Here is a 48,536-nt window from a genome sequence, read left to right as displayed (position 1 = left end):
CCCACCAACTTCCCCGGGCGGGATCCGGAAGCAGGCGTGCCCCCCGAGTCGGGCCCCCCTGTCGGCCAGGGAGCGGTTCGCGGCAAGAACTCGTGAGGCAGCCGACCGAGCACTGCTCGGAAACTTCCCAAGCCTTGTGCCCGCCCGATAGGATGTGGCGGTTTTCACTGCACTTTTTGCTGGGTGAAGGGCTTCATGGAGCGTCGCGTCCTCATCGTCGAAAGCCAGAACGACTTCGCACTCAGCATGGCCTCCGTGCTCAAGAGCGCGGGCTACAACACGGCCATGGCCACCACTGCGTCAGACGCGCAGCGGGAATTGGAGAAGCGCCGACCGGACCTCGTCGTCGTGCGCGCGGAGCTGCCGGACCAGTCCGGCTTCGCCCTCTGTGGGCAGATCAAGAAGGGCAAGTGGGGCCAGAACCTCAAGGTCCTCCTGCTCTCCTCCGACTCCGGCGTGGAGGGTCTGAACAAGCACCGTGAGACGCCGGCCGCCGCGGACGGCTACCTCGTCATCCCGTTCGAGATGGGCGAGCTGGCCTCCATGAGCGCGGGCATCGTGCCGCCCGGCTCCGACGACTCGGACGCGGACCTGGACGCCGCGCTCTCCGGCGCCCCGCGTGAAGCCCCGCCGCCCATGCCCGGCGTGCGCACGGGCGCTCCGCCCAAGCTGCCCAAGCGCGAGCGCCGCAGCGCCATGACGGACGAGGACAAGGCCTTCATGGACCGGGCCTTCTCGTCCATCGCGGACCGCAAGGCGGAACTGCTGGCGGAGTCGCGTCAGCTCAAGCGCCCGCCCCCGCGCCGCGAGCTGATGGGCACGCCCGAGGGCAAGGTCCAGATCCTCCGGGACGAGCTGAAGACGCGTGAAGCCCAGCTCGCGCGCCTGTCGGAAATCTGGAGCGTCCGCGAGCGCGAGCTGCTCTCCGTGGAGGACCGCCTCCACGAGAAGGACGTGGAGCTGCAGGGCCTGAAGATGCAGGTGGACGACCTGCTGCGGCGCTTCAACGACGCGCAGCAGTCCATCGTCCAGAAGGAGCGCGAGCACGGCGCCACCGTCGACGACCTGCTCCTCCAGAAGTTCTCCTCGGAGAAGGACCTCATCGAGGTCGTCGCCTCCAAGGAAAAGGACATCAACGTCCTGCGCAAGGAGGTCAACCTCCGCGACGAGGAGCTGTCCCGGCGCGGCGCGGACCTGGAGAGCTGGCGCAACGAGTTCGACAAGCTGGAGAAGCACCTCGGCGTCGTCACGCTGGAGTTCGAGGTCAAGGAGCAGAAGCTCCAGGACACCGTCCGCGCCAATGAGGCGGACATCCTCCAGCTGCGCGAGCGCGGCGACCAGTTCGAGTCCGAGCTGTCCCGCACCGTCAGCGAGCGCGACCAGCGCTACGCCGAACTGGACGGCGAGCTGCAGGCCCTCCAGGAGCGGCTGACGCAGACGGAGCAGGAGCGCGACGCCACCGTGCGCGGCCTGGAGGCCCGGTCCACCACGGCGGAGGAGCACGCCAGCCGCTCGGACGCGGAGATTGAGCGCCTCAACGCCGAGCGCGCCGCCCTGGAGCAGCGCCTCACGCAGCAGGTGGCGGACCTGGAGTCCGACATCGCGCGCGTCACCGGCGAGCGCGACCAGCTCCGGCTGGACAAGGACGCCCTGGAGGCGGACCTCACGCAGCGCGTGGAGGAGCGGGACGGGAAGATCTCCGCGCTCGACCGCGAGCTGCAGGAGACCATCGCCCGCAACGAGAACAGCGAGGCGGAGCTCAACGCCACCATCCAGCAGCACCGCGAGCGCATCGGTGAGCTGGAAGGTGAAGTCGAGGCCGTCAAGACGCACCTGGAGGACCGCGAGAACGAGCTGACCGCGGAGATCCAGGCGCTGCAGCAGGCCAAGGACGCGCTGGAGCAGGACCTCACCAGCCAGCTGGAGGACCTGCGCGCGGCGAAGGACGCCCTGGAGGCGGACCTCAACGGCCAGATTCAGGCGCTCACCGAGCAGTTGGACGCTTCCCAGCGCCAGGGCGAACAGCTCTCCGCGCGCGTGGCCTCGCTCGAGGACACCGTCACCCAGCGCGACGGAACCATCGAGGGCCTGCAGACGGACGTCGCCGACCGCGACGCGCGCATCTCCGAGCTGACCGGCAACCTGGAGGCCACGAGCCAGCAGCTCTCCGAGACGCAGAACACGCTCTCCAGCACGGAAGCCACCCTCGCGGAGACGCGCGGCGAGCTGGAAGCCACCAGCCAGCAGCTCTCCGCGACGCAGGGCACGCTCTCCAACACGGAGGCCACCCTCTCCGAGACGCGCGGCGAGCTGGAGGCCACCAGCCAGCAGCTCTCCGAGACGCAGACGCGCCTGGCGCAGACGGAGGAGACGCTCTCCACCACGCGCGGTGAGCTGGACGCCACCAGCCAGACGCTGGCCACCACCGAGGCGACCCTCGCGGACACGCAGGGCACGCTGGCGCGCACGGAGGCCACGCTCGCCGACACGCAGGCCACCCTCTCCAGCACGGAAGGCACGCTGGCGGAGACGCGCGGCGAACTGGAGGCGACCAGCCAGACCCTGGCCGACACCCAGTCCCGGCTCGCGCAGACGGAGGAGACGCTCTCCACCACGCGCGGTGAGCTGGACGCCACCAGCCAGACCCTCTCCGACACGCAGGCCACGCTCTCCAGCACGGAAGGTACGCTCGCGGAGACCCGTGGCGAGTTGGAGGCCACCAGCCAGACGCTGACGGACACGCAGGCAAAGCTCGCGCAGACGGAAGGGACGCTCGCGTCCACCCAGGGCGAGCTGGAGGCCACCAGCCAGACGCTGGCCACCACCGAGGCGACGCTCGCCCAGACGCAGGACACGCTGGCGCGAACGGAAGGGACGCTCGCCGACACGCAGGCGACGCTCTCCAGCACGGAAGGCACGCTCGCGGAGACGCGCGGTGAGCTGGAGGCCACCAGCCAGACGCTGACGCAGACCCAGGAGACCCTGGAGTCGACGCGCGCCGACCTGGCGAAGGTCACCTCGCACCGCGACGAACTGGACGCGGAGCTCAACGAGACGCGCGACATCCTCCAGGAGACCAACGGCCTCCTCGCCCGCACCACCGAGGAGCGCGACGCGCGCATCGCGGACCTGCAGGCGCTCAACGCGGCGAAGGACTCGCTGGAGCAGGACCTCACCGGCCAGATTGGCCAGCTGCGCGCGGACCTGTCGGAGACGCAGGGCAGCTACGACGCGGAGCGCACCGCCCACGCGGCGCTCGCGGAAGAGACCACCGCGCGCATCAACGCCCTCACCGGCGAGCGCGACAATCTGTTCGCGGAGCTGAACGCCACGTCGCAGCAGCTGGCCGACACGCAGGGCCAGCTCGCCAGCACCCAGGACGCGCTGGCCCGCGAGGAGCAGACCCACGCGCAGTCCCGCCAGGCCGCCGCCAGCGCCCAGGCGGAGCTCACGCGCCAGCTCACCGAGGCCCAGGCCAACGGCGAGGACCTGGCCGAGCAGCTCATCGTCACCAAGCACGAGCTGGGCACGCGCGTGTCGGAAGTCACGCAGCTGTCCTCCAAGCTCGCGCAGACGGAGGACGCGCGGCACGACCTGGAGGACCGCCTCCAGACGCTCACCCACGAGTCGCAGCGCCGTGAGGAGCTCCTCCAGAACGAGGTCGACACCAAGGGCAAGGAGCTGTCGGACACGCTCCGCAAGCTCACGCACGTGACGCAGGAGAAGATGCGTCAGGCGGAGGTGCTCAACCGCGAGGTCTCCACCCGCACGGAGCACGTGAAGCAGCTGGAAGGTCAGCTGGAGCAGCAGGCCTCCGAGGCGAAGAAGCAGGCGGACGCGCTCAACCAGCAGGTCGCCAACGTCTCCGGCGAGCTGGACGGGGCGCGCAAGGCCATCGCGGACCGAGACTCGCAGCTGCAGCAGGGCGCGCAGCAGCAGAAGAAGCTCACCAGCGAGCGCGACGGACTGGCCGGACAGCTCCAGCAGGCCCAGGCCCAGGCCCAGCAGCAGGCCCAGCAGGCCCAGGCCTCCGCCGCCGAGGCGAAGAAGCAGTCGGACGACCTGGCCGCGAAGCTCGCGAAGGCGGAGCAGCGCATCACGCAGCTGTCCCAGGAGGCCCAGAAGTTCGCCGCCGACACGGAGGCGAAGCTCAAGGAGGCCCAGGCCCAGGTGCAGACCCGCACCAAGAAGGCCCAGGACCTGGAGCTGGCGCTGGAGAACGCCCAGAGCACCCGCGCCCGCGCGGAGAAGGACCTCAACGCCCGCGTCGCCGCGGCGGAGACCAAGGCCAACGAGGCGGCCGCGAAGCTCGCCACGGCGCAGAAGGACCGCAAGGACCTGGAGGCCCGTCAGGCCAAGGAGCTGGAGGACCTCAACGCCAAGCAGAAGGCGGAGCTCGAGCGCCGCGAGGCCATCAAGGCGCAGGAAGTCGCCCGCCTCCAGACGTCCGTCCAGGAGAAGAGCAAGGCGCTCAAGGTCGCCGAGCTGGAGCTGGCCCGCTACAAGACCAAGGCTCCGGCCGCCGCTGCCGCGCCCGCCGCGAAGGCCAGCGCCAAGGCCACCGAGGAAGAGCACCTGGCCGCCACCGTCCAGGCGAACCCGGTCATCCCGGCCGCCGCCAAGCCCCCGGCCAAGGCCGCCGCCAAGCCCGCCGCGAAGAAGGCCGCTGCCGCGCCCACCCCCGTCCCCGTGGACGAGGAGGCCCCGGAGCGCACCATGGTGATGCAGCTGCCCACCGCCCCCGAAGCCGGTGAGGACGACTGGACGGCGCTCGTCGACGAGCTCGACAAGTAGCCCTCACTCCCCGTGGGAAACGACAAGGGCCCGCGCACTCCATGGAGTGCCGGGCCCTTCGTCCATCTCAAGACTGTCCCGCGACGGCTACAGCGCCGTGGCCGCCTTCGCCTCACGGATGAGGTCCCGGAAGTGCAGCGCGCCCACCACGTCCCGCACCACCGACACCGGACGGCCCTCTTCCAGCGCCAGCGCCTGCGCCTGCCGCCACCGCTCCAGCAGCGTCCGCGTCGCGATGTACGCCAGCACGAGGGGGAAGCCCCCCGGCATCACCACCACCAGCACCGCCATCGCCAGCTTCAGCCACGCCCACATGACCCGCGACCTCGTCGTCCTGAGATACGCCCGCATAGATGCACGGTGCATGCCCGCGGTGCGAAAATAATTACGCACCCTGATTCCGCAGGGTTACAGCTCCCAAGGTCCTCAAGAGTGCGGACGGCGCCCCCACAACCCTGGCATTTTTGCCGCAGTGGCCACGGAACCGTCGGTTAAGTTGACGGGTGTGAGCCCCCCCCAACTGACTCCGGAGATTCGCTCGTTCACCAGCGTGGAGGACGCGGCGCGTTGCCTGGAGGCGGTGGGCTACCTGTCGTCCCCTGAAATCGCCACGGCGGTGTTCCTGGCGGACCGGATGGGCAAGCCCATCCTGGTGGAGGGCCCGGCCGGCGTGGGCAAGACGGAGCTGGCCAAGGCCCTGGCCCAGGCGTTGGACCGGACCTTCATCCGCCTCCAGTGCTACGAGGGCCTGGACGAGGCCAAGGCCCTCTACGAGTGGGAGTACGCCAAGCAGCTGCTCTACACCCAGCTGCTCAAGGACAAGATTGGCGAGCTGACCCAGGGCACGTCCACGCTGGCGGAGGCCGCGGACCGGCTCGCGTCCGGGGACGCGGTGTTCTTCTCCGAGCGCTTCCTCCTCCCCCGCCCCATCCTCCAGGCCCAGCTGTCGGACACGCCCGCCCTGCTGCTGGTGGACGAAATCGACAAGGCGGATCCGGAGTTCGAGGCCTTCCTGCTGGAGGTCCTCTCTGACAACGCTGTCACGGTGCCGGAGCTGGGCACCATCCGCGCGAAGCATGTCCCGCGCGTCATCCTCACCAGCAACAACGCCCGTGAGCTGTCGGACGCGCTCAAGCGCCGCTGCCTGCACCTGCACATCGACTTCCCGGACCGCGAGCGCGAGCTGCGCATCGTCCGCTCGCGCCTGCCGGAGGTTCCCCAGGTGCTGGCCGAGCAGGTGGTGGAAGCCGTCGCCGCCATCCGCGCGTTGGATTTGAAGAAGGCCCCGTCCATCAGCGAGACCCTGGACTGGGCGCAGAGCCTGACGCTGCTCAACGCGGAAGCGCTCAGCGCGGACGTCGTCGCCGCCACGCTCAACCTCGTCCTCAAATACGAGGGCGACATCGAGAAGGCCCGCGCCAACCTGCCCACCATCGCGCAGGCCTGACGCAAAGCGCCGCACGCGGAGTGCAGATCGTTGGCACTTCACGCTTTGCGTCCCCAGTGTGCCTGGGTACAAGTCCCTCAGCTGTCCCACCCCTGGCCCGAGAGGAACATCCCGATGAGCTCAACCTCATCCACCGTGCTGCGCGCCGAACACATCTGGCTCGATGGGAAGCTGATCAAATGGGACGAGGGCAACGTGCACGTGATGACGCACGCCCTCCACTACGGCCTGGGCGTCTTCGAGGGCATCCGCGCCTACAAGACCCATGATGGCCGGCTCGCCGTCTTCCGGCTGCGCGAGCACATCCGCCGCCTGCTCGACTCCGCGCACATCATCATGCTGCCGATTCCCTACAGCGAGGACGAGCTGGTCGAGGCCACGGTGGACCTGCTGCGCAAGCAGAAGCAGCAGTTCGCCAACGGCGCCTACCTGCGCCCGGTGGCCTTCATGGGCGACGGCGCCATGGGCCTGGGCGCGGTGAACCCCACCCGCGTGGGCATCACCGCCTGGGACTGGGGCTCGTACCTGGGCGACAAGGGCATGAAGGAGGGCATCCGCGCCAAGGTCAGCTCCTTCACGCGCAACCACGTGAACGTGAACATGGTGCGCGGCAAGATCACCGGCCAGTACGTGAACTCCATCCTCGCCAAGCGCGAGGCGGTGCTCGCCGGCTACGACGAGGCCATCCTCCTGGACATCAGCGGCTTCGTCGCGGAGGCCTCCGGGGAGAACATCTTCCTCGTGAACAAGAAGGGCGTCATCAAGACGCCGCCCCTCTCGTCCCCCGTCCTGGATGGCATCACCCGCGACACGGTGCTGAAGCTGCTACGCGACGCCGGCCACACCACCATCGAGGAGGTCACCGTCACCCGTGACGCCCTCTACATCGCCAACGAGGTCTTCTTCACCGGCACCGCCGCGGAGATCACCCCGGTGCGCGAGGTGGACAACCGGCAGATTGGCGACGGCAAGCCCGGCCCCATCAGCAAGTTCGTCCAGGACATGTACTTCCGCGTCGTACGGGGCCAGGAAGCCCGCTATGCGGACTGGCTGACCTACGTTTGACGGACAGTCGGCGGACGTGAAGTCCCGGCGGCCGGGGGAATCGGGTACAACCCGTACCCGATGCCTCCCGCCGGCTACGCGTACGAAGACAATCCCTTCAAGCTGGAGAACCCGTCCGTCCTCGACATCGCTCCCAGTGAGCCGAAGTCGCTGGAGGACACGGGCCTGAGGATGGGTCTGCTCGCGGACCTGGGCCTCAAGTTCCTCTACTACGCCGGCACCGGCACGGGCGTGGCCATCGCCGAAAGCATGTGCCTGCCCTGGTCCGGCGTGGTGGAGCACGTGGTGGACTTCCTCGCCGCGGAGAAGCTGGTGGACCTCCGCGGCGGCAAGGGCTTTGGCCGCGCGTCCGTGGAGTTCGCCCTCACGGAGAAGGGCCGCGAGTACGCGCGTGACGCCCTCACCCGCTCCACCTACGTGGGGCCGGCGCCCGTCCCCATCGAGCAGTACAACGCCCTCATCAGCAGCCAGACGGAGGAGACGCCCGTAGTAGGCCAGGAGGACCTCATGGCCGCCCTGGGCCACCTCACCGTCTCCGCGGAGCTGATGGACAAGCTGGGCCCGGCCGTGAACTCCGGCCGCTCGCTCTTCCTCTACGGCCCGCCCGGCAACGGCAAGACGAGCCTGGCGGAGGCGATTTCCCACATGTTCGGCGGCGAGGTGTTCGTCCCGCACTGCCTCGAAATCGACAACCAGATCATCAAGGTCTTCGACCGCATCATCCACACGCCCGTGTCGCTGGAGGCGGGCCGTGACGCCAGCGGCCGCCGGCAGACGTTCGAAATGGACAAGCGCTGGTCGCTCTGCCGGCGCCCCGCCGTGGTGGTGGGCGGCGAGCTGACGCTGGAGACGTTGGACCTCATCTACTCGGAGAGCACCCGCTTCTACGAGGCGCCGTTCCAGGTGAAGGCCAACGGCGGCATGCTCCTCATCGACGACTTCGGCCGCCAGAAGGTCCACCCCACGGACCTGCTCAACCGCTGGATTGTCCCCCTGGAGAAGCGGGTGGACTTCCTCACCCTGCACACCGGCAAGAAGTTCGAGATTCCCTTCGATCAGCTGCTCGTCTTCTCCACCAACCTGGACCCCAAGGAGCTGGTGGACGAGGCCTTCCTGCGGCGCATCAAGTACAAGATTGAAGTAGGCAACCCGGATGAAGAGTCCTACCGGGAGATCTTCCGCCGGGTGTGCGAAGCGGCGGGCATCCCCTACGTGGACCAGGCCATCACCTACCTGGTGGAGCACTACTACAAGCCGCGCAGCATGGAGATGCGCTCCTGCCACCCCCGCGACCTCGTGTCGCTCATCCGGGACGCGGCCCGATACCGGCAAATCCCGCCAGCCCTTTCAAAAGACCTGCTGGATCAGGCGTGCGAAGTGTTCCTGGTGAATCTCTAGTCAGGTTTTATTTGTTCCAACCGCGCGGAATTTCTAGACTCCGCGTGCCGTTGTACCTCCCGGCGCAGCCTCTGAGAATCAGCGCCCGGGGCGGGCCGGAGCGAGAAGGAGCCGCAGTCCGTGAAGGAACGCTACCAGGACATCGACGAGAAGAACGAGCAGCTGCGCGAGTACCTTGAGATCTACAAGGGCAAGCCGCCGGCGCGTGAGTACCTCGACCGCTTCGAGATGTCGTGGATCTACCACGACGCCGCGCTCGAAGGCGTCGTGTACACGCACCAGGAGCTGATGGCCGCGCTCTTCCCGGAGCGCACGGCGGCGGAAGCCTCCATGATCCCGGTGGTGCTGGAGATCCGCAACCACAAGGCGGTGGCGGACTTCATCCGCGAGGAGGCCGTGGGCGCGAAGAAGCAGTCCGCGCTCACGCTCACCACCATCAAGCGGATGCACGACCTCTTCCTGGGCAACACGCCGGAAGCGCTGGCCGAGCGTGCGCGCATGGAGCGCCGCGAGCGCACGGAGAAGGAGCTGGCCAAGGAGCGCGACCGCGCGGGGCTGCGCAAGGACATGCCCCTGCACCGCACCTACTTCCACGACATCACCCAGCCCGCGAAGATCCAGGCGCGGCTGGAGAAGCTCGTGGACCACACCGCCAGCGCGGAGTTCCGCGAGTTCCACCCCATCAAGCAGGCGGCGGTGGTGCAGCACGAGTTCCTGCAGATCTTCCCCTTCACCGAGCACAGCGGGAAGGTGGGGCGCATGTGCAGCAACCTCATCCTGCTGCGCAACGGCTACATGCCCGCGGTCATCCACTCCATCGACCGGCAGCGCTACTACGAGTCCTTCCGCGCGCCCGTGGCCACGTTCCGCACGGTGCTGATGGACGCGATGGAGAACTCGCTGGACAACGGCGTGAAGTACTTCCGCGACCTCGGCCGCAAGTACAAGACGGTGGAGTAGCGCTCGCGGGGCGGCGTGCCCCCGGAGGACTGGCGAGGGAGCAGGCGTCCCGCCCGTCCTCCGCCGCGGCGTGAAGAACGCGCGGCACGTCGACACCATTGGGGTGTTGGACACACCCCTGAACGTCACGGAGAGAACATCCGACTTCTCGAATCCCCGTGGCGGAGGAAGTAAAAGAAGAGTCCCCATGCCTGTCACCCCGTCCCTCCAAAGCCGCCGCGCCCAGCTTCCCGCCGGGAGCGAGCTCACGGAGCCTCCGCCAGCGCGGTTGGCGAAGTTGCCTGCCGCCGACAAGCTGGCCCGCCTGCTCCAGGTGGCCAAGGGTCACCGCCGGGCGCTCATCCTCACGCACGACAACCCGGACCCCGACTCCATGGCGGCGGCGGTGTCGCTCGCCCATCTGCTGGAGCGCAAGGCCGGCATCGAGTCCCACGTGGGCTACGGCGGCATCATTGGCCGTGCGGAGAACGTCGCCTTCGTGCGCGTGCTCCGGCTGCCGGTGTCGCACGTGTCGCAGATCGACTTCAGCCAGTACGACCTCTTCGGCCTGGTGGACACGCAGCCGCCGGTGCGCAACCACTCCCTGCCGGCGCGCTACCGCGCGGACCTGGTGGTGGACCACCATCCGCTGCGAGAGGAGAGCCTGCTGGCCCCCTTCGCGGACGTGGGCGGCGACTTCGGCGCCACCTCCACCATGCTGGTGGAGTACCTGCGGGCCGCTCGGCTGGAGCCGTCCGTGGAGATCGCCACCGCGCTCTTCTACGGCATCAAGGCGGACACGCGGGACCTGGGCCGTGAGACGACTCAGACGGACGTGGACAGCTACCTGTGGCTGTTCCCCCGCTGCGACAAGCAGCTCTTGGGACAGATTGAGCACCCGGAGTTGCCGGCGCGCTTCTTCCAGCTGTTCCACACGTCCATCGAGAAGGCGAAGGTCTACGGCACCGCCATCATCACCGACCTGGAGGAGGTCTACTCTCCGGACCTGGTGGCGGAGGTCGCCGAGCGGATGATGTACCTGGAAGGGATGAAGTGGTCCCTGGCGTACGGAACGTTCCGCAACCAGCTCTTCCTGAGCCTGCGCGTGAAGGACCGGCGCATGAACGCGGGCCGCCTCATCCGCGAGCTGTGCGAGGACCTGGGCGGTTCGTCCGGCGGCCACGGCAGCATGGCGGGCGCGCGGCTGCCCCTGTCCGGCAGCGCGGCCAAGCGCAAGGCGCTCAAGCGCGAGGTGGTGTCGCGCTTCCTCGAAGCCTTTGGTGTCTCCGAGGAGCGGCCGGTGTCGCTGCTGTCCGCGCAGGACACGTGATCTACTGGGACCACAACGCCGCCGCGCCGGTGCGCGCGGAGGTGGGCGCGCTGCTCGCACGGGCCTTCACGGAAGGCGGCTTCGGCAACGCGTCCAGCGTGCACGGAGGTGGTCGCGAGGCCCGGGCCCGGTTGGACGCGGCGCGAGCGAAGGTGGCGCGCGTCCTGGGCTGCGAGCCGAAGGAGATCACCTTCACCGCGTCGGGCAGTGAGGCGGATGCGCTCGCGCTCATGGGCGCCTACGCGGCCCGCCCGGTGAAGGACCGCCGCCGCGTGGTGTCCACCACGGTGGAGCACCCGTCCGCGCTGGGTGCGCTCACGCAGTTGGAGAAGGACGGCGCCCAGGTGGTGCGGCTGTCCCCTGACTCCAACGGCCGTGTGCCGCTGGAGTCCGTGCTGGAGGCGCTCACGCCGGACACCGCGCTGTGTTCGCTGATGTGGGCCAACAACGAGACGGGCGTGCTGCAGCCGGTGGCGGAGACCGCGCGCGCGTGCCGTCAGCGCGGCATCCTCTTCCACACGGACGCCGTGCAGGCCGCGGGCAAGGTGCCGCTCACGTTGCGCGAAGTGGACGCGGACCTGCTCTCTCTCTCCGCGCACAAGTTCGGTGGCCCCCAGGGCGTGGGCGTGCTCGTGGTGCGCAAGGGCGTGGACGTGCGGGCGCTGACACCCGGACACCAGGAGGGAGGCCGGCGCGGAGGCACACAGAACGTGCCCTACGCCGAGGCCCTGGCCCTGGCCCTGGAACTGGCCGCCGCGGAGCAGGCCAATACCGCCGCGAGGGTCGAAGCCCTGCGCGACACCTTCGAACAGCAGGTGCTCCAGCGGCTGCCCGGGGTGTCGGTGAACGGCGCTGGGGCGCCCCGGGTGCCCAACACCAGCAACCTGCGCTTCGACGGCGTGGAGGGGGAAGCGCTGCTGATGGCGCTGGACCTGGAGGACATCCGCGTCTCGTCGGGAGCGGCCTGCGCGTCCGGCACGCTGTCCCCGTCCCACGTGCTGCGCGCCATGGGCCTCTCCCCCGCCGAGGCGCGTGGAAGCCTGCGCTTCAGCCTGGGCCCTGGCACCACCAGCGCGGAGGTCTCTCGTGTCGTGGACGCGCTGTGCACGCATGTGCCCCGGGTGCGCGCCCTCGAAGGCTGAGGCCCGCACCGCACAGGGTCGCGAGCACTGACGGACACGCGATCAATCCTTGGGGCGGCTCACCACTTCTGGTCCGGCAGGTTCTTCTCGCGGACCTCTGGATCCGGCTGGCCGTATCCGGGGATGCCCTCCTTGGCCTCGTCGGGCTTGGGCGGAAGCCGCTCGTCGCCCCGCCTTGTCTCCCGGGTGGGCTCGTTCTGCTCGGGCTGCTGCTGCTTTCGCTCGGTCGCCATGGATTCCTCCCGGTGCGGGTTCGCGGGAGGAAAGGTCATCATCCGGAGCAGGCACCGCAGCGGGCTCCATCGGACGGGAGCCCGCGCGACAGGGCCCTGCCCGCCCGGCTACCCGTTGTCTTCTGAGGGGCCGTTGGACGGCGAGCCCCGGTACGCGGGCATCTCGTCCGTGGTGCCGAACAGGCCGCGCACCACCGCCGCGATGGCCAGCGGCGTCCCCACGTTCTCGTCGAAGTGCGGCGACAGCGCCTTCGCGTACTCCTCCGCGGACGAGAAGCGGTCCTCGGGGTTCTCCGCGAACGCGCGCGCCAGCACGTCATCCAGCGCCTGCGGGATGTCCGGACGCACCGCCCGCAGGGGCCGGTACTTGCGCGACAGGATGCCCGCGAAGACCTCTTCCGGCGTCGTGCCCACGAAGGGCCGGCCCAGCGTGAGCAGCTCGTAGAGCACCACGCTCGCGGCCCACAGGTCCGCCTCCGGCGTGACGGCGCCCTGCAGCGACTCCGGGGACAGGTAGTACGGCTTGCCCAGCACCTCGCCGCCCTGGAGCTTGCCGTCCACCAGCACGCGCGACACGCCGAAGTCGCCCAGCTTGATTTCCCCCACGCGGGAGATGAACAGGTTGGACGGGGACACGTCGCAGTGGACGATGCCCAGCGGCTTGCCGTCCGGGCCGGTGGCGGTGTGCGCGTACGCGAGCGCCTCCATCAGCACCTTCGCCAGGTACACCGCGAAGTCGACGGGGAGCGGAATCCCGCGCGCCTTGCACCGGCGCAGGATGTGGCCCAGGTCGCGCCCGTCCACCAGGTCCATCACCAGGAAGGACACGTCGTCCAGCATCCCGGCGTCCAGCACCTTCACGATGTTCGGATGGTCCAGCTGGCGCGACAGCTGCGCCTCGCGGCGGAAGAGGTCCACCGACGCCGGGTCGCGGGTGAGCGCGGGCAACAGCCGCTTGAGCGCGACCGTCCAGCCTTCATAGGGACCGGAGCGCACGCGCGCGCGGTACACCTCGGCCATGCCGCCCTTGCCCAGCAGCGATTGGATTTCGTAGTTGCCGAAGACGCGGATGGGCTTCGACACGGGAGTCGGCGCGTTCACGGGCTGGCGCTGCCAGCTCCTTGCGGATCACGGCCCTGGACCCGCTTGCGACTGCGGGCCTGCTTCACCTGCGCCTCGTACACCGCGCCTTCATTGGCGAACAGCTGGAGCTCGCGCTCCACCAGCGCGTTGCCCTCCGGCGCGGACCAGCCCTCCGCCAGCGCGCGGCGCAACGCGACCTGGGCGAACCCCGACTCCTGCGCCGCCCGCTTCACGCACGCGGTCCAGAAGAAGGCCTCCGCCTTGGCCGCGCCGCTGCCCACGTTGCGCGCCTGCTCCAGGTACTTGAGCGCCTCCGGCTGCTGCTTGCGCAGGTAGTGCGACACGCCCATGCCCGTCAGCGCCCAGGCGTTGTTCTTCTCCTTCTCCTGGGCCAGCACCAACTGGAACTGCTGCGAAGCCGCGATGGGGTTCTGCGCCAGCAGCGACTGGCCCAGCTTCAAGGTGGCCGCCACGTCCAGCGGCTCCAGCCGGCGCTGCGCCGCCACCTGCGCGGCCCCACCAGACGGCGGGGGCGGCACGGGAGCCTGCGCCTGACGCTGCTCCGGGGCCTGCGCCGTTGCCGGAGTCGGCGTCAGCGCGGCCCCCTGCTCCGTCGCCCGGAACACCAGCATCCGGCTCTTGGGCAGGGCCGGGGACTCGCAGCTGTCCTCCAGCTTCACCACGCCGCCCAGTGCCCGCTCCTCCACGTTGTAGACGAGCATCACCGGGAAGCTGCGGGACGGGGTGCAGGTGTCCCCCGTCTGACAGAGCGTGAGCTCGCCCAGGAAGACGTTGCCCTGGAAGTCGCCTGTCAGAATCTGCTCGGCGACCGGGCGTTGGCAGGGCCCCCCGGCCGGCGCCGTGCCGACGAGGTGCTCCCCGTCCGAGCGCAACTCGATGGGGCCGAAGGCATCTGCCTGGTAGGTACTGTTCATCTGCGGACCCGCCCAGGCGAATCCGGAGGTGAGGCAGGCTACCGCCGCGAGAGCCAATGTTGGGGTCGGGAGCGACATGTCGGGGACCCGGGCATCATAGAAGTCCACGGGGCGGCTTGTAAACGCGCGAGGACGGCTTGACCGCACGCTTCTCCGTCCTTATCATTTTCCCAGAACGCCCTGGGATTTTCCCAGTGATTCTAAGGACTTGTAGCGAGATTTGAGCAGTAAAGGTCTGTTCCCTGCGGGGTGCGTGATGCCCAGCAGAAATTCGAACCGATACGTCCATTCCGGGGTCCGTTTCGGTCGCCATGTGCAAGCCCTCCCCCTTCACCGGGGATGAGGGAAGCCTGCGGTGACATGATTTCGGTCCCCACCTGGCTTCTAAGGGTTCAATGGACGCTGGACACACGGCTCGGCGGGGGACTCTTTCTTTGGAGCGGCGGCGGTGAGCGAGACGGCGGCGGATACGGTGGCGGCGGCGGCGGAGAAGAAGGTAACGCTTCGTGAGGAACTGACGGCGCGCCGCAAGGCGATGACCAATGACCTCATCGACGAGCGTGGCCTCAAGGTCCAGTCTCGATTCCTGGCATCGCCCTACTATCAGAATGCACGGACGGTAGCGCTCTACGCCCCCATCCGGGGCGAGGTGCCTACCCGGGACATCCTCATCGCGGCGTTGCAGGACGAGAAGATCGTCTGCTACCCGCTGTCCCACGTGCACGGGCGAATCCTGGCCTTCCGGGCCATCAAGTCGGAGAGCGAGTTGGAGCCGGGACGCCTGGGCGTCCGGGAGCCCACGAACTCCTCGGACCTGATCGCGGTGGATCAGATCGACCTGTTCGTGGTGCCCGGCCTGGGCTTCAGCCCGGACGGCAAGCGGCTGGGGCGCGGCGGCGGCTACTACGACGCCACCCTCAAGGCGGCCAGTACGCGCAGCCGCCGGGTGGGTCTGGCCTTCAACGACCAGATCGTCCAGGTGCTGCCCACGACGATTGACGACGTGGACATGGACCAGATCGTCACGGAGAGCCAGACGATGCGCGGCCTGTGCCGCAGCTTCGACTTCCTGGACACCTGAGCCGGACCTGAGCCGCGGGCCAGGCGGGCGGACATCCACGGGTGGGGCGGACTTGGAAGTCCCGCCCTGCCCGTCGTCTTTTTTGGGCTAGTGTCCGCGGCGCCATGAACCCGGACGCACTGCGCAAGGCGACCCCCGAAGAGCAGTTCGAAGAAGTCACTCGCGGCACCGTGGATTTGCACGTGCCGGAGGACCTGAAGAAGAAGCTTCAGCGCTCCTATGACAAGGGCAAGCCGCTCGTCATCAAGGCGGGCTTCGACCCCAGCCGTCCCGACCTGCACCTGGGCCACACGCTGCTGCTCACGCGCATGCGGCGCTTCCAGGAGTTCGGCCACACGGTGGTGTTCCTCATCGGTGACTTCACCGCCCTCATCGGGGACCCGTCCGGCAAGAACGCGGCCCGTCCCCCGCTCACCCGCGAGCAGGTGAAGGTCAACTCGGAGACGTACAAGCAGCAGGTCTTCAAGGTCCTGGACCCGGACAAGACGGTGGTGAAGTTCAACTCGGAGTGGCTCGACGCGCTGGGCACCGAGGGGATGATCCGCCTGGCGGCGCGCTACTCCGTGCAGCGCATGCTGGAGCGCGACGACTTCAAGAAGCGCTACCGGGAGAACACCTCCATCGCCATCCACGAGTTCCTCTACCCGCTCCTGCAGGGCTACGACTCCGTGGCGCTGAAGGCGGACGTGGAGCTGGGCGCGACGGATCAGCTCTTCAACCTGCTCGTCGGCCGGCAGCTGATGAAGGAAGAGGGCCTGGAGCCGCAGGTCATCATGACCGGCCCCATCCTGGAGGGCCTGGACGCGAAGCTGGTGGACGGCGTCATCACCGGCTCCAAGATGTCCAAGAGCCTGGACAACTACGTGGGCATCGACGAGCCGGCGGACAACATCTTCGGCAAGTTGATGAGCATCACGGACGACCTGATGTGGCGGTACTACAAGCTCCTCTCCGCCATGCCGCTCAAGCAGGTGCTGGAGCTGGAGGAGCAGACGAAGTCCGGCGCGGCGCACCCCAAGGCCGCGAAGGTCGCCTTCGCGCAGGAGATGGCCGCGCGCTTCCAGGGTGAAGAGGCCGGCCGAAAGGCGGCGGAGGACTTCGAGAAGCGCTTCGCCAAGAAGGAGCTGTCCACGGAGGACCTGCCGCTCGTGGAGGTGTCGCTCGCGGGCGCGGAGAAGATGCTCGTCACGAAGCTGCTGCCGGAGACGAAGTTCGTCGCCTCCGCCACCGAGGCTCGCAAGATGATGGGCCAGGGCGGCGTGAAGGTGAACGGTGAGAAGGTCACCGACCCCAAGGCGGAGCTGGGGTCCGGCGAGTACACCGTGCAGGTGGGCAAGCTGAAGGTCACGCGGGTGAAGCTGTCCTGAGTCGCCGCGACGGGTGCCGCCCGGGCCTGTTTCAAGGCGCGGGCGGCTCCTTCGGCAACGCGCCTTCGTACAGCGCGGCCGAGCGCCCCATCATGAAGCCGTGGGGCAGCAGCTTCATCATCGTCGCGAGGAAGCGGTTGAGGACGCCGGGCACGGAGAGCTCGCGGCGGTGCACGAACGCCTCCACGGCGGTGCGCGCGCAGGCCTCCGCGGACATGATGCCCACGTCGCCCGCCTTGAACTTCCGGTCCAGACCGGACACCGACAGCATCTCCGTGGCGATGCCGCCGGGCGCGAAGACGGTGACGGACACGCCCGCCTTGCGCAGTTCGTAGGCCAGTCCCCGTCCGTAGCTGATGACGAACGACTTCGTGGCCGCGTAGGCCGTCTGGTACGGCAGCGGCGCGAAGCCCGCCGTGCTGGCGACGAGCATCAGCGCCCCGCCCCCGCTCTGCTTCGCGAAGTACGCCCCGAAGAGCTGGGACATGCGCACCACGCTGGTGATGTTGGTGGCGAGCATCGCGTCGAAGGACCCGGGCTGCTGCTCCAGCGCGTGGCCGAAGTAGGTGACGCCCGCGTTGAGGATGACGCCGTCGACGGTGCGGCCGGACGTGGCGGTCTCGAAGACGCGCGCGGCGTCGCCGGGCTTCGTGAGGTCCGCCGACAGGGGCAGCACCTGCACGCCGTGCGCGGACTCCAGCTCCGCCTTGAGCGCGGTGAGCCGGTCCTCGCGGCGGGCGACGGCGATGATGTGGGCGCCGTGCTCCTTCGCGAGGAGGCGGGCCATCTCCAGCCCCAGGCCAGACGACGCGCCGGTAATGAGCACCCAGCGGCCTCGGAAATTCATCGGTTTCATATCGGGCGCGTTTATTTCGCGGCGCGGCGCCGCGCGCAACCGGGGAACAGCGGGCTTCGGGCACCCCTGTTAGAGTCCGGCCACCATGCGCCTCTCCGGGTCGCTCGCCTGCTTCTTCCTGGCACTCTCCACCGCCCCCATCGCTTTCGCGGGGAGCGGCGTCTTCGTCACTGAAGAAGCCGTGGACGCGGTGGACCAGCCCGAGTCCTCCAAGGTCGTCTTCTCCGTGCAGCCGGGCGTGTCCTATCCGCTCATGAAGAAGGGCGGCCCTGACCGCGCGTGGTGCAAGCTCCAGGGTCCCAAGGCGGAGGGCTGGGTGCTCTGCGATGGCACGCCCACGGATGCCGTCCAGAAGGCGCCGGGCACGGACGCGCTCGTGCGCGCGGACCATGAGAACACGCGCCAGCAGCAGGCGTCGCGAGGAGGTGGAGTGTCCCTCGCGGAGGCGAGGCCCATCGGGAGCGGGGCCGGTGCGGGTGCTCCCGCGGCGGAGCCGGACGACGAGGAAGAAGTCACCGTGGCGGTGCGCGCACCCGCGGGCCGCGCGGCGGTTCCGGGTGACGCAGCGGCGTGCGCGAGCACGTGTGATCAACCGCCCCTCTTCGCCAAGGCCCCTGCGCTGTCCGCGATGGACCGTGAGGTGCTGGACCTGTGCCCCGCGCGTCCCGATGCGAGCGTGAGCGCCGGAGACGTGCAGCGCTTCTTCGCGAAGCACTACGACGACGCGCGAGTGCAGCGCGCGCTGTCCGCGGCGGGCCGTCCGGGCTCGCGGCAGGCGAACATCGAATGGCTCACGAGCCTGTGGGTGAGCACCGGCCCGCGCAACGCGTTCACGCACGTCTTCTGCGGGGACGACTGGCAGCGCGGCCCGATTGGCGGCCTCCACTTCCTGCCCCGCTACGCGCAGCTCGAGGCGGAAGGAAAGGTCTGCTACCAGGGCCCGGCCAGGGGTGAAGAAGCCGTGCGCGGTGAGCAGTACCTCATCCGCTTCAAGGGCCTGTCCCCGTGGTCCTGCGGCGTGAAGCGCACGGGCAGCTTCGCGACGTCGCAGGACGCGGTCTCCATCGCCGCCATCGGAACCCGGGCGTTCGCGCGCTGCTGTGCGCGCGGCGGGGCGAAGAAGGAGGGCGGCGTGTACTCGGCGCCGGACGTGGAGGGCGGCAACTGGCGCATCTGGTGCGGCACGCGCAACGGCACCTACGGCATCGCCACGCTGCACCCCACCGACGAAGCCGCCACCTGCTCGGAGTAGCGGACCGGCGCCTCGAAGGAACGCCGGTCCCCTGCCCCGCTGAGGCCTACTGCGCCTTGTCCACGGTGAGCACCGTGCCCGTGGAGTACGCGGTGAACTCCGGCGCGTACATGGACTGCACCGTCGCCGGGCCCACGCGGAAGGTGCCCGCCATGTTCGCGCGCAGCCGGTACTTGAAGTTGTACTCACCGGCCGGCAGCGCTTCGAAGAAGAAGTTCGTCCCCGAGTCGCGCGTCTCCTCGTACCAGACGATGCCCAGGTCCCACTTGTGGCGGGACTGCGCGTTCTCCGGCTCCAGGCCCGCGGCGCGCGGATCCCTCAGGTGCACGTACTCCGCCGCGTGCTTCGTGCGCAGCGACAGCTGCACCTCCACCTCGTCGCCGGGCCGCAGCCTCGCGCCGTCCGCCAGGGGGCGCAGCAGCGTCTGGTTGCCTTCGCGGATGCGCACGAAGTAGCGGCGCGACACCTGGAAGAAGTCACCGCGCTCCTCCTTGGGCAGCTCCTCCGTGGAGAAGTGCCACGTGGCGGACGCGATGGCGAAGCCCGGCGTCGTCTTCTCCACCACCGTGGTCGCCGTGCTCGCGTTCACCTCCGGACCGGGGACGACAATCTGGTTCTTCTTCCCCGTGTACACGTCCGGCGAGAAGCTCATGGTCACCGCCTTGGAGCCCACCGTCACCTTCAGCTCCTCGCGCGCGGCCAGCGAGCCCTCCGCCTCCATGTAGTTGACCAGCGCGTAGAGCGCCTCCGCCGTGGCGCGCGTGGACTTCCAGTGGTTCACCTTCTTGTCCAGGAGCAGCCACTGCACCAGGCCCGCGCGCCGAGGGTCCTTCGGGCGCAGCTCCGACAGCGTGCGCAGCGCGAAGGCGTGCGTCTCCGTGGAGTCGTTGTACCAGAGCCAGCCGCGGTCCTCCGGCTGCCAGTACGTGCCCAGGTCCTGCGTCGTCTTCGCGGAGTCCATCACGCTGTCCCAGACCTTCTGCGCGTCCTTCGTGCGCTTCGCCCGGTTCAGCGTGAGCGCCAGGTACCCCTTGAGGTACGGCGAGTGCTCCTTCCAGTGCTTGAAGGAGAACTCGAGCATGCGCTGCCGCTCGGCCGCGGTGAGCGCCTCGCCCGTGTAGCGCGCGTCCGGATACGCCGATGCCACGAAGTTGAGGAAGGTGAGGAACTCCCAGCCCAGGTCCTTCTTCATCAGCCGGTTCGCGTAGTCCTCCCGGAAGTGCTTCGCCAGGTAGCCCCACGCGGGCTCCGTCATGGTGGGCGGCACCTCCACCCCGTGCTCCATGGCGCGCGACAGGCCGTGCAGGATGTAGAGCGTCATGTACGGCGACGACGGGCCGCCCGGCCACCAGGGGAAGCCACCGTCCGCGTTCTGCGCCTTGCGCAGCTTCGCCTGCGAGGACACGCGCTGGGCCTGGGCCACCTTCGGGTCCAACACGCGCAGGAGCGACTGGTCGGACTCCGCGCCGCCCTTCGCCTCGTTGAGCCAGGGCGTCTCCTCCAGCGTCATCTTCCGGTTCGGGTCCACGTCGTCGAAGGTCTCGAAGCGCGTGCTCCGCTCGCTCAGGTCCTTGGCCACCTTCGCCACCGACGGATACTTGTTGAAGAGGCTGGAGACGATGCCCGTGGACACGAAGCGGTTGAGCGTCTGCTCCGTGCACTCATAGGGGTAGTCCACCAGGTACGGCAGCGCCTGGAGCACGGAGTAGAAGAGCTGCGCGTCCACCGTCACGACGAGCTGCTCGTTCACCCGCGTGGGGTCGTCCGACTTCTTCAGGTCATCGAACGTCAGCGTCCGGCGGTCCTTGTTGTTCAGCATGGCGAAGCGCGACTGCGACAGGTGCATGCGGCCGGGCAGCACCGGCAGGGGCCGCAGCTCGCCGTCGCTGAACGCGCCCGTCTTCGCGACCACGCGGAAGGCCACCGGCCCCACCCGCGCGGGCGTGGTGATGGGGAAGCGCAGGTTCGTGCCCTTCCCCGCCGCCACCGTGAAGGCCTGCGACGGCGTCTTCACGCCGAACTCCGCGAGCAGGCTCTTCTGCGTGTCCGGATCCACGATGTCGAACGTGAGCTGACCCTGCTGCGTCTGGGTCCCCGCGTTGTTCACCACGACCTCCAGCTCCGCGCGGTCGCCCTCGCGCAGGAAGCGCGGCAGGTACGGGCGCACCATCAACTCCTTCACGCTGCGAGTGGCGCGCTGAGTGGAGCCACCGCGCAGGTCCCGAGTGAGCGCGTGCACCCAGACGTCCCACGCCGTCACCGAGTCCGGCACCGTGAACTCCAGCACCGCCGCTCCGTCCGGCCCGGTGAGCAGCTGCGGAATCCAGAACGCCGTCTCCGCGAAGTTGGAGCGCAGCGGCCCCTCCGGCCCTTCCCCCGGTTCCGGGGGGCCCGGCTCCCCTTTGATGATCTGGATGATCTCTCGCCGCTTCTGCTCCAGCACCCGGCCGGTCTTCGGCGCGGACTCCGCGGCGGACGGCGCGGGCGAAGGCGGCGGGGGCGGAGGTGGTGCACCGTCCGATTCCCGCTGGACGCCCCCGGGCCTCATGGCGCGCATGCGGTGGCCGCCGTAGTAGTTGCGGTAGCCCGGACCGCCCAACCCGTAGCCTTCGCCGAACTTCAGCGTGTCGTCACTGAGGTCCGGCGCGGAGGGTCTCTCCCGGACGAGTTCATCAAAGAGCCAGTCCGCGCCGAAGACGCCACCCGAAGCACGGAAGTCCACGTAGACGGTCTGCTGCGGATACAGCTGCGCCACCTGCGGCGGCGTGTGCGGTCCGAAGACGTTCAGCGACTGATCGTACATGTACGCGAGCAGCTCCGCGGCCCCCGCCTCCAGCTTCGCGCCCTTCGGCCCCTTCACCGTCACGCGGAAGGTCTCCTTCGCGCCGGGCCGCAGCGTGTCGCGGAACGTGGCGAACTCCAGGCTGAGCTCCTTGTCGTCGAAGGGCACGGCCACCGTCTGCTGGAAGCTCAGCGTCTGCCAGTCGCGCACCATCGAGAGCACCACCGTGAAGCCGCCGCGCAGGGCCTCCGTCACCGGAAGATCCACCACCGCGCGCCCCTGCCCCGCCGTCAGCTGGCGGTGCTCGACGCGCTGGCGCCCCTGGTACACGTCCATCACCAGCGGCTGGCCCTCGAAGCCGGAGGCCACCATCAGGCGCGCCACTTCGCCCACGCGCACGGAAGGGCGCTCCGCCGCCAGCACCGCGGGCAACCCCGCCGGGGCGTGGGCCCCCGCCACCACGAAGTCCCGTTGCGCGGTGGCCTTCTGGCCGAACGCATCCGTCGTCTCGTAGCGCAGCCGGTACGTCCCCGCGCGCAGCGCCGGCAGCTTCACGGTGGCGACACCGTCCGCGCCATGCGTCACGGCCGCCTGCGCCACCTCCGCGCCGTCGTCCCAGCGTTGCAGCGTCTGCTCCACGTCGTAGGCCGTGTCCCAGCGCCCCTTCTGCGCGTCACCCGGCGTGGGATAGGACTCCCTGGCCGACTGCGTGTCCGCGTCCAGGGGCTTGAGCCTGTCCACCGGAACCTCCGACGGCATCAGCGGACGGCTCGGAGCCTTCAAGGCAATGAGCCGCCAGCGGCCCGGTCCGGCCTGCGGCGCGCCATCCAGGTTCGAGCGCACGAGCCGCACCTCCGACGGGAAGTCCTCGCGGACGAAGCCCACATCGGAGTCCACGCGCCCCTCCACCGACACGAAGCCCAGGCGGAAGGACCGGCTCGCGGAGCGCGTCTCACCGCCCTCGTCCGTCAGGTCCGCCTCCACGCGGTAGCGCCACGACATGCCCTGCGCCTTCGCGAGCCGCTCGTCCGCTTCCGGGGTGAACGCCACGGTGAAGCCGCCGTCCTCGCCCACCGTCGCCGTCCCGGAGGCCACCAGCTCCGTGGTGGCCGGGATGCGCTCCCAGAACCACCAGCGCGGCAGCACCGGCTCGCGCGACACGCGCCACTTCACCGCGCCGCGCGTCACCGGGAGGCCGAAGTAGTAGCGGGCCTCGCCCTTGAACGTCGCGCGTCGGTTGAGCCGCAGCGCTTCTGGCGCGTCCTTCAGCGTCACCTCGAAGGTGGGCCGCTTGTACTCCTCCACGCGCACGCTCGCGTAGCCGTTGGGGCGCGTGCGAACCGTCCACTGTCCCAGGGGCCGCCCGGAGGGAATGTCGAACTCGCCCGCCACCGATCCAAACAAATTGGTGCGAGCCTCGCGCCTGGCCACCTCCTGACCGTTGGGGTCGACGAGCGTCACCGTGACCGCCGACTCCGGCAGCACCCGGTAGCGCTTCGACGCCTCCTCCGGGCGGTAGGCCACCACCTTCCACAGCAGCTTCTGCTGGGGACGGTAGACGGCGCGGTCCGTGTAGATGAGCGTATGGTCCTGCGGGGTCGACTCGTAGAGGGGGGACAGGTACACCGAGCCCGGGAGCACCATCACGCCCTTGCCCCTGCCCAGCAGCAGTTCCATGTCCTCGTAGCGGTCGGCGTTCTTGCCCGTGAGCAGAAGGTCGCCGTTCGCGTCGGTGCGGCGGCTGACGATGTTGAAGCGGCGGGTGCTGTAGTCCGACTTCACCAACCGCACCTCCACGTTCGCAGCGGGCGCCCCCGTGGCGCCGTCCACCACGTGGACCTCCGCCTGGTGGGGGTTCGCCTTGCGCACCGTCGCGGCCCAGGGCGACACGGACATCGGCAGGGCGAGGATGCGGTTGTTCTTCTTCGCGAAGTCCTCGCGCGTGGACATGGCGATGATGTACGCGCCCGCCTTGAGCGCCGGCGGGGTCACGAACGTCTGGTGCCGCTGGAAGTCTGGCGTGGGCGGCAGCGCCATGCTCCACACTGCGTCCGGCTTGCGCGACGCCACCATGCGGAGCCTCTCCTCGGTGGAGGGGTACAGCGACAGGTCCTCGCCGGGCTTCGCGAGCCGTGCCTCCACATCCACCGCGTACGCCCGGAGGTACACCGTGCCCACGTTGCGGTGGCCCACCAGGATGGAGCGCTTGCCCGGCCCGTCCACCTGCATCCCGGTCGCATACAGCTCCGGCGCCTCCAGCGTCGCCATCAGCGCCGCGCACTGCGCGCCGCCCACGGACTTCGGCCACGCCTCCGCGCCCGCCTTCGCCAGCGCATGCGCGGTGATGGCGCGGCCCGCCTGCTCCTCCATCTCCGCGAGCTGGTGCTGGCCCTTGGACCACCACGGCACGTCCCGGAAGCCCTTCAGGTGCGCGGCCAGGTGCTCCCGGATGCGCCGCTTGTCCGCGGCTTCGGTGAACGACGTCGACAGCACCTCGTAGCGCCGCAGCCGCGCCTCCAGCGCCGCCTCACGCCGGCCCGCCGCCTGATGCCACGCCTCCAGGTCCCCCAGCACCGCAACCACCTTCATCAGCGGGTGCACGGAAGGGTCCTTCAGCTCCACCTTCGGCGCGCTGTCCAGGAGCGCTCTCAGGTCCAGCCGGTACACGCCCTGCTCCTGCTCCGGCCGCCACAGGCCCGTGTCGGCCAGCGAGCCCACCCACAGGTACGTCACCGCGTCGCGCACCGTGGAGCGGATGCCCTCCGGGTACGTGTTGGGCTGGATGTACTCGGACAGCACCTTCACGGGCTCGGTGCTGAACTTCTGCCGCGACTCCCAGACGGCGGAGTACGTGCGCTGGATCTCCGTTGAAATCTGATCCTTCGTCCACGCCTTCAGGTCCACCGGCCCGGTGGACACCACCTGCTCGCGCTGGCCAATCTCGTAGCTGTACGACTGCTGGTAGTTCGCGAGCACCGCCGCGTAGAACAGGTGGAGCGTGGCCTGCTGCCGCAGCCCCTCCGGCCAGGGCTGTTCACGCAGGAAGCGCACCGTCGTCTCATAGCCATGCAGCCGCGTGCGCAGCTGCACCGTGCGGATCAGCGCGCGCGTCCACTCGTCCGCGTCACCCTGGGCCTTCGCCGCGGCGAGCCGGGCCTCGGCCCCCTGCGCGGCGGACTCGACCTTGTCGTCCTCGACGAGCGCGTCGATGGCCTTCCACGTCGGGGGCGCCTTCGCGGGGGCCGCCACGGACACGGAGGACAGCATCAAGGACAGCAGGCACAATACGACGACGGAAGCACGCGAGCGTGGTGGAGAAGACATAGGGGCGGCACTCTAGACGCCGCCCGCGTCCCTGGCGGTCCCTTCTCTGTTTCAGGAAGCCGCCGGCGCCGGGGCCCGGCGTCGCAGCCCCACCACGTAGACCTCCATGCTGGCGCCGCGCGTGGCCTCCGGACGGACGATCTTCACCTCTTCGAAGTGCTGCCGCACCTCGTCACGGAAGGCCTCGAAGTCGCCCCCCATGAAGACCTTGGCCACGAACGTGCCGCCGGGCCGGCCGCGCGTGGCGGCCACCTCCAGCGCCTTGCCCGCGAGCCGCAGGCTGCGCGCCTCGTCCGTGCCCTTGATGCCGGACGTCTTGGGCGCCATGTCGGAGATGACCGCGTCGTAGGGGCCGTCGTACAGCGCGGCCAGCTTCGCGTCGAAGTCGTCCGCGAGCACGTCCAGCACCGCCGTCGTCACCCACTTCTGGGAGAAGGGACGGATGGCCGAGATGTCCACGCCGATGACGCGCCCGTGCATCCCCACCGCGTCCGCCAATATCTGGAGGAACCCGCCGGGCGCCGCGCCCAGATCCAGCACCGCCGCGCCCTTCTTCACGGACCCGGGGAAGCGCTTGAGGATCTCATCGACCTTGAACGCGGAACGCGCTCGCAGTCCCTCTTGCTTGGCTTTCTGGAAATAGTGGTCTTTAGGACGGTAGGGCTTGCCCATGTCAGAAGCCGTCCCTAGCATCCGCTACTGTCTTCGGAAAGCCGGAGCAGTCGCGGCCTGTCGGCTGGCCGCGCCCACGGATTTGCCGGAGGGTTGGTGGCATGGGCACCCGGAGCGTGACAGCGGCCTTGTGCATCTCCCTGCTTTTCGCGGGCGGAGCGGCTTTCTGCTACGCGCGCGCCGAGGCCCTGCAGGCCGAAGGGCGCTGGCTGATGGCCCGGGGCAGCGCCCAGGCCTCCGACTTCGCCCAGAAGCTGGACGGCACCTCGGTGGACGCCCAGCTGAAGACCTTCAAGGAACGCCGTGGGGTGATGGAGCAGGCCCACCGCTGGCAGCGCGGCATGCTGCTGGGCATCATGGCCGCCGTCCTGTCCGGCCTGTCCGCCTACGTCCTCTTCCTCCTCAAGCGGCTGGACGACCAGCTCCTGGACGCCACCGGCGAGCTGCGCCGCCCCCAGGAAGCCTCCTCCCTGCCCACCCCGGCGTTCGCGACCAGCGTCCAGCGGTAGACACAGACTCTGGCAGGATGCCCCCGTCAGCTTCTGACGGGGAGGACCACCATGCCCGGCTGCGCGCACTGCGGACACGCACTCGACATCATCGCCAACCAGGTCGGCCGGCGCGACACATGTCCCGGCTGTGAGGAGGACCTGCGCTCGTGCCGCAACTGCCGGCACTTCGACGAGTCCGTGGCCAAGGCCTGCAAGGAGCCCTTCGCCGAAGCGCCTCGCGACAAGGACGAGGCCAACTTCTGCGAGCTCTTCCAGCTGGGCGAAGGCGGCCTGCATCAGAAGGCCTCTCGCGACGCGATGGTCAGCGCCGCGGAGGCCCTCTTCGGCAGGAAGTAGCTAGAAGCCGTACAGCTTGGAGATGATCTCCTTCATCACCTCGGAGGTGCCGCCGCCGATGGTGATGAGTCGCACGTCGCGCCACATCCGCGCGATGGGCGTCTCCTCGATGTAGCCCATGCCGCCGAAGAACTGCTGGCAGTCGTAGGCCACGCGCTGGGCCAGGTCTCCGGCGAACAGCTTCGCCATGGAGATCTCCTTCACCGGGTTCTCCTTCCGGTCGTAGAGGTCCACCGCGTAGTAGTTGAGCCGCCGCGCCGCCTCCACCGCCGTCAGGTGCTCCACGAACTTGTGGCGCCACACCTGGAATTTGATCAGCGGCCGGCCGAACGCCTCGCGCTCGTTGCCGTACTGGAGGGCGTCCTCCAGCATCCGGTCCATGCCTCCCACCGTGGTGATGGCCCCCACCAGGCGCTCGCCCTGGAAGTTGGTCATGATGTGGTAGAAGCCCTGGTTCTCCTCGCCCAGCACGTAGCGCGCGGGGATGCGGCAGTCCTCGAAGTAGAGGATGGCCGTGTCCGAGGACAGGTTGCCAATCTTGTCCAGCTTCTTGGAGATGCTGAACCCCTTCACATCCGTGGGGAACGTCACCAGCGAGATGCCGCCGTAGCCCTCCTCACCGGTGCGCACCGCCAGCGTGATGAAGTCCGCGCGCGTGCCGTTGGTGATCCACATCTTGGAGCCGTTGATGACGTAGTCGTCGCCGTCCCGGCGCGCCGTCGTCTTGATGCTCGCCACGTCCGAGCCGCACCCCGGCTCGCTCACGCCCAGCGCCGCGATGCGCTCGCCCTTGAGCGCGGGCTCCAGGAACTCGCGCTTCTGCTCGTCGGTTCCAATCTCGCTGATGATGGGCGTGGCCATCTGGCTCTGCACCAGCAGCGCCATGTTCACGCCCGCGTTGCGGCTGCGCGATAGCTCCTCCGCGAACGCCGTCACGTACCAGTAGTCCAGGCCGCTGCCGCCGAACTTCGGGTCGTGGCTGATGCCCAGGAAGCCCAGCTCGCCGCACTTCTTGAACAGCTCGCGCGGGAAGATGCCCGCCCGGTCCCACTCCAGACCGTAGGGTGCCATCTCCTTCTCCACGAAGGCGCGCACCGACCTGCGAAACGCCTCGTGCTCCTCGGTGAACGGATTGAGCATCGCGAGTCCTTGGGGGTTGTCCCGCTGCGGGTTGATTCGCGAGTCAATAACAGGCGCCCACCGTCAGCCACAAGCAACGCCCCGCGTCCCCACCCCGCCTGACGCCCGCCTTCCTGGTGACGCAGCGCGCCGGCTCCAGTGTTGTGAAGAAGTCTGAAGGCTTGGGGGGCAGGCAGCCAACCCCGCAGGATGACTGGGGAGTGGATAGTCCGCACTCCGGAGTATCCTCTTGACAGATAATCGAGCGTCGGTAATTTCTAGCCCACAAAGAATTAGCCGGAGCAGGTGCCAGGGCGGGTGTCCCGCCGGCGACCCGGCAGGAGTTCGGACGCGTGAATCAGCGAATCTTGGCTGCCGTGGTGGCCGTGGCGGTGTCGACGGCGGGGTGCTCGAAGGCGGGCGCGGAGAAGGCGCAGCTTCCGACTCAGCAGGAGGGCTCCAACGCGCTGGGCGTCAAGGCGATCACCCCGGCCACGGAGCTGGAGCAGAACGTGACGCGCGTGACGGGCCAGGTCCGCTCCAAGCAGGAGGCCGTGCTGGGGCCCCAGGCGACGGGCACGCTCGCGAAGGTGAACGTCCGGGTGGGCGACAAGGTGAAGAAGGGCGACGTGCTGGCGCAGCTGGACACGTCCAACGTCTCCATCGCGGTGGACCAGGCGAAGGCGGCCAAGGACATGGCGGAGGCCGGGCTGCAGCTGGCCTCCAGCAACCTGGAGCGCATGCGCAAGGTCGCCGAGTCCGGCGGCGTCGCGGCCAACGCGCTGGAGCAGGCGGAGATCGGCCAGAAGCAGGCGGCGGCCCAGGCGGCCCAGGCCGGCGCGGCGTACCGGCTGGCGGTGGAGAACCTGCGGGACCACAACATCGTGGCGCCCTTCAACGGCATCATCACCGCGCGCACGAAGAACGTGGGTGACTCGGTGGCGATGACGCCTTCCACCCCGGTGTTCTCCATCGTGGACGCGGACGGGCTGGAGATCCGGATGATGGTGCCGGAGTCCGTCATCGACAACGTGGCGCCGGGCATCGTGACGCCGGGCACCGTGAACCCCAGCGGCATGCGCTTCGAGGCGAAGGTCGCCAACGTGGGCGCCGTCATCGACGCGCAGAGCCGCACCGTGGAGGTGTTGGCGGACGTGACGGGCAAGACGGAGCACCCGCTGCGTCCCGGCGCGCTGGTGGAGATGGACTTCTCCAAGGCCGCGGGTGACGCGGGCAACGGCCTGTTCCTGCCGGCGCAGGCCGTCAGCAGCAAGGGCCAGGACGGCTTCGTGTGGGTGGTGCAGGACGGCACCGTGCGCAAGCGCGACGTGCGCGTGCAGCGCGTGCTTCCCGGCTACGTGAAGGTGCTGCAGGGCCTGACGGCGGAAGAGCGCGTGCTCGCCGACGCTTCGCTGGACGTCAAGGAGGGGACCGCCGTGCGCGTCGCGCAGTAGCGGTCCCTCCTCCCCTCTTCTTCCCTGGGTATCTGAATGCTCAAGACCTTCATTTCACGGCCCATCTTCACCGCCATGCTGATGCTGGCGGTGGTGGTGTTCGGCCTGTTCGCCTATCCGAAGATCGGCGTGGATCAGTTCCCCGACGTCGACTTCCCCGTCGTCACCGTGACGACCGTCCTCCCGGGCGCGGACCCGGAGAGCATGGAGAAGAACGTCTCCGACCCGCTGGAGGAGGCGCTCAACACGCTCAACGGCGTGGACACGCTCAAGTCCATCAACCTGGAGAGCGTTTCGCAGATCGTCGTGCAGTTCAAGCTGTCCACCAAGGTGGACCTCGCGGCGCAGGACGTGCGTGACCGCGTCCAGGCCACGTTGAGCAAGCTGCCGGATGAGGTGGAGACGCCCGTCGTCGAGAAATTCGACATCGGCGCCGCCCCCATCATCACGCTGGCGCTCGCGGGCGCCCTGCCGGTGGAGGAGCTGACGCGCATCGCGGACGACATCGTGAAGCCGGCGCTCCAGCGCAACCAGGGCGTGGGCAGCATCGACATCGTCGGTGGCCGTGAGCGGGAGATCCAGCTGGTGGTGGATCCGAACCGCCTGCGCGGCTTCGGTCTGGCCATCAGCGATGTCAGCCAGGCGCTCAAGGCCCAGAGCCTGGACGTCCCTGGCGGCCGCAGCATGGACAGCGGCCGTGAGCGCGTGGTGCGCCTGACCTCCGAAGCGAAGAGCGTGGAGGACATCCGCAACATCATCATCACCAGCTCCGGCGGCGCGCCGGTCCGCGTGCGCGACATCGCGGAGGTGGTGGACGGTCCCGCCGAGCAGCGCTCGGGCGCGAAGAGCGGCGATCGCAGCGCGGTGGCGATGGTGGTGCGCAAGCAGTCCGGCTCCAACACCGTGCAGGTGGCGGACCTGGTGCAGGAGTCGCTCGCGGACATCAACAAGACGCTGCCCGCGGGCATCCAGGTGGAGACGGTGACGGACAACGCGCGGTTCATCCGCTCATCCATCCACGCGGTGCAGGAGGACCTCATCCTGGGCGGCGTGCTCGCCGTCCTCATCGTGCTGGTGTTCCTGCGCAACCTGCGCTCCACCATCGTGGCGGCCATCGCGCTGCCGGTGTCCGTGGTCGGTACGTTCGCGGTGATGGCGGCGCTGGGCTTCACCTTCAACATGATCACGATGCTCGCGCTGACCCTGTCCATCGGTCTGCTCATCGACGACGCCATCGTGGTCATCGAGAACATCGTCCGTCACATGGAAGAGGGCGCCTCGCCCATGCAGGCCGCGCTGGAGGGCGCCGGACAGATTGCCCTCGCGGTGCTCGCGGTGACGCTGGCCATCGTGGCGGTGTTCATCCCGGTGGCCTTCATGGACGGCATGATCGGCAAGTTCTTCTACCAGTTCGGCGTCACGGTGGCGGTGGCCACGCTCATCTCCTACGTGGTGTCCATGACGCTCACGCCGATGCTCTCCTCGCGCCTCTTGCGTGAGCACGGGCACCCGACGGGTATCTCCGCGGCGGTGGAGAAGGTGCTGGTGGGCATGGAGAACGGCTACCGGAAGATCCTGGGTGGCATCCTCCGGCAGCGCGCCCTCACGATGGTCGTCGCGGTGGTGGTGCTCCTCGCGACCTTCGGCATGGCCCGCTTCCTCAAGTTCACGTTCATCCCGGAGCAGGACAACGGCAACATCAAGCTGACGGTGGAGCTGCCCATCGGGTCCACCATCCACCAGACCCAGACGCAGCTGGACACCTTCGCGGCCCAGGTGCGGTCGCTGCCGGGCATCGCCTCCACGTTCACCACCGCCGGTGGCGGCGTGCAGGAGGAGGTCCACAAGGGTGAGGTGCTCATCAACCTGAAGCCGGTGAAGGACCGCGCCTTCAAGCAGAGCGAGCTCAAGGCCTACCTGCGCCAGACCATCAAGGCGCCCCCGGGTGTCGTGGTGGCCGTGCAGGACGTGGCCGCGGTTTCAGGTGGTGGCGCGCGTTCGCAGCAGGTGCAGTTCAACCTGCGCGGCGACAACTGGAAGGAGCTGACGGAGTCCGCGGAGAAGATGCGACAGGCGATGCTCAAGAACCCGGGCCTCACCGACGTGGACATGACGTACCGCTCCGGCAAGCCGCAGTACGACGTGCAGGTGGACCGCGACCGCGCGGCCACGCTGGGCGTGCCGGCCGCGTCCCTGGGCGCCACGCTGCGCTCCTACCTGGGCCGGGACAAGGTGCTGGACTACCGCGAGGGCGGTGAGACGTACGAGGTGAAGCTGCGCCTGCCGCCGGAGACGCTGGCCTCCGCGGACGCGCTCGGCCAGCTGGCCGTGCGTGCGCCGTCCGGGCAGCTGGTGGAGCTGCGCAACCTGGGCCGCATCGTCCCCGCCGAGGGCCCGGTGCAGATCGACCGCCAGGCGCAGCGGCGGCAGATCACCATGCTGGCGAACCTCAAGGAGGGCTACGCGCTCTCCGACGCCATCACCTACATGCAGGGCTACGCTTCCACGGAACTGCCCAAGAGCGTCGTGGGCGAACTGGAAGGCAACGCGAAGGAGCTGGGCAAGTCCGTGGCCGCGTTCGGCACCGCGCTGCTGTTGGGCATCATCCTCATCTACATGATCCTCGCGGCGCAGTTCGAAAGCCTCATCCACCCGTTCACGATCATGCTGTCCCTGCCCTTCGCCTTCATCGGGGCCATTGGCGGCCTGCTGATCACGGGCCAGTACATGTCCATGTTCGCCCTCATCGGCGTCATCATGCTCATGGGTCTGGTGGTGAAGAACGGCATCCTCCTGGTGGACTTCACGCTGCAGGTCCGTGAGAAGGGCCGCACGGCGCACGAGGCGCTCCTCGAGGCCGCTCCGGTGCGTCTGCGCCCCATCCTGATGACGACCATCGCGATGATCGCCGGCATGATCCCGGTGGCCATCGCGAAGGGCGACGGCGCGGAGACGCGCGCGCCCATGGCCATCACCATCATCGGAGGCCTCGTCACCTCCACGTTCCTCACGCTGGGCGTGGTGCCGGTGGTGTACTCGCTGCTGGATCAGCTGGCCGCGCGCTTCAAGCGCGACAAGGGCAGCGACACGGGCTTCGCGGGGGGCTCCGGCCCGGCGCACGGTCCGTCCAACCAGGACCGTGAGCGGGAGGCCGCTGCGGCCGCGGCTCGAGTGGAGACGGCCTGATGCGCCGACCCACCTCCATCACCTCCCCCTCGGAGTCCGAAGTGCGCTCCGAGGGGAAGGACGAGGCCGCTGACGAGAAGGCCGTGATGGAGCGCCTGCTCCAGGATGGGGACCAGTCCACGCCGGACTCGCGCCGCTTCATGGGGCTCATCCGGGAGCTGGCCCACTTCCGCTCCCTGAGGGACCCGCTGGCGAGCCTCTGCGACGACATGCGGCTGACCCCCACCCAGGTGCACGCGCTTGGGTGGCTGGGCATGGACGGCCCCATCCAGGTGGGCGTGCTGGCGCAGCGCATCGGCATCACCAAGAAGACCATCACCGGCGTGGTGGACCGCCTGGAGGACATGGGCATGGTGGAGCGCGGCCGGGACGCGGAGGACCGGCGCGCCGTCACCGCCAAGCTCACCGACCGGGGTTGTGAAATCTACAAGGTCATCCAGTTGATGACGGACGCGGGCATCCGACGGTTGATGGGCCTGCTTCCCGAGGACGACCGCGAGGCGCTGTTCGGAATCATCGAGCGGATGCTCGCCCGCATGAAGGCCGGCGCCCCGCCGCGCTGAAGAGGGCACCCAGGTGCGTGGATGGGCGCGGGCTGCGACACTGCCCGCGCCCATGCTCCCCTCCTTCGTGGCCCTGCTCGGGCTTGGCCTGAGCGCTGCTCCCCCGCCCTCCCCCGCCGCCCCTTCCGCGTCCGCGGTGCTCCACGCGCAGTGCCGCACGCACGGGGCGGATCCGTCCAGACCCTGGGCGCTCGCGCACGGCATGGACCTGGACGGGAAGTCCTTCCGCGCGCGGGATGGCCGCGCGGCCTCGGACGCCATCGTCGCGGGGTACCTGCGCCGCGACGCCCCCGACGCGGGAGGCACGGCCCGCTACTTCTTCGACGCCTTCACCCCGGACGGCACGCCCGTGGAGCCCCACCCGGCGCTCCAGGTGAAGACCTTCCTGCTCGCGGGTTACCCGCGCTCGCATGCGTTCCCCACGGCGTGGGGCAAGGTGACGCTGCGGGAGCTGGTGGCGTCGCTCCAGCACGACTTCCGCCCCGCGCTCGCCGCGTCGCCGGACGGTGCGTGGGCGCTGGACGCGCTGTCACACGTGCTGGAGCCCGGGGGCTCGTTCGTCAACAGCGCGGGAGAGACGGTGCGCATGGACGCGGTGATGGACACCGCGCTCGCCACGCTGGAGTCCGCGAACGCGGAGCTGCTCCGAGGCATGAAGGCAGGCCTTCCCCAGGTGCCCAAGAACAAGCAGGGCATCTACGCGCACCCGTGCGGCGGGCTCCACTTCTTCCAGGCCGTCGCGGGCTGGGCGCGCTTCCCCGCCGTGCGAAAGGCGTGGGGCCCGCGGCTGGACGCGCAGGTGGACGTGCTGGTGTACCGGCTGGGTTCGGAGGCGCGGCAGTACGAGGCCGCGCTCACCGCCGCGCCCGCGTACCGCATCCCGGTGCTGGTGCAGATGGTGAAGTTCCACGGCCACTTCCTGGAGGCGCTGGGGCGATACCGGGACGAGACGGGCTGGAAGCCCACGCCCGCGCAGGCGGTGGCGGTAGCGGAGGCGAAGGCCGCGCTGGAGCACGCGACGCTGAGGCTGGAGGCCACGGGCGCCTTCCGCGACACGGAGGCGCTGTCCAAGACGCAGCCCCAGCTCGCCCTGGACCTGGTGGGCGATGCGTGCCACGCGGCGCGCGGCTGGGACCTGTGGGCCTCCGCGAAGGCCCGTTGAGGCCCGAGGCTCTGGAGCCGCTCAGGGCCCGTCCTGACGCTGGCCTCCTGGCTTGAGCCGCAGGAGTCCCGCGGAGAGCGCCGCCTTCCCGGAGGCCATCCACCGGCGGCCCCGCTGCCGCGCGACCATCACCGAGCCCAGCACGAGCCGCTGCGCGCGCATCTGGAGCAGGTCCGCGCGCAACTCCATGGGCGTCACGGTGCGGATGCGGCCCTGCTCATAGGCTTCCGTGATGGCGCGGCGCTGGAGCTTGCCGCTGCTCGTCTTCTGGAGCTGGCCGTAGCGGATGAAGAGGACGTCCTCTTTCGCGAGCGTCACGCCCACCGTCTCCAGCACCGACTGGCAGACCTGCTTGCGGCTGTCCTCCAGGCGCTCCAACGCGGCCGGGTGGTTCACCTCCGCCAGCACCACGAGACGGCCCTTCACCTGGATGACGGCGGTGCGGCCCGGGCGGATGAAGCCCAGCCGCTCCACGGCCTGCTCGAAGTCCGCGGAGAAGAAGCTCTGGCCGTTCACCTTGATGCGGTCGTTGATCCGCCCGGTGATGAAGAGCTCGCCCTCCTTCTGGAAGCCCAGGTCGCCCGTGGCGTAGAAGCCGTCGTCGCCGCGCAGGGGCCGGTCGTCCAGGAAGTACGACGGCGCCAGGCTGCCGCCGCGCAGCTCGATTTCGCCCAGCTCGCCCTCGCCGCACAACCGGCCGTCCTCCGCGCGCAGCCGCACCTCGAACTCCGTCAGCGGGCGGCCCACGGAGATGGCGGGCTGACCGTTGGGCGCGGTGATGACGCGCACCGTCTGGCGCGGCGGCACGCTCGCGACCATCAGCACCGTCTCCGCCATGCCGTAGCAGGGCATGAACACGTCGCGCCGCAGGCCACACGGGGCGAGGATGTCCAGGAACTGCTCCAGGTTGGGGATGTTGATGGGCTCGCTGCCCAGGTAGATGCTCTGCACGCGCGACAGGTCCAACCGCTTCAGGTCATCCGCGTCCGCCGACTTGAGCGACTTCAGCGCGTAGTCGATGGCGAAGTTGGGGATGACGGAGCCCATCACCTTCTCGGAGGAGATGAGCTCCAGCCAGCCCATGGGGTCCATCAGGAACGACGCGGGCTGGGCCAACAGCAGATCATTGCCCACCGTGATGCAGGTGAGCAGCCCGCCGATGAGTCCCATGTCGTGGTACAGCGGCAGCCAGCTCGTCACCCGGTCCTCGGACGTGCGGCTGTCGTGCCGGATGATCATCCGCAGGTTCGCGGCCAGGTTCTCCTGGGTGATGGGCACGCCCTTGGGGAACGACGTGGACCCCGACGAGAACTGCACGAACGCCAGCTCTCCGGGCGCCACCTCGCGCAGCTTCACCCCGGGACGCTTCGCGCCCGTGGGCGGCGGCGGCAGGCGCTCCAGGGGCAGCTCCAGTCCAGCGATGCTGGGCACGTCCAGCACGAGCAGCGCGCCATAGCGCTCGCGGATGCGCGCGAGGAAGTCCCGGTAGGGGCCCTTCGGCGTGCTCAGGATGTACGGCTTCACGGACAGGGGCACCGCGCCCAGCTCCATCAACCCCAGGAAGGCGAAGATGACGGACGAGGAGGTTTCGAAGGGCAGCACCACGCGCGTGCCCGGCGCCACGCCGCGCGCGCGGAAGTGCTCCGCCGCCCCGGCCACCCGGGAGGCGAACTCCCGGTAGGGCACGAACTCCGGCGGCCCGACGAAGTCGTCGTAGAGAAACAGGCCGCGCCGCGGATCCACCGACTCCAGCCGCTGGATGATGTCGAGCATGCGAAAAACTCCCCTCCTCCGGGTCCTTCAGTCCTTCAGTGCGAGGGCGCCACCTGGCGCATCCACGTGAGCACGCGAGGCAGCACCTCCGCGCGGGCGCGCTCTCCGCGCACCACGTCGAAGTGGCCCGCGTCCCAGCTCAGCCCCTGCGCGCGCCCCAGGACGAACAGATCCTTCCGGGCACTGCCCAGGTGGGCCACCAGCTTCTGCGCGCGCTGGGGTGACGCATGGAACACGTCCGCCGCGCCCACGCCCGCGAACACCGGCAGCGTCACGTTGCCCAGCGCGCTCCAGTAGTCCGTCGCGCCATCCGTGCTCCGGAACGCGCCCGTGGGCGCCCAGTCCGTGAACTGACGCATCACGCCCGCCGGCTCGTCCCAGGGCCCCTGCTTCAGCGCCTTCGCCGGGAAGCGCCCCAACATCCCCGCCACCGTGGACGAGAAGCCCAGCTGGAAGCGCTTCTTGAACCCGCCGTCGCTGTAGTCGTTCACCGCCGAGGACAGCGTGCACACACCGGACAGCGACGCCTGGAGCGAGGGGTCCACCCCCAGCGCCGCCAGCGCCGCGTAGCCCGCCATGCTGTGGGCCAGGAGGAACAGCGGCCCGGTGTGACGCGCGCGCACGGCCCGCACCAGGTCCGGGATGTCGTGGCGCACGTATGTGTCGAAGCTCCAGTTGTACGCGCGCTTCGCGGGCCAGCGGCTCTTGCCATGCCCGCGCAGGGACGCGACGTACGACACACAGCCCGCATCCACGAACGTGCGCGCGAACCCATCCCCCTGCCCGCCCAGGAAGAAGCGGCCGTCTGAGAACAGCCCCGGCACGAAGAGGATGCCGGGCGCGGAGTCCGGCGTCCCGGACAGGCGCGCCTCCACGACGTGCAGCGCGTGCTCCTGGGACGTGGGCACCCAGAACTCCAGCGACGCGAGCTCCGGCTTCACGTTCGTGCTCATGGGCGCGGATCCTCGACAGGGGCCACCGGGGCGCGCGCGGCGTCCAGGAACTGCTGCAGCGACGCGAGCGACCGGGCCCGCGCGTCCAGGAAGGCCACGCTCACCAGCGCCTCCACCGCCACCGGCCCGCCCACCGTCAGGAACACGCGCTGACGGAACCGCGCGCGGTAGTTGAGGCCGTCCGGCTCCAGCTCGTCCGCCGCGGGCGACTCCAGCTCCGTGTGCACCACCACGTCGCCCGGGGGAATCTCCCGGCGGTAGTCCACCTCCACGCGCGACACCACCGCCACCACCGGCCCCCCGCGCGTCAGCCCCTGCCGCTCCAGCCAGGCCCAACGGCCGGCCTCCAGGTACTCCAGCGTGGTGGCGTTGTTCACGTGCCCCAGGATGTCCAGGTCATTGGGACGCACGCGCAGCGTGAGTGACGACTCTTCGAAGTGCACGGGGGGATGTCCTTCGGCTGCCAGGGGGATGACAGCGACTTCAGGGGGACGGAGCGCGCGTCACGATGACCACCGTCGAGACGAACCCTCCGCTATGCGACAGCGATACAGAGACCTGCAGGCCCTCGCGCGCCAGGTGCTCCGCGAGCGTGCCGTGAAACTGGAAGCGCGGTGCGTGCCGGGCGTCGTGGACGAGCTCGGCGTCCGTCCAGAACCAACCGGCGACCGCGGGCAGCGCCTTGAAGAGGGCCTCCTTCGCGCTGAAGCCCGCCGCCAGGCTCTGCACCGGATCCGCCGCGCGCTCGAAGTGGGCGAGCTCCGCGGCGGTGAAGAAGACGTCCGGCTCCCGCAGGGCCCGTGCGGCCTCCAGCTCCGAGATGGCCTGGAGGTCGTGGCCCAGGCCCATCAACACCCGACGAGGTCCATCCAGGTGTCCTCCAGCTCCTCTCGCGACGCCACCGTGATGCCGGTGATGCGCTTGAGGGCGTGGAAGATGAGCTGCTCCTTCTTGCGCAGCGCGTCCGGGGCATAGAAGCTCTCGCGGTGCTCCAGCTGATCCCACCAGTTGACGTGGGTATCGCGGTTCTCCACGCGCTCGCGCTTGCTGCCGTGCACCTCGCCGCCGTCGCGAAGGAAGAGGTGCGCCACCGCGAACGCCTCCTTCGCCTTGTACGCGCCGCTGTCCACCAGCGCCTTGGCGAAGGCGATGAAGTAGTTCATGTGCTGCACTTCGTCCGCGGCCACCTGCTTGAACAGCGCGCGCAGGCCCGGGTCCTGGACCATCTGCGAGCACTGGCCGTAGTCCACCGCCGCCACCACCTCGGAGATGGACAGCAGCGTGAGCGTGCGCAGCATGTCGTCGTCGGGGAAGACCTTGCGGAACTCGATGAAGGTGGCGTCGGTGATGGGCTCCAGCCCCAGCACCGAGGACAGGCGGTTGAACGCCGTCTCGTGGTGCGCCTCCTCCTCGTTCCAGTAGCGGCTCCACGTGCCGCACGCCTGCATGATGGAGGCGACGGTGGGGTTCTTCTCCTGCCACCGGCGGCACTCCTGATCCGCCAGCCGCTCCAGCCGGTCCGCGCCCGGCTTCGTCGTCAGCTCCGCCCGCCCCGCGTTCCACACCAGGTGCCGGTCGGCTTCACCCACGTGCGCGAAGTCCACGTGGGAGAGCAGCTCCACCACGCTCCAGCGCCGCGACTCGTGCAGCCGCTGCTGCTCCCAGGTGATGTCCACCAGGGACCGCCCCCGCTGGGTGAGGGCTTCGTACAGCTCCGCCTGGATGGCCGGGCGGCTTTCGGGCGAGAGGACCTTGGGGGGGGTGACGGTCGCTTCTTCGTGCTCGAGGCTGCGCGCGAGGACGCTCATGCCGACTTCCGCTCCGGGTTCGTGACTTCACCCATGAACACCGCCAGGACCTTGGACACGGGTGTATCGAGGGACAGTGCCGGCAGGCGAACTCTCAGTCCATAATCCTTGCGCAACCCGTTGGAGGTGCGGGCAAAGGCTTCCATCAAGTCCACGCTGTTGGTCATGCGCTCTGAGCGTGTAATCAGCGCCGACAGTGTGAGGTCTTCGGAAAACAACTCTTCTTCCGTGAAACCCACGTTTTCCGCGAACTTCCGTCGGATATATGACTCGAGCTCCTGTGCGTCGGGCACGGGGGACCTTCCTTCCCAGGGCTTGAAAGTCGATTTCCCAGTCTAAAACAGGAAAGACTAACTGTGGCTCCAGACCTGTCAATCATCAACGGGTCACTTTGGATCCGCGTACGAACCCGTCCTCACGGGTTCGTTTCACGCGTCATTCATGCAATCAGGCGCGAGATTTCTTCGGCCGTGAAACCTGCGTCTTCCAAAATGACGCGCGAGTGCTGTCCGAGCGTGGGCGGTGGACGCAGTGCGACGTCGCCCATGCGCAGCGGCGTGAGCAGGTGCGTAACGCGAATGCCGCGCTGCGCATCATCCGTCTCCACGAAGAGGCCGCGCGCGCGCAGCTGCGGATCCGCGAGCACCTCGTCGCCTTCCGCCACCGGCTCCACGCAGAACTCCGCGCCGGAGAGCTGCTCACGCCAGTGCGCCAGGGGCTGGCTCGCGAAGACGCGGGTGAGCTCCGCCTTCACGCGCGCGCCGGCTTCGCCGCCGGAGTACGCGTCGTCCAACAGCTCCGGGCGGCCCAGCTTCGCGCAGAGCGAGCCGAAGAACTTGGGCTCCAGCGCGCCCACCGCGAGCCAGCGGTCGTCCGCGGTGCGATACAGGCCGTAGCTGGGAAAGCCGCCGTTGAGCGCCTCGCTTCCACGCTGGAGCGGTGAGCCCTCCTTCCCCATGAACAGGCGCGAGGCCAGGTGCAGGTGGAGGAACGCCAGCGCGCCGTCCGTCATGGACACGTCCACGAAGCGGCCCACGCCGGTGCGCTCGCGCTCATGCAGCGCGGCCAGGATGCCCACCAGCGCGAAGAGGCTTCCCCCGCCGATGTCCGCCATCTGCACGCCCGGGAACGCGGGCGCGCCACCGGCTTCTCCGCCGTAGCCCAGCAGGCCCGCGCGGGCCACGTAGTTGAGGTCATGCCCCGCCTTGAGCCGGTCCGGCCCCGTCTGGCCGTAGCCGGAGATGGCGCAGTAGATGAGCCGCGGGTTCTTCTGGCGCAGCACCGCCTCGCCCACGCCCAGCTTGTCCATGACGCCAGGGCGGAAGCTCTCCACCAGCACGTCGTAGTGGGACACCAGGCGCAGGAGCGCGTCACGGCCCTCGGGCGTCTTGAGGTTGAGCGTGAGCGAGCGCTTGTTGCGGTGCAGCCCGTAGTAGAGCGCGCCCTCCCCTTCGCGGTGCGGCGGCATGTGGCGGGTGGCGTCCCCCACGTCCGGGTCCTCCACCGTGTCCACGGTGGCACCCAGGTCCGCGAGCACCAGCGTCGCGTACGGGCCGGGCAAGAGGCGCGACAGGTCCAACACCCGCAGGCCCGCGAGGGGGGAAGACGGCTCAGACATGAAAGGGGGGCTCCAGGGGGAGATGGAGACATGCAGACGGCGCGTCCCCATCAGGGTGACGCGCCGTCGGTACGACACGAGACTCAGAGGCTCAGGACAGCAGCTTCGCCAGCTTCATGGCGAGGCCCATGTCCATCGGCTTGAACTTGAGCTTGCCCTGCATGGCGGCCATCTGCGGGTTCAGCTTGCCCTCGCGGATCTTCACGAAGTCGTCGTTGCTGACCGTGACGGTCATCTTCGACGCGCCGTTGAGACCCTCGGACACCCAGCCCTCCGTCTTGGTGGTGTCCAGCGTCCACTTGCCGCCACCGTCGCCGGAGACGTCGAAGTGGATGATGGCGTTGATGTCCTTCGCCAGCTCCGGCTTCGCCTGAAGCTTCTCGGGAATCTGCCCCTCGATGATGTCCTTCGCGGTCGCCATGACTCGCTCCTTGGTTTTAAGCGTTGATTGGTGAATCAGCCCTGCGCGGACCGTAGTGGTGCCCCACCGCTCCGGTCAAGCACGGCCACGGGAGGCGTGCTCAGACGCGAGAGGTGTCCGCCGAGGGGCTGAGGGACTGTCGCACCATCGACAGCAGGTCGTTGAGCTCGAAGGGCTTGGCCAGGTGGCCCATCGCGCCAATGTCCTTCGCCTTGCTGCCGACGTTGCGGTCCGCGCTGAGGACGATGATGGGGATGCCCGCGAAGGCAGGCTTCTGGCGCATGCGCTGGGCGAACTCCCAGCCGTCCATCACCGGCATCATCAGGTCCAGGAGGATGAGGTGCGGAGGGTCCGGCTCCAGGCGCTCCAGGGCCTCCTTGCCGTTGCGGGCACGGCGGATCTCGAAGCCTTCGGCCTCCAAAATCTCGGAGAGGGCCTCCAGGATGTCGGGATCATCGTCCACGACGAGCACCACGGGTGCTTCAGCATGCTGTGCGTTGAGCGAGGTCAGAGGTGTCTCCTCGATACCGCTTCCGGAGGTCGATCTTCCACCATCACTGGCCCCCCGGGTGCAAGAAATCAAGGGTCCCGCGGACGGAGAGGGAGCCCGTTGCAAAACCGACAGTCACTGCCCACCCTTCCGGTGATTCGAGGCTCGGCCAGGGGAGGTCCGCGTGACGTGGATGGGGGAGACGGCTGGAGGCAACGAAACCGCACCGGGGCTCGCGCTGTTGCCCCGTCAAGGGACACCCCGCCTGCTCGGTCCCCTGCTCCTGGACTACCTGGGGTTGGAGGCCCTGCCTCCCCTGCCGGCCGTCACAGGCATCGACGGGCTGATGGCCGCCGTGGGCTTCCGCCGCAAGGACGGCGAGCGCAACCTGTGGGAGCGCCAGGAGCGCACCGTCCTGGTGGGCGAAGAGCCGCTGGAGGACGGCGGACGGCTGGTCTGGGCGCTGCCGGTGCCCTGGAGCGCGGAGCCGGGTTCACCCCAGGTGCCCCAGGCTTCACCGTCAGGCGAGCGCGTGGAGGACCGCGTGCGCTTCCTGTCGCTCGCGTCGCACGACCTGCGCGGGTCGCTGGCCAACATCCGCTCGTACGCGGCGCTGCTGCTCAACGGGCGCATCCCGCTGGAGCCCAAGGCGCAGCGGGGGCTGGAGACCATCCTGCGCAACGCGGACCGGGCGCTCTCCTTCGCCCAGGACTTCTTCGACTCCAGCCGCGCGGACCTGGGCGCGCTGGCGTGTGAGCGCGAGCGCCAGGCGCTCCTGCCCATCCTGGATGCCGCGGTGGAGCGCACGCGGGCCGCGGCGTCCGCAGCCAACGTGGAGCTGGTGCTGGACACGCTGCCGGACCTGCCCGACGTGACCGTGGACTCGGGCCGCATCCAGCACGCGGTGGAGGCCTTCGTGCACCACCTGCTGGCGCGCGCGCAGCCGGGCGAGGCGCTCCACGTGCGCGCCGAGCGCCTGGGTCACCAGGTGCGGGTGGAGGTGCGCCGCGACGGCGCGGCCGTTCCAGAAGAGGACATCACCGCTGTCTTCCAGTGCGAGGAGCGCGCCTTCCGCGAGCGCAAGCTGGAGGATCCGCTGCGCGTCTTCCTGGCCCGGCAGGAGGTGGAGGCCCACGGCGGCCAGGTGGGCGCCCAGGCGGACGCGGGCGGCACCACCCTCTTCCTCACGTTGCCCTTATCGCTTCCAGCGGAACTCGGGCATCCAGCGGGCTGGCAGGCGTGAGCCCTGGCCGGCGGAGTTGCTAGCGCGACCCACCTCCCACCGGTATGCTCCCTCGCGCATTTCGTGAGGAGCGAAGCCATGGGATTGAAGCTTCCTGAGATTCTTCTGATTTTCGCGGCGCTGCTGCTGCTGTTCGGCGGCTCGCGGTTGCCGCAGCTCGGCTCGTCCCTGGGCAGCGCGCTCCGCAACTTCAAGCGCGGCTTCTCCAGCGACGAGGAGAAGGACGACGCTGGCGACAAGAAGACCGGCACGCTGTCCGCGTCCACCACCGTGGACAAGGACGTCGCCGCCAAGTCGCCCAGCCACCACGCCTGATTGCGGTTCCGTCCGGGTGGGCCCGGGAAGGCCCCGCCCCTGACGGCAAAAAGACATCGCTGAACGTTCACCCGTGACGCCCGTACCGTGACCGCTCGAAAGCGGCCTCGGACGGGCGTCGGGCTTTGGTGCGTCAGTCCATGACCTTCGCGCCTTCGTACATGGCGTCGATGGTCTTGATGTACTTCTGGCTGGCGACCTTGCGCTTCACCTTGAGGGTGGGCGTGAGCTCACCGGACTCCTGCGTGAAGTCCGCGTCCATGACGGCGATCTTCTTGATGCTGGAGTACGGAGGAATCTCCGCGTTCACCTTCTTGATGATCTCCTCGACGGCCGTCTTGATCTCCGGCCGCTGGGAGTTCTGCGCGTAGGTGCCCACCGCGATGCCCTTGTCCTCCAGCAGCTTGCGCGCCGGGTCCTCGGACACGGTGATCAACGCCACCAGGAACGGCCGCTTGTCGCCGTACACCATGGCCTGGCTGATGAGCGGGAAGGTCTTGAGCGTGTTCTCGATGTTCTGAGGCGCCACGTTCTTGCCGCCCGCGGTGACGATGATGTCCTTCTTGCGGTCGGTGATGCGCAGGTAGCTGTCGGAGTCCACCTCGCCGATGTCACCGGTGTGGAACCAGCCGTCCGGATCCAGCACCTCCGCGGTGGCGGCGGGGTTCTTGTAGTAGCCCTTCATCACGCAGGGGCCACGCACGAGAATCTCACCGTCCGCGGCGATCTTGATCTCCGTGCCCGGCACCGGCGGGCCCACGGTACCGATCTTGATCTTCTCCACCCGGTTGGCGTTGCACGGAGCGCTCGTCTCCGTGAGGCCGTAGCCCTCCAGCACCTTGAGGTCGAGCAGGTCGAAGAAGTAGGCGATCTTCCGGGACAGCGGCGCGCCGCCGGAGATGAAGATGCGCATGTTGCCGCCCAGCTTCTCGTCGAGCGTCTTGCGCACCTTGGAGAACACGAGCTTCTTCGCCAGGCTGAACATCAGCGTGTCGTACTCGCGCCCCTGGCCCTTGGCCTCGGAGTACTCGTCGAACAGGCCGAAGGCCCACTTGAAGAGCTTGCCCTTCACGCCGGGCGCCGCCGAGCCGTTGGCCACGACGTTGTTGTAGACCTTCTCGAACACGCGCGGCACGGACGGCAGCACCGTGGGGCGCGTCTCCGCCAGGTTCGCGAGCAGCTTGTCCACCGACTCCGCGATGATCAGCCGGAAGCCCATGGACAGCCACGCGGCCTTCACCACCTGGGCGAACACGTGCGCCAGGGGCAGGAAGAGCATGACGGAGTCCTCCGGCTTCATCATGCCCATGGCCTGGGTGGCCTTCGCTTCATAGGCCCAGTTGCCGTGGGTGAGGATGACGCCCTTGGGGTCGCCCGTGGTGCCGGAGGTGTAGACGAGCATGTTGGTCTCGTCCAACTTCACCTGCGACACGCGCTCGGTGAACGCGGACTCGGCCGCCTGCGGCTGGCCCTTGCCGGAGGCCACCATGTCCGCGAGCGACATCTCCTTGTCGCCGGAGATGGGGCCTTCGAAGACGATGATCTTCTGCAGCGTGGGGATGTCCCCCAGCTTGGAGCGCACGCGGGACAGGCGGCCCGCCTGCTTGGCGTCCTTCTCGTCGTTGTCGACGAGCAGCAGCTTCGTCTCCGAGTGGTTCAGGACGTAGCGGCACTCATCCGGCGTGTTGGAGCCATAGATGGGCACCGTGATGGCCTGGGCCGCGCTGATGGCCAGGTCCGCGATGATCCACTGCAAGCTGGTGTTGGCGAAGATGGCCACCCGGTCCCCGGGCTGAACGCCCTGGGCGATGAGGCCCGCCGCCTGCGCCTTCACGTCCTCCAGCACCTGCGCGAACGTGACGTCCTGCCAGCGTCCGTCCTTCTTGTGCGTCACGCCTACCTTGGAGGCGTTCTGTGCCCGCTGAACGAGCAACTGGACGAGGTTCTGCTCCTGCGTCCCGCCCGCCGCGGGAGCCGTCGTGACCTGACTCTCTGCCCTCACTTGAGCTCCTCCTGGATGTCGGCATCCACCTTCTTGGCCCACTGCTGCACGCGCTGCCCCTCAGCGGGGTTGTACGCGGTGCTTCCCTGCTTGACCTTCTCGACGGCCGCGCTCGCTTCCTTCGCCTTGCCGTCCTTCAGCAACGTCTCGGCAAGGTAGTAGTGCGCGCGCAGCGACTGCGGAAACTTGGCGATGGCCTTCTGGTAGTACTCGGCGGACTTGCCCAGGTCGCGCTTCGGCCAGGGCAGCTCATAGAAATAGCGCCCCTTCACCAGCCAGGGACCGCCGTACTCGTACGTGGCGTCGAGCTTCAGCGCGGTGTCCAGGCGCTCGTTGAACTTGCCCTCCAGCCCGTCGCCCAGCGCCTTCATGATTCCCACGGCCTGCGAGTAGGAACCGATGCCGCAGGCGGCGAAGTAGTAGCCCTCCACGCGCGCGGGCTGCAGCTTGGAGGCCTTGTCCCCGGCCTCCCAGGTCTGCTTGCCCAGGACCATCTTGAGCTTCTTCTCCGTGGCGCCGTCCGCCTGCCACTGGAGGATGCGCGCCTTTCGCCACGCCAGCTCGAAGTCGTCCGGCGCGGCCTTCAGCGCCTCGGACACGTCCTTGTCCAGCGCCTTCACGGACTCCGCGTCACTGCGCTTCGCGTACAAAGCGTCGAGTTGGTCGAGCAGCGCGGGATCCGCAGCGTTCGCCGGGATGGCCCAAAGCACCCAAAGGGCAAGCAATTTCAAGCGCATCGAAAAGCCTTAGCACGCACGCTCGCCTACCATCAACCGAACGTGCCAGACGCAGCGCGGCAAAAACGAAGACGGGACCGGCAAGGTGTGAACACCCCGCCAGGTCCCGTCATCGATGCAACAGATGCTGCCTTTCGCGCTTGGCGCTTCAGGCCGCGTCGGCCGTGGCGGTGTGCTCCTCGTTCTCGTTGAAGGCGATGAGGTAGCGCTCCAGGAAGTTCTTCGTCTTCAGCTCCACCTGGCGCACGCGCTCGCGCGACACGCCCCAGCGCTGGCCCAGCTCCTCCAGCGTCAGCGGCTTGTCCTGCGTGAGGCGCTCCTGGAGGATGTCCCAGCCCAGGTCGCCAATGCGCTTGCGCACCTTGGACAGGGCATCCTGGATTTCGGTGTCCTGCTCGCGGGAGAGGAACGTCTCCTGCGGGGAGGGACCGCCGTCCTCCAGCCGGTCGAGGAAGGTCGTCTCGCCCTCCTCGTCGATGGTGGCGTCCAGCGAGAAGTCCACCATGCTGCCGCGCTCCGCCTCACCGCCGCGCACCTGGCTGCGGTTGTCCTTCAGATAGCGGGTGATGTAGGCGCGGATCCACCACACGGCATAGGTGGCGAAGCGCACGTTCTTCTTCGGGTCGAAGTGCTCGATGGCCTTCATGAGGCCGACGTTGCCTTCCTGGATGAGGTCGTCCAGGCGGGCCCCGCGGTTGGCGAACTTCTTCGCCACGGCGACCACGAAAGCGAGGTTGGAGCTGGCGAGCGTCTGTCGGGCGCTCTCGTCACCCTTGCGGGCCTGGCGAGCCAGTTCGTACTCCTGTTCACGCGTGAGCTGCTGGTGGCCGCCCAGGTGACGCAGGTAATGCGAAAGGCCCTCTGCCGCGAACTTCGTCGAGTTGGCCATGATTTCCCGTCCTTCCGTTCGAAACTGCCGGACGCGATGAATCCCCCGACGAACCGCGTCCACCTGTCACTAGGACGCGCAACGGCGGAAAGGGTTTCTCATTCCTTCCAAGAAGAGCGTTTCGCCCTCTCACCCTTGTCAAATGCCCGTCACGCACTCGCACTTCCGGGCCCTTGGAAGCGCGTGACGTGTCGGGTGGGACAGCACCTACGTTTCCGGTCACGAAGTCTTCAACGCTTGAGCGCGGGGAAGATTTTCTCGGGATTGAGCAGACCTGATGGATCGAAAAAGACCTTCAGGCGGCGCTGCAGTTCCAACAGCGCGGGCGATTGCTCCAGCGCCAGATATTCCCGCTTCGCGTGCCCCACGCCGTGCTCACCGGTGATGGTGCCCCCCAGCTCCACGGTGAGCACCAGCATGCGACGCAGCGCCTCGTCCACGAGGGGGCGCTGGCTGGGACCTTCGTACAGGATGTTGGCGTGCAGGTTGCCGTCGCCCGCATGGCCATACGTGGCCACGGTGAGCCCCAGCTCCGCGCCCATCTTCTTCAGCCGCTCGATGATCTCGGGAATTTTCGAGCGGGGTACCACGATGTCCTCGGAAATCTTGGCTGGCTTGAGCGCGCGCAGTGCCGGGGAAATCATCCGCCGCGCCGCCCACAGCTTTTCGCGCTGACCTTCGTCCTGGGCCACCAGGGTCTGGGTGGCCCCGTGCTGGGTGCAGATGTCCCCCAACAGTTGGAGCTCCGCGAACACGCCTTCGGGAGTGTTGCCGTCGACCTCGGCGATGAGGGCGGCGCCCGCGTCCGGGGGGAACTGGAAGCTGCCCCGGTGCACGATGGCCTGGACGGCGACCTCGTCGATGAGCTCCAGGCAGCGCGGCAGGATGCCGGCGGCGAGCACCGCGGAGACGCCCCGCGCCGCGTCCAGCACGGACGGGAACACCACCAGCGCGGTCATCACCTGGCGGGGCAGCGGAATCAGCTGCACCGTGATTTCAGTGGCCACGCCGAGCGTGCCCTCGGAGCCCACGAAGAGCCCCACCAGGTCATAGCCGGCCACGCCCTTGATGGTGCGCCGGCCCACGCGCAGCACCTCGCCGTCCGGCATCACCCACTCCAGGCCGATGACGTAGTCGCGCGTGACGCCGTACTTCAGGGCGCGCGGGCCGCCGGCGTTCTCCGCCACGTTGCCGCCCAGCGTGCAGAACTCCCAGGAGTTCGGATCCGGCGGATAGAAGAGGCCCTGGGCCTCCACGGCCTTCATCAGGTCGCCCGTCACCACGCCGGGCTCCACCACCGCGGTGAGGTCCTCCTTGGAGATGGAGCGGATGCGGTTCATGCGCTCCAGGCTGACCGCCATGCCGCCCTTCAGGGGCAGCGAGCCGCCGCTCTTGCCGCTGCGCGCGCCGCAGGGGGTGAAGGGCACGCCGTGTGCCTGGCACGCCTTGAAGATGGCGGACACCTGCGCGGTGGTCTCCGGCAGCAGGACGGCGTCAGGCCGGTACACGCCGCTGTCGGACTCGTCGCGCGCGTAGGCGTCGAGCGTGGACTCGTCGCGCTTCACCTGGCCCTGGGACAGCACGTCCGCCAGGGCCTCCAGCACCTTCGCCACGCGCTCGGGCGCCACCCGCTCGAAGGTCTGGGAGGCGGGGTTCATCGGCCCGCTCCCGTGCGAGCCCCCACGCGGGCCCACAGCTCGCGGCGCAGGGGGCCGTCGCGGCGCAGGCGTCCTTCATAGGCCTCCGCGTGGGTGACGGCGTCGCGTTGGTGATCGGCCCTCAGCCGCAGGCACGCCTGCTCCGCTTCCAGGATGCAGGCGGTGGCGGGACTGTCGAGCACTCGGGCGAGCGAACGCGCCACCTGCCGGGCCAGGTCCTCCTGGAGGATGAGCCGGTGCGCGAAGACATCCACCAGCGCGCCGATGCGTCCGAAGCCCACCACGCGCGAACCCGGCACGTAGGCCACGTGCGCGCGGCCGGTGAAGGGCAGCAGGTGGTGCGGGCACATGGAGTGGAAGCGCAGGTCCGTCACGACCACCAGTTCGCCGGAGGAGTCCGCGGGCGCGGGGTACGTCTTCCCGAGCGCCTCTTCGGGCGTGCGGCCGTAGCCGTCTAGGAAGCCGTTCGCCCACACGTCGGCCACGCGCGTGGGCGTGTCCAGCAGGTTCACGTCCTGGAGGTCGAGCCCCGCGGCGGTGAGGAAGTCGCGGACCGCCCGGGCCATACCGGCGGGGTCGGGGCGCACGGCGCGAGGG

40 protein-coding genes and 1 other RNA gene are annotated in these 48,536 nt (G+C 68.9%); 19 read left to right on the top strand and 22 right to left on the bottom strand.

The features are described 5' to 3' along the window. The first annotated feature begins 195 nt into the window (after positions 1 to 195). Positions 196 to 4,794, top strand: coding sequence for a response regulator (locus D7Y15_RS15040; protein ID WP_121753006.1), 4,599 nt, complete (start codon positions 196 to 198; stop codon positions 4,792 to 4,794). Positions 4,795 to 4,881: 87 nt separating this feature from the next. Here D7Y15_RS15040 and D7Y15_RS15035 read toward each other — a convergent pair whose 3' ends face one another. Continuing rightward, positions 4,882 to 5,109: a hypothetical protein gene (locus D7Y15_RS15035; protein WP_120565972.1), complete on the bottom strand. Its 228-nt coding sequence runs from the start codon at positions 5,107 to 5,109 to the stop codon at positions 4,882 to 4,884. A 190-nt stretch (positions 5,110 to 5,299) separates the two neighbouring features. On the opposite strand from D7Y15_RS15035, the gene D7Y15_RS15030 reads away from it, so the two are divergent. From D7Y15_RS15030 to D7Y15_RS15005, 6 genes are all read left to right on the top strand, one after another. Further along, positions 5,300 to 6,241, top strand: a complete 942-nt coding sequence (locus D7Y15_RS15030; protein WP_121753005.1) for a MoxR family ATPase — start codon at positions 5,300 to 5,302, stop codon at positions 6,239 to 6,241. 114 nt (positions 6,242 to 6,355) lie between these two features. Beyond that, entirely contained in the window at positions 6,356 to 7,306 is a 951-nt protein-coding gene (locus D7Y15_RS15025; protein WP_120576049.1) for a branched-chain amino acid transaminase, read from the top strand. A gap of 60 nt (positions 7,307 to 7,366) precedes the next feature. Then, positions 7,367 to 8,704: an AAA family ATPase gene (locus D7Y15_RS15020; RefSeq protein ID WP_120576050.1), complete on the top strand. Its 1,338-nt coding sequence runs from the start codon at positions 7,367 to 7,369 to the stop codon at positions 8,702 to 8,704. A gap of 120 nt (positions 8,705 to 8,824) precedes the next feature. Beyond that, on the top strand, positions 8,825 to 9,664 hold the full coding sequence (locus D7Y15_RS15015; RefSeq protein WP_120576051.1) for a Fic family protein: 840 nt from the start codon (positions 8,825 to 8,827) through the stop codon (positions 9,662 to 9,664). 187 nt (positions 9,665 to 9,851) lie between these two features. Then, entirely contained in the window at positions 9,852 to 10,973 is a 1,122-nt protein-coding gene (locus tag D7Y15_RS15010; RefSeq protein ID WP_120576052.1) for a bifunctional oligoribonuclease/PAP phosphatase NrnA, read from the top strand. Next, the gene (locus D7Y15_RS15005; protein ID WP_121753003.1) at positions 10,970 to 12,115 is read left to right on the top strand and encodes a cysteine desulfurase family protein; all 1,146 of its coding nucleotides are present in this window, start codon (positions 10,970 to 10,972) and stop codon (positions 12,113 to 12,115) included. Before D7Y15_RS15010 ends, D7Y15_RS15005 begins: the two co-directional genes overlap by 4 nt. Before the next feature lie 59 nt (positions 12,116 to 12,174). Here D7Y15_RS15005 and D7Y15_RS45245 read toward each other — a convergent pair whose 3' ends face one another. The 3 genes from D7Y15_RS45245 to D7Y15_RS14990 form a co-directional block, all read right to left on the bottom strand. Continuing rightward, complete coding sequence (locus tag D7Y15_RS45245; RefSeq protein ID WP_167548636.1) at positions 12,175 to 12,348, bottom strand: hypothetical protein; 174 nt, start codon at positions 12,346 to 12,348, stop codon at positions 12,175 to 12,177. Between the two features lie 108 nt (positions 12,349 to 12,456). Continuing rightward, positions 12,457 to 13,449, bottom strand: coding sequence for a serine/threonine-protein kinase (locus tag D7Y15_RS14995; protein ID WP_120595024.1), 993 nt, complete (start codon positions 13,447 to 13,449; stop codon positions 12,457 to 12,459). After that, entirely contained in the window at positions 13,446 to 14,366 is a 921-nt protein-coding gene (locus D7Y15_RS14990) for a type IV pilus biogenesis/stability protein PilW (RefSeq protein ID WP_121753002.1), read from the bottom strand. The genes D7Y15_RS14995 and D7Y15_RS14990 overlap by 4 nt, the downstream gene beginning before the upstream one ends. Before the next feature lie 236 nt (positions 14,367 to 14,602). Here D7Y15_RS14990 and ssrS point away from each other — a divergent pair. The 3 genes from ssrS (at position 14,603) to tyrS (ending at position 16,814) form a co-directional block, all read left to right on the top strand. After that, positions 14,603 to 14,795: non-coding RNA, 6S RNA (gene ssrS, locus D7Y15_RS14985), on the top strand. A gap of 19 nt (positions 14,796 to 14,814) precedes the next feature. Continuing rightward, the gene (locus D7Y15_RS14980) at positions 14,815 to 15,447 is read left to right on the top strand and encodes a 5-formyltetrahydrofolate cyclo-ligase (RefSeq protein WP_169825797.1); all 633 of its coding nucleotides are present in this window, start codon (positions 14,815 to 14,817) and stop codon (positions 15,445 to 15,447) included. A 104-nt stretch (positions 15,448 to 15,551) separates the two neighbouring features. Then, the gene (gene tyrS, locus D7Y15_RS14975; protein ID WP_121753001.1) at positions 15,552 to 16,814 is read left to right on the top strand and encodes a tyrosine--tRNA ligase; all 1,263 of its coding nucleotides are present in this window, start codon (positions 15,552 to 15,554) and stop codon (positions 16,812 to 16,814) included. A 31-nt stretch (positions 16,815 to 16,845) separates the two neighbouring features. Here tyrS and D7Y15_RS14970 read toward each other — a convergent pair whose 3' ends face one another. Next, positions 16,846 to 17,670, bottom strand: coding sequence for an SDR family oxidoreductase (locus D7Y15_RS14970; protein WP_121753000.1), 825 nt, complete (start codon positions 17,668 to 17,670; stop codon positions 16,846 to 16,848). 85 nt (positions 17,671 to 17,755) lie between these two features. Here D7Y15_RS14970 and D7Y15_RS14965 point away from each other — a divergent pair, with 85 nt between their 5' ends. Further along, positions 17,756 to 18,922 (top strand): EndoU domain-containing protein, encoded by a 1,167-nt coding sequence (locus tag D7Y15_RS14965; RefSeq protein WP_121752999.1) that lies wholly within the window; start codon positions 17,756 to 17,758, stop codon positions 18,920 to 18,922. A gap of 46 nt (positions 18,923 to 18,968) precedes the next feature. On the opposite strand, the gene D7Y15_RS14960 is transcribed toward D7Y15_RS14965, so the two are convergent. Both D7Y15_RS14960 and D7Y15_RS14955 read right to left on the bottom strand, forming a co-directional pair. Then, positions 18,969 to 25,028, bottom strand: a complete 6,060-nt coding sequence (locus D7Y15_RS14960) for an alpha-2-macroglobulin (RefSeq protein ID WP_121752998.1) — start codon at positions 25,026 to 25,028, stop codon at positions 18,969 to 18,971. Positions 25,029 to 25,079: 51 nt separating this feature from the next. Next, entirely contained in the window at positions 25,080 to 25,721 is a 642-nt protein-coding gene (locus D7Y15_RS14955; RefSeq protein ID WP_120576061.1) for an RlmE family RNA methyltransferase, read from the bottom strand. 80 nt (positions 25,722 to 25,801) lie between these two features. Between D7Y15_RS14955 and D7Y15_RS14950 the strand changes: the two genes are divergently transcribed. Next, complete coding sequence (locus D7Y15_RS14950; RefSeq protein WP_120595031.1) at positions 25,802 to 26,209, top strand: hypothetical protein; 408 nt, start codon at positions 25,802 to 25,804, stop codon at positions 26,207 to 26,209. A 51-nt stretch (positions 26,210 to 26,260) separates the two neighbouring features. Beyond that, positions 26,261 to 26,548, top strand: coding sequence for a hypothetical protein (locus tag D7Y15_RS14945; RefSeq protein ID WP_120576063.1), 288 nt, complete (start codon positions 26,261 to 26,263; stop codon positions 26,546 to 26,548). Here the strand turns inward: D7Y15_RS14945 and D7Y15_RS14940 are convergent, their stop codons facing one another. Continuing rightward, positions 26,549 to 27,688, bottom strand: coding sequence for an acyl-CoA dehydrogenase family protein (locus tag D7Y15_RS14940; protein WP_120576064.1), 1,140 nt, complete (start codon positions 27,686 to 27,688; stop codon positions 26,549 to 26,551). Between the two features lie 332 nt (positions 27,689 to 28,020). Here D7Y15_RS14940 and D7Y15_RS14935 point away from each other — a divergent pair, with 332 nt between their 5' ends. The 4 genes from D7Y15_RS14935 to D7Y15_RS14920 are packed head-to-tail and all read left to right on the top strand — an operon-like array spanning position 28,021 to position 34,032. Next, a complete protein-coding gene (locus tag D7Y15_RS14935) occupies positions 28,021 to 29,121 on the top strand; it encodes an efflux RND transporter periplasmic adaptor subunit (RefSeq protein WP_121752997.1) in 1,101 nt (366 codons plus the stop codon). A gap of 36 nt (positions 29,122 to 29,157) precedes the next feature. Further along, positions 29,158 to 32,307 carry an efflux RND transporter permease subunit gene (locus D7Y15_RS14930; RefSeq protein WP_120576066.1) on the top strand — a complete coding sequence of 1,050 codons (3,150 nt, stop codon included), beginning with the start codon at positions 29,158 to 29,160 and terminating at the stop codon, positions 32,305 to 32,307. Next, positions 32,307 to 32,870, top strand: a complete 564-nt coding sequence (locus tag D7Y15_RS14925) for a MarR family winged helix-turn-helix transcriptional regulator (protein WP_120576067.1) — start codon at positions 32,307 to 32,309, stop codon at positions 32,868 to 32,870. The genes D7Y15_RS14930 and D7Y15_RS14925 overlap by 1 nt, the downstream gene beginning before the upstream one ends. A 52-nt stretch (positions 32,871 to 32,922) precedes the next feature. Then, positions 32,923 to 34,032, top strand: a complete 1,110-nt coding sequence (locus D7Y15_RS14920) for a hypothetical protein (RefSeq protein WP_120576068.1) — start codon at positions 32,923 to 32,925, stop codon at positions 34,030 to 34,032. A 21-nt stretch (positions 34,033 to 34,053) separates the two neighbouring features. Here the strand turns inward: D7Y15_RS14920 and D7Y15_RS14915 are convergent, their stop codons facing one another. The 9 genes from D7Y15_RS14915 to D7Y15_RS14875 form a co-directional block, all read right to left on the bottom strand. Then, positions 34,054 to 35,805: an AMP-binding protein gene (locus D7Y15_RS14915; protein ID WP_121752996.1), complete on the bottom strand. Its 1,752-nt coding sequence runs from the start codon at positions 35,803 to 35,805 to the stop codon at positions 34,054 to 34,056. Positions 35,806 to 35,840: 35 nt separating this feature from the next. Further along, positions 35,841 to 36,758: an alpha/beta fold hydrolase gene (locus D7Y15_RS14910; protein ID WP_121752995.1), complete on the bottom strand. Its 918-nt coding sequence runs from the start codon at positions 36,756 to 36,758 to the stop codon at positions 35,841 to 35,843. After that, the gene (locus D7Y15_RS14905; protein ID WP_120576071.1) at positions 36,755 to 37,201 is read right to left on the bottom strand and encodes a thioesterase family protein; all 447 of its coding nucleotides are present in this window, start codon (positions 37,199 to 37,201) and stop codon (positions 36,755 to 36,757) included. The genes D7Y15_RS14910 and D7Y15_RS14905 overlap by 4 nt, the downstream gene beginning before the upstream one ends. 40 nt (positions 37,202 to 37,241) lie before the next feature. After that, entirely contained in the window at positions 37,242 to 37,607 is a 366-nt protein-coding gene (locus tag D7Y15_RS14900) for a holo-ACP synthase (protein ID WP_120576072.1), read from the bottom strand. Further along, on the bottom strand, positions 37,607 to 38,566 hold the full coding sequence (locus tag D7Y15_RS14895) for a ferritin-like domain-containing protein (protein WP_120576073.1): 960 nt from the start codon (positions 38,564 to 38,566) through the stop codon (positions 37,607 to 37,609). Before D7Y15_RS14895 ends, D7Y15_RS14900 begins: the two co-directional genes overlap by 1 nt. After that, a complete protein-coding gene (locus tag D7Y15_RS14890) occupies positions 38,563 to 38,859 on the bottom strand; it encodes a hypothetical protein (RefSeq protein ID WP_120576074.1) in 297 nt (98 codons plus the stop codon). Before D7Y15_RS14890 ends, D7Y15_RS14895 begins: the two co-directional genes overlap by 4 nt. 146 nt (positions 38,860 to 39,005) lie before the next feature. Further along, the gene (locus tag D7Y15_RS14885) at positions 39,006 to 40,184 is read right to left on the bottom strand and encodes a CaiB/BaiF CoA-transferase family protein (RefSeq protein ID WP_120576075.1); all 1,179 of its coding nucleotides are present in this window, start codon (positions 40,182 to 40,184) and stop codon (positions 39,006 to 39,008) included. 91 nt (positions 40,185 to 40,275) lie between these two features. Further along, positions 40,276 to 40,605, bottom strand: a complete 330-nt coding sequence (locus D7Y15_RS14880) for an SCP2 sterol-binding domain-containing protein (RefSeq protein WP_120576076.1) — start codon at positions 40,603 to 40,605, stop codon at positions 40,276 to 40,278. Positions 40,606 to 40,705: 100 nt separating this feature from the next. Further along, positions 40,706 to 41,080, bottom strand: coding sequence for a response regulator (locus D7Y15_RS14875; RefSeq protein WP_120576077.1), 375 nt, complete (start codon positions 41,078 to 41,080; stop codon positions 40,706 to 40,708). Positions 41,081 to 41,288: 208 nt separating this feature from the next. Between D7Y15_RS14875 and D7Y15_RS14870 the strand changes: the two genes are divergently transcribed. Both D7Y15_RS14870 and D7Y15_RS14865 read left to right on the top strand, forming a co-directional pair. Next, positions 41,289 to 42,338 carry a sensor histidine kinase KdpD gene (locus tag D7Y15_RS14870; RefSeq protein WP_120576084.1) on the top strand — a complete coding sequence of 350 codons (1,050 nt, stop codon included), beginning with the start codon at positions 41,289 to 41,291 and terminating at the stop codon, positions 42,336 to 42,338. A gap of 78 nt (positions 42,339 to 42,416) precedes the next feature. After that, entirely contained in the window at positions 42,417 to 42,653 is a 237-nt protein-coding gene (locus D7Y15_RS14865; protein WP_120576078.1) for a twin-arginine translocase TatA/TatE family subunit, read from the top strand. 133 nt (positions 42,654 to 42,786) lie between these two features. On the opposite strand, the gene D7Y15_RS14860 is transcribed toward D7Y15_RS14865, so the two are convergent. The 5 genes from D7Y15_RS14860 to folE all read right to left on the bottom strand — a co-directional run. Then, the gene (locus tag D7Y15_RS14860) at positions 42,787 to 44,655 is read right to left on the bottom strand and encodes a long-chain fatty acid--CoA ligase (RefSeq protein ID WP_121752994.1); all 1,869 of its coding nucleotides are present in this window, start codon (positions 44,653 to 44,655) and stop codon (positions 42,787 to 42,789) included. Further along, on the bottom strand, positions 44,652 to 45,392 hold the full coding sequence (locus tag D7Y15_RS14855) for a tetratricopeptide repeat protein (protein WP_120576080.1): 741 nt from the start codon (positions 45,390 to 45,392) through the stop codon (positions 44,652 to 44,654). Before D7Y15_RS14855 ends, D7Y15_RS14860 begins: the two co-directional genes overlap by 4 nt. Before the next feature lie 148 nt (positions 45,393 to 45,540). Continuing rightward, positions 45,541 to 46,281, bottom strand: coding sequence for an RNA polymerase sigma factor RpoD/SigA (locus tag D7Y15_RS14850; protein ID WP_120565939.1), 741 nt, complete (start codon positions 46,279 to 46,281; stop codon positions 45,541 to 45,543). Positions 46,282 to 46,511: 230 nt separating this feature from the next. Continuing rightward, positions 46,512 to 47,939 (bottom strand): FAD-binding oxidoreductase, encoded by a 1,428-nt coding sequence (locus D7Y15_RS14845; RefSeq protein ID WP_120576081.1) that lies wholly within the window; start codon positions 47,937 to 47,939, stop codon positions 46,512 to 46,514. After that, the coding region (gene folE, locus D7Y15_RS14840; RefSeq protein ID WP_233604960.1) for a GTP cyclohydrolase I at positions 47,936 to 48,536 on the bottom strand (601 nt) is incomplete at its 5' end. The genes folE and D7Y15_RS14845, both read right to left, overlap by 4 nt.

The organism is Corallococcus sp. AB030 (assembly GCF_003668965.1).
GTDB lineage: Bacteria > Myxococcota > Myxococcia > Myxococcales > Myxococcaceae > Corallococcus > Corallococcus exiguus.
Note: the sequence above shows the minus strand (reverse complement) of the source record. Positions and strands in the feature narration are given on the sequence as shown.

Bases quoted from the DNA above. Each gene is read 5' to 3' on its own strand.
- D7Y15_RS15040 (WP_121753006.1), top strand. From the start codon at position 196: ATGGAGCGTCGCGTCCTCATCGTCGAAAGCCAGAACGACTTCGCACTC.
- D7Y15_RS15035 (WP_120565972.1), bottom strand. From the start codon at position 5,109: ATGTGGGCGTGGCTGAAGCTGGCGATGGCGGTGCTGGTGGTGGTGATG.
- D7Y15_RS15025 (WP_120576049.1), top strand. From the start codon at position 6,356: ATGAGCTCAACCTCATCCACCGTGCTGCGCGCCGAACACATCTGGCTC.
- D7Y15_RS15020 (WP_120576050.1), top strand. From the start codon at position 7,367: ATGCCTCCCGCCGGCTACGCGTACGAAGACAATCCCTTCAAGCTGGAG.
- D7Y15_RS15010 (WP_120576052.1), top strand. From the start codon at position 9,852: ATGCCTGTCACCCCGTCCCTCCAAAGCCGCCGCGCCCAGCTTCCCGCC.
- D7Y15_RS45245 (WP_167548636.1), bottom strand. From the start codon at position 12,348: ATGGCGACCGAGCGAAAGCAGCAGCAGCCCGAGCAGAACGAGCCCACC.
- D7Y15_RS14990 (WP_121753002.1), bottom strand. From the start codon at position 14,366: ATGAACAGTACCTACCAGGCAGATGCCTTCGGCCCCATCGAGTTGCGC.
- tyrS (WP_121753001.1), top strand. From the start codon at position 15,552: ATGAACCCGGACGCACTGCGCAAGGCGACCCCCGAAGAGCAGTTCGAA.
- D7Y15_RS14970 (WP_121753000.1), bottom strand. From the start codon at position 17,670: ATGAAACCGATGAATTTCCGAGGCCGCTGGGTGCTCATTACCGGCGCG.
- D7Y15_RS14965 (WP_121752999.1), top strand. From the start codon at position 17,756: ATGCGCCTCTCCGGGTCGCTCGCCTGCTTCTTCCTGGCACTCTCCACC.
- D7Y15_RS14960 (WP_121752998.1), bottom strand. From the start codon at position 25,028: ATGTCTTCTCCACCACGCTCGCGTGCTTCCGTCGTCGTATTGTGCCTG.
- D7Y15_RS14955 (WP_120576061.1), bottom strand. From the start codon at position 25,721: ATGCTAGGGACGGCTTCTGACATGGGCAAGCCCTACCGTCCTAAAGAC.
- D7Y15_RS14950 (WP_120595031.1), top strand. From the start codon at position 25,802: ATGGGCACCCGGAGCGTGACAGCGGCCTTGTGCATCTCCCTGCTTTTC.
- D7Y15_RS14945 (WP_120576063.1), top strand. From the start codon at position 26,261: ATGCCCGGCTGCGCGCACTGCGGACACGCACTCGACATCATCGCCAAC.
- D7Y15_RS14940 (WP_120576064.1), bottom strand. From the start codon at position 27,688: ATGCTCAATCCGTTCACCGAGGAGCACGAGGCGTTTCGCAGGTCGGTG.
- D7Y15_RS14930 (WP_120576066.1), top strand. From the start codon at position 29,158: ATGCTCAAGACCTTCATTTCACGGCCCATCTTCACCGCCATGCTGATG.
- D7Y15_RS14925 (WP_120576067.1), top strand. From the start codon at position 32,307: ATGCGCCGACCCACCTCCATCACCTCCCCCTCGGAGTCCGAAGTGCGC.
- D7Y15_RS14920 (WP_120576068.1), top strand. From the start codon at position 32,923: ATGCTCCCCTCCTTCGTGGCCCTGCTCGGGCTTGGCCTGAGCGCTGCT.
- D7Y15_RS14915 (WP_121752996.1), bottom strand. From the start codon at position 35,805: ATGCTCGACATCATCCAGCGGCTGGAGTCGGTGGATCCGCGGCGCGGC.
- D7Y15_RS14910 (WP_121752995.1), bottom strand. From the start codon at position 36,758: ATGAGCACGAACGTGAAGCCGGAGCTCGCGTCGCTGGAGTTCTGGGTG.
- D7Y15_RS14900 (WP_120576072.1), bottom strand. From the start codon at position 37,607: ATGGGCCTGGGCCACGACCTCCAGGCCATCTCGGAGCTGGAGGCCGCA.
- D7Y15_RS14895 (WP_120576073.1), bottom strand. From the start codon at position 38,566: ATGAGCGTCCTCGCGCGCAGCCTCGAGCACGAAGAAGCGACCGTCACC.
- D7Y15_RS14885 (WP_120576075.1), bottom strand. From the start codon at position 40,184: ATGTCTGAGCCGTCTTCCCCCCTCGCGGGCCTGCGGGTGTTGGACCTG.
- D7Y15_RS14880 (WP_120576076.1), bottom strand. From the start codon at position 40,605: ATGGCGACCGCGAAGGACATCATCGAGGGGCAGATTCCCGAGAAGCTT.
- D7Y15_RS14870 (WP_120576084.1), top strand. From the start codon at position 41,289: ATGGGGGAGACGGCTGGAGGCAACGAAACCGCACCGGGGCTCGCGCTG.
- D7Y15_RS14865 (WP_120576078.1), top strand. From the start codon at position 42,417: ATGGGATTGAAGCTTCCTGAGATTCTTCTGATTTTCGCGGCGCTGCTG.
- D7Y15_RS14855 (WP_120576080.1), bottom strand. From the start codon at position 45,392: ATGCGCTTGAAATTGCTTGCCCTTTGGGTGCTTTGGGCCATCCCGGCG.
- D7Y15_RS14850 (WP_120565939.1), bottom strand. From the start codon at position 46,281: ATGGCCAACTCGACGAAGTTCGCGGCAGAGGGCCTTTCGCATTACCTG.
- D7Y15_RS14845 (WP_120576081.1), bottom strand. From the start codon at position 47,939: ATGAACCCCGCCTCCCAGACCTTCGAGCGGGTGGCGCCCGAGCGCGTG.